This is a genomic window from Ornithinibacillus californiensis, assembly GCF_001038485.1.
GTDB classification, from domain to species: Bacteria; Bacillota; Bacilli; order Bacillales; family Amphibacillaceae; genus Ornithinibacillus; species Ornithinibacillus californiensis.
This window is the reverse complement of sequence record NZ_LDUE01000065.1, coordinates 1-57,671: the sequence shown is the minus strand read 5'-3', so window position 1 is coordinate 57,671 and position 57,671 is coordinate 1. Positions and strand designations below refer to the sequence as shown.

The 57,671-nt window shown below is 36.0% G+C and carries 63 protein-coding genes and 1 pseudogene (1 of these 64 running past the window's edge); 21 read left to right on the top strand and 43 right to left on the bottom strand.

The annotated features are described in order from the left end of the window. Positions 1–2,902, bottom strand: partial view of a helicase-exonuclease AddAB subunit AddB gene (gene addB, locus TE34_RS17820; RefSeq protein ID WP_047986174.1) — the 5' portion only. It extends 602 nt beyond the left edge of the window; 2,902 of the gene's 3,504 nt are visible here — the first part of the coding sequence; the start codon lies at positions 2,900–2,902; its stop codon lies off the left edge, out of view. A 79-nt stretch (positions 2,903–2,981) separates the two neighbouring features. After that, on the bottom strand, positions 2,982–3,638 hold the full coding sequence (locus tag TE34_RS17815; protein ID WP_047986173.1) for a TVP38/TMEM64 family protein: 657 nt from the start codon (positions 3,636–3,638) through the stop codon (positions 2,982–2,984). A gap of 220 nt (positions 3,639–3,858) precedes the next feature. Here TE34_RS17815 and TE34_RS17810 point away from each other — a divergent pair, with 220 nt between their 5' ends. Then, the gene (locus TE34_RS17810) at positions 3,859–4,272 is read left to right on the top strand and encodes a hypothetical protein (RefSeq protein ID WP_047986172.1); all 414 of its coding nucleotides are present in this window, start codon (positions 3,859–3,861) and stop codon (positions 4,270–4,272) included. Here TE34_RS17810 and TE34_RS17805 read toward each other — a convergent pair. The 4 genes from TE34_RS17805 to TE34_RS17795 all read right to left on the bottom strand — a co-directional run bounded on the left by TE34_RS17805 (position 4,196) and on the right by TE34_RS17795 (position 7,033). Beyond that, positions 4,196–4,744: a competence protein ComK gene (locus TE34_RS17805; RefSeq protein WP_047986171.1), complete on the bottom strand. Its 549-nt coding sequence runs from the start codon at positions 4,742–4,744 to the stop codon at positions 4,196–4,198. The two genes, TE34_RS17810 and TE34_RS17805, sit on opposite strands and share 77 nt — an antisense overlap. 121 nt (positions 4,745–4,865) lie before the next feature. Continuing rightward, positions 4,866–5,018 (bottom strand): hypothetical protein, encoded by a 153-nt coding sequence (locus tag TE34_RS21145; RefSeq protein ID WP_157037671.1) that lies wholly within the window; start codon positions 5,016–5,018, stop codon positions 4,866–4,868. Between the two features lie 167 nt (positions 5,019–5,185). Next, positions 5,186–6,181 carry a lipoate--protein ligase gene (locus TE34_RS17800; RefSeq protein ID WP_047986170.1) on the bottom strand — a complete coding sequence of 332 codons (996 nt, stop codon included), beginning with the start codon at positions 6,179–6,181 and terminating at the stop codon, positions 5,186–5,188. A gap of 108 nt (positions 6,182–6,289) precedes the next feature. Next, positions 6,290–7,033 carry an MBL fold metallo-hydrolase gene (locus TE34_RS17795; RefSeq protein WP_047986169.1) on the bottom strand — a complete coding sequence of 248 codons (744 nt, stop codon included), beginning with the start codon at positions 7,031–7,033 and terminating at the stop codon, positions 6,290–6,292. Between the two features lie 112 nt (positions 7,034–7,145). Here TE34_RS17795 and yhfH point away from each other — a divergent pair, with 112 nt between their 5' ends. Beyond that, positions 7,146–7,265, top strand: a complete 120-nt coding sequence (gene yhfH / locus TE34_RS20465; protein ID WP_407944378.1) for a protein YhfH — start codon at positions 7,146–7,148, stop codon at positions 7,263–7,265. 288 nt (positions 7,266–7,553) lie between these two features. Then, positions 7,554–9,368, top strand: a complete 1,815-nt coding sequence (gene pepF / locus TE34_RS17790; protein ID WP_047986168.1) for an oligoendopeptidase F — start codon at positions 7,554–7,556, stop codon at positions 9,366–9,368. Between the two features lie 152 nt (positions 9,369–9,520). On the opposite strand, the gene hemY is transcribed toward pepF, so the two are convergent. The 3 genes from hemY to hemE all read right to left on the bottom strand — a co-directional run bounded on the left by hemY (position 9,521) and on the right by hemE (position 13,003). After that, the gene (gene hemY / locus TE34_RS17785; protein WP_047986167.1) at positions 9,521–10,921 is read right to left on the bottom strand and encodes a protoporphyrinogen oxidase; all 1,401 of its coding nucleotides are present in this window, start codon (positions 10,919–10,921) and stop codon (positions 9,521–9,523) included. Next, entirely contained in the window at positions 10,921–11,856 is a 936-nt protein-coding gene (hemH, locus tag TE34_RS17780) for a ferrochelatase (protein ID WP_047986166.1), read from the bottom strand. The genes hemY and hemH overlap by 1 nt, the downstream gene beginning before the upstream one ends. Positions 11,857–11,974: 118 nt before the next feature. After that, positions 11,975–13,003, bottom strand: coding sequence for a uroporphyrinogen decarboxylase (gene hemE, locus TE34_RS17775; RefSeq protein ID WP_047986165.1), 1,029 nt, complete (start codon positions 13,001–13,003; stop codon positions 11,975–11,977). A gap of 412 nt (positions 13,004–13,415) precedes the next feature. Between hemE and TE34_RS17770 the strand changes: the two genes are divergently transcribed. Then, positions 13,416–13,913 carry an antibiotic biosynthesis monooxygenase family protein gene (locus TE34_RS17770; RefSeq protein ID WP_047986164.1) on the top strand — a complete coding sequence of 166 codons (498 nt, stop codon included), beginning with the start codon at positions 13,416–13,418 and terminating at the stop codon, positions 13,911–13,913. A gap of 61 nt (positions 13,914–13,974) precedes the next feature. Here TE34_RS17770 and TE34_RS17765 read toward each other — a convergent pair whose 3' ends face one another. The 7 genes from TE34_RS17765 to TE34_RS17735 all read right to left on the bottom strand — a co-directional run bounded on the left by TE34_RS17765 (position 13,975) and on the right by TE34_RS17735 (position 19,421). Next, on the bottom strand, positions 13,975–14,451 hold the full coding sequence (locus tag TE34_RS17765) for a thioredoxin family protein (protein WP_047986226.1): 477 nt from the start codon (positions 14,449–14,451) through the stop codon (positions 13,975–13,977). A gap of 3 nt (positions 14,452–14,454) precedes the next feature. Beyond that, a complete protein-coding gene (locus TE34_RS17760; RefSeq protein WP_047986163.1) occupies positions 14,455–14,883 on the bottom strand; it encodes a disulfide oxidoreductase in 429 nt (142 codons plus the stop codon). Between the two features lie 81 nt (positions 14,884–14,964). Beyond that, a complete protein-coding gene (locus tag TE34_RS17755) occupies positions 14,965–15,597 on the bottom strand; it encodes a response regulator (RefSeq protein WP_047986225.1) in 633 nt (210 codons plus the stop codon). Between the two features lie 34 nt (positions 15,598–15,631). Further along, on the bottom strand, positions 15,632–16,669 hold the full coding sequence (locus TE34_RS17750; RefSeq protein WP_047986162.1) for a sensor histidine kinase: 1,038 nt from the start codon (positions 16,667–16,669) through the stop codon (positions 15,632–15,634). Between the two features lie 17 nt (positions 16,670–16,686). Beyond that, a complete protein-coding gene (liaF, locus tag TE34_RS17745) occupies positions 16,687–17,439 on the bottom strand; it encodes a cell wall-active antibiotics response protein LiaF (RefSeq protein WP_047986161.1) in 753 nt (250 codons plus the stop codon). A 13-nt stretch (positions 17,440–17,452) separates the two neighbouring features. Beyond that, complete coding sequence (locus TE34_RS17740; RefSeq protein WP_047986160.1) at positions 17,453–18,691, bottom strand: MFS transporter; 1,239 nt, start codon at positions 18,689–18,691, stop codon at positions 17,453–17,455. 91 nt (positions 18,692–18,782) lie between these two features. Next, on the bottom strand, positions 18,783–19,421 hold the full coding sequence (locus TE34_RS17735) for a phosphatase PAP2 family protein (RefSeq protein ID WP_047986159.1): 639 nt from the start codon (positions 19,419–19,421) through the stop codon (positions 18,783–18,785). A 132-nt stretch (positions 19,422–19,553) separates the two neighbouring features. Here TE34_RS17735 and TE34_RS17730 point away from each other — a divergent pair, with 132 nt between their 5' ends. The 3 genes from TE34_RS17730 (at position 19,554) to TE34_RS17720 (ending at position 21,676) form a co-directional block, all read left to right on the top strand. Beyond that, complete coding sequence (locus TE34_RS17730; RefSeq protein WP_047986158.1) at positions 19,554–20,726, top strand: M20 metallopeptidase family protein; 1,173 nt, start codon at positions 19,554–19,556, stop codon at positions 20,724–20,726. Positions 20,727–20,832: 106 nt separating this feature from the next. Then, positions 20,833–21,381, top strand: coding sequence for a hypothetical protein (locus TE34_RS17725; RefSeq protein WP_047986157.1), 549 nt, complete (start codon positions 20,833–20,835; stop codon positions 21,379–21,381). A 25-nt stretch (positions 21,382–21,406) separates the two neighbouring features. Then, complete coding sequence (locus TE34_RS17720; protein ID WP_047986156.1) at positions 21,407–21,676, top strand: hypothetical protein; 270 nt, start codon at positions 21,407–21,409, stop codon at positions 21,674–21,676. Between the two features lie 84 nt (positions 21,677–21,760). Here TE34_RS17720 and TE34_RS17715 read toward each other — a convergent pair whose 3' ends face one another. Both TE34_RS17715 and TE34_RS17710 read right to left on the bottom strand, forming a co-directional pair. Then, positions 21,761–22,975, bottom strand: coding sequence for an ABC transporter permease (locus TE34_RS17715; RefSeq protein WP_047986155.1), 1,215 nt, complete (start codon positions 22,973–22,975; stop codon positions 21,761–21,763). Further along, entirely contained in the window at positions 22,968–23,711 is a 744-nt protein-coding gene (locus TE34_RS17710; protein ID WP_047986154.1) for an ABC transporter ATP-binding protein, read from the bottom strand. Before TE34_RS17710 ends, TE34_RS17715 begins: the two co-directional genes overlap by 8 nt. Before the next feature lie 532 nt (positions 23,712–24,243). Between TE34_RS17710 and TE34_RS17705 the strand changes: the two genes are divergently transcribed. The 3 genes from TE34_RS17705 (at position 24,244) to TE34_RS17695 (ending at position 25,828) form a co-directional block, all read left to right on the top strand. Continuing rightward, a complete protein-coding gene (locus TE34_RS17705; RefSeq protein ID WP_047986153.1) occupies positions 24,244–24,672 on the top strand; it encodes an HIT family protein in 429 nt (142 codons plus the stop codon). A 141-nt stretch (positions 24,673–24,813) separates the two neighbouring features. Then, positions 24,814–25,329 carry a tryptophan transporter gene (locus tag TE34_RS17700; protein ID WP_047986152.1) on the top strand — a complete coding sequence of 172 codons (516 nt, stop codon included), beginning with the start codon at positions 24,814–24,816 and terminating at the stop codon, positions 25,327–25,329. A 139-nt stretch (positions 25,330–25,468) separates the two neighbouring features. Continuing rightward, entirely contained in the window at positions 25,469–25,828 is a 360-nt protein-coding gene (locus TE34_RS17695) for a YtxH domain-containing protein (RefSeq protein ID WP_047986151.1), read from the top strand. Positions 25,829–25,876: 48 nt separating this feature from the next. Here the strand turns inward: TE34_RS17695 and TE34_RS17690 are convergent, their stop codons facing one another. From TE34_RS17690 to TE34_RS17675, 4 genes are all read right to left on the bottom strand, one after another. Next, complete coding sequence (locus TE34_RS17690) at positions 25,877–26,791, bottom strand: glycine betaine ABC transporter substrate-binding protein (protein ID WP_047986150.1); 915 nt, start codon at positions 26,789–26,791, stop codon at positions 25,877–25,879. Between the two features lie 112 nt (positions 26,792–26,903). Next, the gene (locus tag TE34_RS17685; RefSeq protein ID WP_047986149.1) at positions 26,904–27,806 is read right to left on the bottom strand and encodes a glycine betaine ABC transporter substrate-binding protein; all 903 of its coding nucleotides are present in this window, start codon (positions 27,804–27,806) and stop codon (positions 26,904–26,906) included. Positions 27,807–27,904: 98 nt separating this feature from the next. Further along, entirely contained in the window at positions 27,905–28,750 is an 846-nt protein-coding gene (locus TE34_RS17680) for an ABC transporter permease (protein ID WP_047986148.1), read from the bottom strand. Next, positions 28,743–29,942, bottom strand: a complete 1,200-nt coding sequence (locus TE34_RS17675) for a quaternary amine ABC transporter ATP-binding protein (RefSeq protein WP_047986147.1) — start codon at positions 29,940–29,942, stop codon at positions 28,743–28,745. The genes TE34_RS17680 and TE34_RS17675 overlap by 8 nt, the downstream gene beginning before the upstream one ends. Before the next feature lie 314 nt (positions 29,943–30,256). Here TE34_RS17675 and TE34_RS17670 point away from each other — a divergent pair, with 314 nt between their 5' ends. After that, positions 30,257–30,748 carry a GbsR/MarR family transcriptional regulator gene (locus TE34_RS17670; protein WP_047986146.1) on the top strand — a complete coding sequence of 164 codons (492 nt, stop codon included), beginning with the start codon at positions 30,257–30,259 and terminating at the stop codon, positions 30,746–30,748. 12 nt (positions 30,749–30,760) lie between these two features. Here the strand turns inward: TE34_RS17670 and TE34_RS17665 are convergent, their stop codons facing one another. Then, positions 30,761–31,096 (bottom strand): DUF1878 family protein, encoded by a 336-nt coding sequence (locus TE34_RS17665; RefSeq protein ID WP_047986145.1) that lies wholly within the window; start codon positions 31,094–31,096, stop codon positions 30,761–30,763. Between the two features lie 203 nt (positions 31,097–31,299). Between TE34_RS17665 and TE34_RS17660 the strand changes: the two genes are divergently transcribed. The 3 genes from TE34_RS17660 (at position 31,300) to TE34_RS17650 (ending at position 33,242) form a co-directional block, all read left to right on the top strand. After that, positions 31,300–31,842, top strand: coding sequence for a DUF3267 domain-containing protein (locus tag TE34_RS17660; RefSeq protein ID WP_236687185.1), 543 nt, complete (start codon positions 31,300–31,302; stop codon positions 31,840–31,842). A 162-nt stretch (positions 31,843–32,004) separates the two neighbouring features. After that, on the top strand, positions 32,005–32,190 hold the full coding sequence (locus TE34_RS17655; RefSeq protein ID WP_047986144.1) for a hypothetical protein: 186 nt from the start codon (positions 32,005–32,007) through the stop codon (positions 32,188–32,190). Between the two features lie 128 nt (positions 32,191–32,318). Further along, complete coding sequence (locus tag TE34_RS17650) at positions 32,319–33,242, top strand: peptidylprolyl isomerase (RefSeq protein WP_047986143.1); 924 nt, start codon at positions 32,319–32,321, stop codon at positions 33,240–33,242. An 86-nt stretch (positions 33,243–33,328) separates the two neighbouring features. Here the strand turns inward: TE34_RS17650 and TE34_RS17645 are convergent, their stop codons facing one another. From TE34_RS17645 to TE34_RS17600, 10 genes are all read right to left on the bottom strand, one after another. After that, positions 33,329–33,526, bottom strand: a complete 198-nt coding sequence (locus TE34_RS17645) for a sporulation YhaL family protein (RefSeq protein WP_084710773.1) — start codon at positions 33,524–33,526, stop codon at positions 33,329–33,331. A 75-nt stretch (positions 33,527–33,601) separates the two neighbouring features. Further along, positions 33,602–34,546, bottom strand: a complete 945-nt coding sequence (yhaM, locus tag TE34_RS17640) for a 3'-5' exoribonuclease YhaM (RefSeq protein WP_047986142.1) — start codon at positions 34,544–34,546, stop codon at positions 33,602–33,604. A 76-nt stretch (positions 34,547–34,622) separates the two neighbouring features. Beyond that, the gene (locus TE34_RS17635) at positions 34,623–35,171 is read right to left on the bottom strand and encodes a GbsR/MarR family transcriptional regulator (RefSeq protein WP_084710772.1); all 549 of its coding nucleotides are present in this window, start codon (positions 35,169–35,171) and stop codon (positions 34,623–34,625) included. 124 nt (positions 35,172–35,295) lie between these two features. Then, complete coding sequence (locus tag TE34_RS17630; RefSeq protein WP_047986141.1) at positions 35,296–38,268, bottom strand: ATP-binding protein; 2,973 nt, start codon at positions 38,266–38,268, stop codon at positions 35,296–35,298. A 9-nt stretch (positions 38,269–38,277) separates the two neighbouring features. Further along, positions 38,278–39,507 (bottom strand): metallophosphoesterase family protein, encoded by a 1,230-nt coding sequence (locus TE34_RS17625; RefSeq protein WP_047986140.1) that lies wholly within the window; start codon positions 39,505–39,507, stop codon positions 38,278–38,280. A gap of 491 nt (positions 39,508–39,998) precedes the next feature. Next, the gene (locus TE34_RS17620) at positions 39,999–41,243 is read right to left on the bottom strand and encodes an ABC transporter permease (protein ID WP_047986139.1); all 1,245 of its coding nucleotides are present in this window, start codon (positions 41,241–41,243) and stop codon (positions 39,999–40,001) included. Beyond that, positions 41,236–42,135: an ABC transporter ATP-binding protein gene (locus tag TE34_RS17615; protein ID WP_047986138.1), complete on the bottom strand. Its 900-nt coding sequence runs from the start codon at positions 42,133–42,135 to the stop codon at positions 41,236–41,238. The genes TE34_RS17620 and TE34_RS17615 overlap by 8 nt, the downstream gene beginning before the upstream one ends. A gap of 15 nt (positions 42,136–42,150) precedes the next feature. Next, positions 42,151–42,468 carry a DUF3796 domain-containing protein gene (locus tag TE34_RS17610; RefSeq protein ID WP_047986137.1) on the bottom strand — a complete coding sequence of 106 codons (318 nt, stop codon included), beginning with the start codon at positions 42,466–42,468 and terminating at the stop codon, positions 42,151–42,153. A gap of 15 nt (positions 42,469–42,483) precedes the next feature. Beyond that, positions 42,484–42,801 (bottom strand): DUF3796 domain-containing protein, encoded by a 318-nt coding sequence (locus TE34_RS17605; RefSeq protein WP_053075129.1) that lies wholly within the window; start codon positions 42,799–42,801, stop codon positions 42,484–42,486. Beyond that, a complete protein-coding gene (locus TE34_RS17600) occupies positions 42,791–43,000 on the bottom strand; it encodes a helix-turn-helix transcriptional regulator (RefSeq protein WP_047986136.1) in 210 nt (69 codons plus the stop codon). Before TE34_RS17600 ends, TE34_RS17605 begins: the two co-directional genes overlap by 11 nt. Before the next feature lie 165 nt (positions 43,001–43,165). Here TE34_RS17600 and TE34_RS17595 point away from each other — a divergent pair, with 165 nt between their 5' ends. Then, positions 43,166–43,351, top strand: coding sequence for a YhzD family protein (locus TE34_RS17595; RefSeq protein WP_047986135.1), 186 nt, complete (start codon positions 43,166–43,168; stop codon positions 43,349–43,351). Between the two features lie 58 nt (positions 43,352–43,409). On the opposite strand, the gene TE34_RS17590 is transcribed toward TE34_RS17595, so the two are convergent. Then, positions 43,410–44,183 (bottom strand): enoyl-CoA hydratase, encoded by a 774-nt coding sequence (locus TE34_RS17590; RefSeq protein WP_047986134.1) that lies wholly within the window; start codon positions 44,181–44,183, stop codon positions 43,410–43,412. Positions 44,184–44,317: 134 nt separating this feature from the next. On the opposite strand from TE34_RS17590, the gene TE34_RS17585 reads away from it, so the two are divergent. After that, positions 44,318–44,677 (top strand): hypothetical protein, encoded by a 360-nt coding sequence (locus tag TE34_RS17585; protein WP_047986133.1) that lies wholly within the window; start codon positions 44,318–44,320, stop codon positions 44,675–44,677. A gap of 256 nt (positions 44,678–44,933) precedes the next feature. Here the strand turns inward: TE34_RS17585 and TE34_RS17580 are convergent, their stop codons facing one another. Then, positions 44,934–45,284 (bottom strand): YlbF family regulator, encoded by a 351-nt coding sequence (locus TE34_RS17580; RefSeq protein ID WP_047986132.1) that lies wholly within the window; start codon positions 45,282–45,284, stop codon positions 44,934–44,936. 152 nt (positions 45,285–45,436) lie between these two features. On the opposite strand from TE34_RS17580, the gene TE34_RS17575 reads away from it, so the two are divergent. Next, positions 45,437–46,321, top strand: a complete 885-nt coding sequence (locus tag TE34_RS17575) for a PucR family transcriptional regulator (protein ID WP_047986131.1) — start codon at positions 45,437–45,439, stop codon at positions 46,319–46,321. Between the two features lie 128 nt (positions 46,322–46,449). After that, a complete protein-coding gene (locus tag TE34_RS17570; RefSeq protein WP_047986130.1) occupies positions 46,450–47,547 on the top strand; it encodes an ABC transporter ATP-binding protein in 1,098 nt (365 codons plus the stop codon). A 221-nt stretch (positions 47,548–47,768) separates the two neighbouring features. Here TE34_RS17570 and TE34_RS17565 read toward each other — a convergent pair whose 3' ends face one another. The 3 genes from TE34_RS17565 to fumC form a co-directional block, all read right to left on the bottom strand. Beyond that, complete coding sequence (locus TE34_RS17565) at positions 47,769–47,963, bottom strand: alpha/beta-type small acid-soluble spore protein (RefSeq protein ID WP_047986129.1); 195 nt, start codon at positions 47,961–47,963, stop codon at positions 47,769–47,771. A gap of 155 nt (positions 47,964–48,118) precedes the next feature. Continuing rightward, positions 48,119–48,322: an alpha/beta-type small acid-soluble spore protein gene (locus TE34_RS17560; protein WP_047986128.1), complete on the bottom strand. Its 204-nt coding sequence runs from the start codon at positions 48,320–48,322 to the stop codon at positions 48,119–48,121. Between the two features lie 235 nt (positions 48,323–48,557). Next, on the bottom strand, positions 48,558–49,943 hold the full coding sequence (fumC, locus tag TE34_RS17555) for a class II fumarate hydratase (RefSeq protein WP_047986127.1): 1,386 nt from the start codon (positions 49,941–49,943) through the stop codon (positions 48,558–48,560). A gap of 246 nt (positions 49,944–50,189) precedes the next feature. On the opposite strand from fumC, the gene TE34_RS17550 reads away from it, so the two are divergent. Next, positions 50,190–51,101, top strand: a complete 912-nt coding sequence (locus TE34_RS17550) for a zinc dependent phospholipase C family protein (RefSeq protein WP_047986126.1) — start codon at positions 50,190–50,192, stop codon at positions 51,099–51,101. A 50-nt stretch (positions 51,102–51,151) separates the two neighbouring features. On the opposite strand, the gene TE34_RS17545 is transcribed toward TE34_RS17550, so the two are convergent. The 5 genes from TE34_RS17545 to TE34_RS17525 all read right to left on the bottom strand — a co-directional run bounded on the left by TE34_RS17545 (position 51,152) and on the right by TE34_RS17525 (position 56,301). Beyond that, complete coding sequence (locus TE34_RS17545) at positions 51,152–52,486, bottom strand: DUF2268 domain-containing protein (RefSeq protein ID WP_047986125.1); 1,335 nt, start codon at positions 52,484–52,486, stop codon at positions 51,152–51,154. A gap of 40 nt (positions 52,487–52,526) precedes the next feature. After that, the gene (locus tag TE34_RS17540) at positions 52,527–53,096 is read right to left on the bottom strand and encodes an AAA family ATPase (protein WP_047986124.1); all 570 of its coding nucleotides are present in this window, start codon (positions 53,094–53,096) and stop codon (positions 52,527–52,529) included. Positions 53,097–53,163: 67 nt separating this feature from the next. Continuing rightward, entirely contained in the window at positions 53,164–54,441 is a 1,278-nt protein-coding gene (locus tag TE34_RS17535) for an MFS transporter (protein ID WP_047986123.1), read from the bottom strand. 72 nt (positions 54,442–54,513) lie between these two features. Next, a complete protein-coding gene (locus TE34_RS17530; RefSeq protein WP_047986122.1) occupies positions 54,514–55,974 on the bottom strand; it encodes a methyl-accepting chemotaxis protein in 1,461 nt (486 codons plus the stop codon). Between the two features lie 93 nt (positions 55,975–56,067). Continuing rightward, a complete protein-coding gene (locus TE34_RS17525) occupies positions 56,068–56,301 on the bottom strand; it encodes an IDEAL domain-containing protein (RefSeq protein WP_047986121.1) in 234 nt (77 codons plus the stop codon). A gap of 226 nt (positions 56,302–56,527) precedes the next feature. Between TE34_RS17525 and TE34_RS17520 the strand changes: the two genes are divergently transcribed. Continuing rightward, a complete protein-coding gene (locus tag TE34_RS17520) occupies positions 56,528–57,394 on the top strand; it encodes a cation diffusion facilitator family transporter (protein ID WP_047986120.1) in 867 nt (288 codons plus the stop codon). 119 nt (positions 57,395–57,513) lie between these two features. Then, positions 57,514–57,671, top strand: a pseudogene (locus TE34_RS21140) (IS256 family transposase); the annotation flags it as partial.

Sequence of the window (57,671 nt, the reverse complement as noted above, 5' to 3'; positions counted from 1 at the left end):
AGCTTGACTTATAATCAATGATACGTAAATATAAATCTTCTTGGTCTACCGCTTTATCTACGCGATCAATACGACCACGTAATTTGATTTCGTACCCGTTTGGTAATTCAAGCGATATTGGGCTAAGTTTATCTCCCTTTGTTCCAAAACCAAGCTCTAATCCTACAGGTGAGAACTTACTTAGTCTCGCTTGTTCACTTAGGATATACGCTGCTCGTGCTATGGTCTGTTGGAGTTTTCGTTGAATATACTGGTATCGATTAGTACTGTGCAGGATTTGATGCTGTAAAATAGGTGCGAGACTCCCAACAGCTCTTTCTGCATAGGCATCTGCATCCCTTTTCGTTAAGTGAGCGAAATCTTTCCCCTCTTCCTGAATCCATTCCGTAATAATCTTCAATGCTTCATGGAAAAGGTTACCAATATCAGGCGCATCTAATTTATATGTTTTTCGTTCATTCAAGCCTAAACTATATTGAGCAAAATGCTTATAAGAACAGCTATAAAACGTTTCTAGTCTAGAGACACTCGTAGTTAATTGCTTCGGATAAAGTTGTTCTACCGTCTCCTTTTCCATATCTGAAGGGGTATTTTCATAGAACAAGCTTTGTAAGATTGTAAAAGTTGTTTCATATCTATTCTGATTAGTCATATACCAATTTAAAACATGCCACCAAACGGGCTTGATTTGGTACCCTTTTCTACTTCTGGCTAGTTGGGCAGTTAGTGCTGATCTCGTCTTTACTGGCGATGTAATAAAACGATCTGCCTCCAATAATTCATCAGGGTCCTGCAATAAAATATGCTCCTTACATGCTGGGAACATATCCTCTATCCGTTTAATTAGTTGAGATGGCATTTTTGACTTACCTTCTTCATCACTAAGTGGGTAACTAACCCATAAGTAATCAGACGGAGATGTAAAGGCTAAATACATGTAAAACCAATCATCTAAAAGCTGCCTCTTACTTGTATCTGCTAACTTCATTCCATTTACCGCTAATAACTCACGCTCTGTTTCATTAATCATTCCATCAGCAGGTGGTTTTAGCGGCCATACCCCTTCATTAACACCTACTAAAAAGGAACACTTAATTCCACTAATACGGGAACGGTCTATCGTACCAACAATAACGTGGTCAATACTTGGTGGTACATGAGAAAACTTTAATGTTTCTAAACCAGCATCTAGGGTGACTCGAAACGTCTGCAAGGACATTTCCTCATCTCCAGCCATCTCTACCATTTCATCAAATAAATGAATGATTGCATTCCACACTTGCTCTTGTTCTCGACCTTTCGATAATTGACCATTTTCATCAAAGGTGGTTCGCATCTCTTCTAGCCTTTTGGGAGCATGAATTTGTTCTAACAAAGTAAATGTGATCATACAAAGTTCTCGAATGGACGTTGCTGCTCTTATTTGTTCATCAAATGATCCAAGAGCTCGTACTATTTGCCTTCGATAACGATTAATTCGAGTTTGCATTTCTTTTTCAGCATCTGTCTGTGCCACTCGGTCAAATCCACGGAATCGCTGAAAGATCCAGTCCTCTTTGGACAGCCATTGCTTTCGATAGCGAATTCCATATTCTAAACAATAGTTTTCCAGTTCATCAATAGCATCACTTGTTAATGGATATTCTTCATCAGATGCAGGGATAAAACCTGTTTTCAACATACGAAAAACAGCATCATATCGCCAGTTTGCATCGACTACCTCTAAGGCAGAACGGATAAACTCAATCAACGAGTGGTTCAGCATCGTTCGTTTTTCGTCAATAAAGACTGGGATTTGATAATCCTCAAAAATCGTCCCGATAATATCTTGATACATCTCCGTTTGCCTTATTAACACGGCTATATCACGGTAGCGATAATTTTCCTCACGTACTAAACGGAGGATTTCTTGTGCAACTCCCTCGATTTCAGCACGTGGATGTACAGCTTCTGCTATCTGAATAGGAGCGTTCCCCTCATACCTTGGTGCTGGACGAATATCAAAATTCCTCTCTAAATGAGCAAAATAAGGTTTTTCCTGAAAAACACCATCAACTGGTTCAAGGGTGATATTTTGCTCAATCTTGATTTGAGCGGTATCAGCTAGCTCCCTTAGAACATGATAAGTCTCTTTTGTCTGATAAAATAAATCCATATCAGATATATTAGAATCACTTACATCACCTACAGTTAATGTTACAGTGATTCGCTCACATTTTTTCAACAATGTCTCTACTACCACTAATTCCTTCGGTGTAAATCGGTGAAATCCATCAAAGTAAATTTCAGCGCCCTCTAAAGATTTAGCTTCAGTAATCTTCTCAGCAAGAAGAGATAGTTGATCTTCACTGTCGATGTATTGATTAGCTAAAGCTTGTCCTAAACGATCAAAGATATAGTGCAAGTCTTCTAGCTTACTAACCAGTGCCTGCTCTCCAGGCTCTTTGTGAGCATATTGATTGATTTGATATTTTTGCATCAATAGTGTTTCGGGAGTAATTTCATACCGTTTAAATTCTGTTATAATTTTTTCTAATTGATTTAAGAATCCTTGTTTTTCTACAGCTTTTTGAAATACTTGCCACGGACCTTCTTTTTCCTCAATAATCTTCCGAAGCATCATTTGTATCCCAATACTACTTATAAATTGCCTAGTTGCTCCACCAGTTTCTTGCAAGATTAACCATGCCAAACGAGAAAAACTGGTTACCTGTGTTCGAACACTACCTTGAAACCCCTCATCCCTAAACAATGCATACTCTTGTTCGAAGGTCATTTGGTCGGGAACAATATAAAATATTGGTGGGCCTTGTGGATTCGTTGTTGATTTTTCTTTAATTTCTTCAAATGCAATTTTACTTTTCTCAGTACCTGCTCTACCTAAAATAAAACGGAGTCCCATCATTAAACCTCCCCAAATCTTCTATAATGAAAAAAACTTCTGAACTATTGCTAATACAATACAGAAGTTTTCGTACTATCTATTTAACCTCTTCTGAATCTAGAACTTCTTTCTGCTTCGATTTTTGATGAAGTTTATTTTCAATAAATTTACCTAAGCCCCAGAATAATACAATACAAACACCTACAACAATTGTTTTTGTAGGATTTTGTGCGAAAGATAAAATACTAGAACCAACATAAGAGATTGAGAATATCATAACAGATTTACCCATAATGACAGCTAATATAAATTGATACATATTTATATTGGATAAACCAGCTACAACATTAATAACAGCTGAGGGAGAAAACGGAAAACACATTAGTAAAAATAATGGACCAAAACCGTGTCTCTCTAGCCACTCCGTTACTTTTTTTACTTGTTTATTTTTCCTTACGGCAACAAAGAACTTTTTATCACCAAGATTACGAACAATTAAAAATACGAGTATTGCGCCTAAACTTGAACCAGCCCACGATAATAGGAAGCCTTCTAGCAGACCATATGCTGCTGCGTTCCCCATTACAAATACAACTAACGGTAAAAAGGGAAGAAACGCTTCAATAAATGGTAGCAGTATTCCCGGTAATGGACCTAAGCTCTCATAGTCCTGAAGTAGTTCCATTATATATTGGTCTAATTCATCATTTCTAACCGCTGACTTCCAATCTGTTATGATACTAGTTACATTCATCCAGTAAATCTCCCCATCCAAGCCTATATGTACACTATTATTGTAAAGGAATTTCTAATTTAAGAAAAGTTTAAACCTATACAATACCGTTTATGGCCTATTAACAGTATAGCCTCTCGCCTTTCCATTTTTACCATAAACTTTAAAAAACTTTTTAGTGTATTTTTTAGTAATATTGGCGTATAATAAGAACAAACGTTCCTATTTGGAGGGGTAATTAATGCGCTATCTAACCGATGAAGAATTAAGAATTGCAACACGCTTTCTTTTTCTATCGATGGCAATTGTCGTGATTCAGCAAGATATTCAGCACATCCAAAAGGGTGCTTTTAAAATAAAAGAACCATACCTTCTGCTCTTAGAAAAGATGAATGCTAATGCTTTAGCAGAACGTAGACAATTACGATCAAAAATGGAAAATAAAAAGTTAAGCGTCATGCTAATCAATAAAAATGATTCCTTCTCTTCCTATCTCTTTCTATGTAAAGGGAAAGAAGAGAAACGAAACTACTTCAACCCAGCAATACGAAAAAAAGTTGAGGGAATTGTTCAGGAGGTCATGTTGAAGGCTCTGGCTCTAGATCCGGATTTGAATCAGGCCGAGGATCAGGCTTACGCTTCTGTAAATGCTTAATCCGATTATCCAACAGATACCTAAACTGTGCAGTACGATGGATTTGATTCATAAGGGACCCATAAGAAGCATCAAGTATAAGTTTCTTTCCATTTTTAAATACAATTTCTGTGGATCGGTCTCGTCCACGGTTCACGTGATGAATATGGGAGTGTGCTATCCAGGAACATTGAGAATTAGTCGGTGAAGTGGTAGGAAAGAAATACATGCCGCTAGATGGGTCAATGGATATTGGTGCTTTATGGGTTATACCACAAATATCTTTCGTTCCATCCTGTCTGCCTTTCAGACTCGAGCCAAAAAACCTACATGCATAGTCAATCAGTTTACTTGGGGACTTATCCACCACATATTCTGATTCTTCCTCAAGAACATAGGTATGTACATTACCACCTGCATCTTTTTTTGCAACAACTGCTAGGGTTAATGGAGTAATTTCATGTAATGGGGAGTACAATTCTTCACTTCTCATTTTTTATCATCCTTTCATTTGGCTATGAAAGGGAGAGACTATAGTAATAATTTACTACATTTTCCTATAAATTCCTACATCTATAGAGTAATTTTCAACAAATTTTGTTTTTGCTGTTTTTTTACTCTTTAGAATGGATAATTTCGGAAATATTTCCATCAAACAATTGATTTTCGGGATTTTCTTCTATTGCATCCTCTTCTACTGGGAGTATAAAGTTTGGATTTAAAATAGTAAATGTCTCTAATTCTGGGCTTCCATCTCTTTTTTTCAATATAATCCCCTCCTTTTTATATAGTATGGAATTTTTCCATTTTTTTCATACCATTAATTTATGGTGTATATATGAAAGAAGGTTAAAGTTTAGAACTCTTTGAAAGGTCACTTTCTAAATGAAAAGTATAGAAAAAACCAGCCCACGATTGTGAGCTGGTTACTGTACTAATAAAGTAGATTGATAAAATCTTCTTTTGTTATTCTACCAAGGTAATGTGCTACATCTACATCATCAAGTGCTTTTCCAATAGCTTGCTTTTCATGACGAACACCGATTAACTTTTCTTCAAGGTCTTTAATTTCTCCTAATCCGAAGAAATCACCAAAGATCTTACAGTTTTCAATAATACCTTTTTTCACATCAAAACGCACATCTAATAAACCTGTTGGGAACTTGTGTGATGCTTGTACATTAAATGCAGGGGATTTACCATAGTTCCATTCCCAATTTTGATAACGCTCTTCGGAAATCTTATGAATGTTCTTCCAGTCTTCCTCTGTTAGTTCATAACGAGGGACATCCTTCACATCATCCACTTTAAATACGTGTTTTAAGATACGCTCTTTAAATTCTTCCATCGTGATTTTCTCATCTAGGAATTCTGATATATTTGCAACACGGCTACGGATTGATTTTATACCTTTTGATTCAATCTTTTCTTTTTTAACCTTAAGTGCTTTAACAACATTATCGATCTCAGAATCAAGCATTAATGTGCCGTGACTAAACATACGTCCTTTTGTAGAGAACATCGCATTACCAGAAATCTTCCGTCCTTCTACTACGACATCGTTTCTTCCTTGAAGCTCTGCAGGAACACCCAAGTCATTTAATACTTCAATAACAGGTTGTAAAAACTTCGCAAAGTTATGGAAGCTTTCCCCGTCATCCTTCGTAATAAAGCTGAAGTTAAGATTTTGTTCATCATGATAAACTGCTCCACCACCAGATAGGCGACGTACTACTTTAATATTATTTTCTTCTACATAATCTGTATTAATTTCTTCAATGGTATTTTGGTTTCTCCCAATAATGATAGAAGGCTTATTGATATAGAAAAGTAAATATGTATCCTTCTCACCAAAGTTTTGCAGTATATATTCTTCAATTGCTAAGTTAATCATCGGATCGGTAATACCTTGGTTGTCGATAAATTTCATCGTAAATCCTCCCTTTGAATAAATAAGTTATCTCCAATAATAGTTTATCGAATAAGAGTTACCTAGGCAAAGAAAATCGTTTTACTCTTATCTTTGCAAGCGGAAAAACTATGAATTTTCCCCCTTCTCCCAAGTAAGACCCTCTGTTGCAAGATAAATCTTACCATCGAAAATCGAGCTTGCTTCCGTGACCAAGTCTTGTTGGTCACCATACTGCGGCAAGTGACTGAGTATTAATTCTTTGGCCTTTGCTTCTTTTGCTATACGTGCACCTTCTATACTAGTCATATGACCTGCTTGAGATCCATCTTGTTCGGCATAAAAATTACAATCCGTTATTATCACATCAGCATCTTTACTAAAGGTAATCCATTCATCTTGATAACTAGTATCCGCAGTATAAACAAGTGTATTTTCGCTATCCGTGATTCTCATTCCATAGCAAGGAACTGGATGTTTTGTCTTTAAAAAGGTAATCGAGAATGGACCAATTACTAGCGTTTCGTTCGGATCATATGCAATCCCCTCCGTAAACTCATGAGTTAACTTCTCAAACCCTCCTCGGTCTTCTGTATGTCCATAAATCGGCAAAATATCCTTATGCCCAGTGACATACGATTGCACCAACCAGGCGTATTGTAACACACCAATATCAGCGACATGATCATGATGATAGTGAGACAGAACCACTGCATCTATATCTAAGAAATTCTTATACTTTTGTAACCTCGACAATGATCCACTTCCTACATCGATTAATAAAGTGAAACCATCCTTTTCTAATAAATAAGCCGAAGTTGCACTTTCAGGAGCAGGAAAACCTCCCCAATACCCAATTACTGTTAACTTCATTTTTTTATCACCTCTTATTTGAAATTTTGTTGTAACACAGTGTTGACCATTTGCATACTGTTATAATACAATGTATACAATAACGTAAAAGGAGGAACCCCCATTGAAAAGTGTGCTTGAGTTTTTCCGAAATCTACCAAAGAGAAAGTGCCAAAAATGTGGTCTAGACATCAATGAACAGGCAGATTGTTATATCAACATTTGTGAGGAATGCGATCACCCAGCACGATAAGTAAAAGTATCCCCTCCAATTGTAAGCTTATCATTTAAAGGAAACAACTTTCGCACAGCTATTTAATAGCTGTGTTTTTTTGTTACAACAATTCCCACTTATCTTTTGATTAGAAGACCTTCTATTCCTCATTTTGCCAATGGACCTGCACAAAATGATGATAGGGCGCTTACACCTAAATTCTCTTAATAAAAATTTTATAAATTATAGAAAAATTGTATCCATCTGCCCAATTTTATATTATAATACTTAGACTACCGAAATAAATTTCAGGAAGGGGAAATCGATATGACAACAACGAAAACAAAAAGACTACAGCGTTCTGAGGTACCTGAGGAGCAGAAATGGGACTTAACCGACCTATTTCCAACATTTGAAGATTGGGAAAAAGAATTGCAAGCTGTACAAGCTGACATCACAGAAGTTACCCAGTATAAAGGAAAGCTAGGAAATGATGCACAAACATTACTAAGCTGTCTTACAACACTAGAAAACTATCGTGAACGTTTAGTGCGAGTTTTTACATATGCTAGCTTAAAATCTAGTGCGGATGGAAGTGATCCAGAAAACCAACGAGATTCTGCTAGAGTAGGGTCTGCCGGTGCTGCCATTAGTGCGAAGCTTTCCTTCGTACAATCTGAATTACTAGGGCTTCCAGAAGGGAAAATTGAGCAATTCTTATCTGAAGAAGAAGGCTTAGCTCCTTACAAAAAAATGCTAAATGATATCCTAGAAGATAAACAGCATACATTAGCACCAGAAATTGAAGAAACTTTAGCTGCACTAGGTGAAGTACATGGTGCACCTTATATGATCTACTCACGTAGTAAGGCGAGTGACATGGTATTCGATTCTATCCAAGATGAAGAGGGTAACGAGTTACCAATGTCTGCAGCATTATATGAGGATCGCTATGAATTAGAAACAAGCACAAAACTACGTCGTGATGCTTATGATTCTTTCACGAAGACTTTGAACCAATATAAAAATACATTTGCTGCGACTTATGCGACTGAGGTTACAAAAGAGGTAACGTTGTCTCGTCTACGTAACTATGATTCTGTAACTGATATGCTTCTATCTTCTCAACAAGTAACGAAAGAGATGTATGAAAATCAATTAAACGTAATTCAAGAAGAGCTAGCACCACATATGCGCAGATATGCAAAACTTAAAAAAGAAAAACTAGGTTTAGATGAAATGCGTTATTGTGATTTAAAAGCACCACTTGATCCAGAATTCAATCCAAAAACGACATACGAAGAAGCAAAAACTGTTATTCTTGAATCATTAAAAATCATGGGGCCGGAATACACAGAGATTATGGAAAAAGGCTTAAACGACCGTTGGGTAGATTTAGCCGATAATGTTGGAAAAGCAACTGGTGCATTCTGTTCCAGTCCTTACGGTGTTCATCCATACATTTTGATTACTTGGACAGATACGATGCGTGGAGCATTTGTATTGGCACATGAATTAGGACATGCCGGACACTTCTATCTAGCAGGAAAATACCAGTCCTTATTCAATACAAGACCTTCCACATACTTTGTAGAAGCACCTTCTACAATCAATGAGTTATTATTAGCAAATCATCTCATGAACTCAACAGATGATAAACGCATGAAACGCTGGGTTATTACACAATTATTGGGAACGTATTACCATAACTTTGTAACACACCTATTAGAAGGCGAATACCAACGTCGCGTTTATGCGTTAGCAGAAGCTGGTACACCATTAACTGCTAGTGTGTTAACACAACAAAAACAAGAAGCACTTGAAAACTTCTGGGGAGATGCGGTTTCATTCGATGAAGGTGCAGGGTTAACTTGGATGCGCCAGCCGCACTACTATATGGGATTATATCCATATACGTATTCTGCAGGATTAACCGTATCTACTGCAGTAGCTAAACGTATTCAAGAAGAAGGAAAACCTGCAGCTGATAACTGGTTAGAAGTACTTAAAGCAGGTGGGACGTTAAAACCACTAGATCTTATTAAACAAGCTGGTGTGGATATGTCTAAATCCGATGCAATTAAAGAAGCTGTTGCTTTTGTTGGTTCATTAGTAGATGAATTAGAAAAAAGCTATGAATAATTGATTATGTGGAGAGGAATCCAATTCAATTGGATTCCTCCCTTTTTTGTTCAACACAAAGTGTAGCTATCCTCCCTTATGACTGATAATCCCACTTCTTTTGCCCAATTAAAAAAGACCAGCTCCAGCATCAACTGAAACTAGTCTCCATCTCAAACTTGTAAAAATTCTAATACATCACGAACAGCTTGCTCACCTTGTTCAATACAGTCTGGAACGCCAATACCTTCGTACGAGCTTCCAGTTAAAAACACACCTGGCAATTGCTCTTTTGCTTCATAACGAATAGTATCAATTCGCTCTTTGTGACCAACATTATACTGTGGCATCGCATTTTTCCAACGAGTTACTACACTAAACTCTGGCTTCGCTGTAATATTCATCGTTTTATTTAAGTCTTTCAATACAATATCTATTATTTCTTCGTCCGATAAATCGACTACAGATTGGTCATTTGGTCTTCCTACATAGCAACGTACCAATGCTTTGCCTTTAGGGGTCGTCGAAGGCCACTTCTTATGTGTCCAAGTGCAAGCAGTTATTCGGAAGTCGCTATTTCGAGATACAACAAAACCAGTTCCATCGATGTCCTGCTTAATTGCTGACTCATCAAATGCTAACGCTACGTTTGCTACGGATGTGGCCGGCATCTCAGTAAACTTTTTAAAGAAATCATATTGACTAAACATCTTAGGCAAAGCATGGTGAGGTGCAGCCATAATAACTGCATCCGCTTTACATACTTCTCCATTACTTAATAGCAAATGATATCCTTGTTCTTTTTTCTCTATATGATCGACAGCAGTACCTAATTTTACTGTACCTTCTTCAAGTTTTTCTATAACTTTATCAACAAGAGTTTCTAATCCATCAGCAAATGAGAAGAACATACCAGGTTTTTTACCAGTTGACTTTTGAGGCTTAGGCATTGATTTTTGTAACCCTTTTACCAAACTGCGGTGTTCTTGTTCCAACTTATAAAAGTTAGGAAAAGTTGCCATTAAGCTCATGTCATCAATATCACCTGCATAAATTCCAGATAACAATGGTTCTATTAAGTTTTCTACTAGCTCATCACCAAATCGACGTCTAAAGAAAGCACCAAGAGATTGATCACTAGTAGACTTTCCTTTTGGGATTACAAAATCCAACCCTGCTCTCAATTTTCCTTTCATAGAAAAGATCCCGGAAAACAGAAATGGGCGTACTTGAGTAGGAATACCCATAAAAGCACCAGTTGGCATTTTGTGTAATTTGTTATTAACGAGAATATAAGATTGCCCTGTACCGTTACGAATAAGCTTATCCCCTAATCCTACTTCTTCAGCCAGTTTTACAGCAGGCTTTTTTCTAGATAAAAATGAATCAGGGCCACGTTCAATCGTAAATCCGTCTTTCTTGAGAGTTTGTATCTTACCACCTAGACGATCACTTGCTTCTATTAACTTTACTTCATATGGTAGGTTATTAGTTTTTATTTCTTTTTGTAAATAATAGGCAGCGGATAACCCAGTTATCCCGCCGCCTATTATTGCGATAGTTTGTCTATCCATTACGAATCACGCTTTACTCGTTCTTGTACTACACCAGCTAATGTTTCAATGAATAGAGGATGTGTATTCGGCATTGGTGGACGATAGTAGCTCACACCTAATTCATCACATACTACTTTACACTCATAATCATTGTCATAAAGAACTTCAAGATGGTCTGCGATAAAACCTACTGGTGCATAAACAAATGCACGATAGCCGTTTTCTTTATAAAGATCTCTAGTTAAATCTTGAACATCAGGTCCTAACCAAGGGTCAGGCGTATTTCCTTCACTTTGCCAGCCAAGTTCATAGTCTTTAATACCAGCTTTATCTGCAATCAATTTTGCAGTTTCAGCTAATTGATCTGGATATGGGTCTCCATTTTGTAAAATTTTCTCTGGTAAGCTATGGGCAGAAACGATTAGCACTGCCTTTTCACGTTCTTTATCAGTCATTTTTGCGTACTCAGCATTTATATGTTCTGACCAATATTGAATAAATCCAGGAGCATTGTACCAGCTCTCTACAGATTTTACTTCAATACCAAATTTTTCTGCTTCTTCAACAGCACGTGTATTATATGACTTTACACTGAATGTAGAATAGTGAGGCGCTAGCACTAGTGAAACAGCTTCTTTAATTCCGTCCTTAGCCATTTCAGCTACTGCATCTTCAATAAATGGTGTAATATGTTTCAGCCCAATATATACTTTATACTCAATCTCATCTTGTATTTCATTTAGTTTTGCTCCGATAGCATTTGCTTGTTCTTCTGTAATACGTGCTAACGGTGAAGTACCTCCAATTGCCTTGTAGCGATCTTTTAAATCTTGCAATTGTTCATCAGATGGTTTTCTACCATGACGGATATGTGTATAATACGGCTCAATATCTTCTTCCTTGTATGGAGTTCCATATGCCATTACTAGTAATCCCATTTGTTTTCTTTCCATTTTTGTAACACCTCTTGTGATAAGATTTAGAAAAACTGGCATTCTCACGCTCTTTGAGTATATGTTAGTTTTTCTTATGCAGCTGGGAAAGACTAATATACTTTCCTATCTGCAAGATTTAGCGCTTAGAATAACTATGAATTAGTTCAGTTAACTTCATTAATGTCTCCGGATTAATATTTGGAGTAACACCATGACCTAAGTTAAATACATGGTGACCATCTTTCATTGATTGATCAAGAATCTCTTTAGTCCGTTGTTCGATTGTAGACCAATCAGAAAGTAAGATGGCAGGATCTAAATTTCCTTGTAGTACTTTAGTAACACCTAATTCCCTTGCTTCTTGTATAGATGTTCTCCAATCTAAACCAATGACATCGACAGGTAAATCATTCCACTCTAATAGTAAATGACTCGCTCCCACACCAAACATGATTAGAGGAACATCTTCCGTTTTTAGTTCACTAAAAATACGATTCATAACTGGCTTAATATATGTTCGATAATCACGAGCATTTAATGCCCCTACCCATGAATCAAAAATTTGAATGGCTTTAACGCCTGCTTTAATTTGTGATTTTATATAGGTAATAGTCATGTCCGCTAATTTATCCATTAACGCAAACCAAGCATCTGAATGTGCATACATAAATGCTTTCGTTTTACCATAGTTCTTGGATGGTCCACCTTCAATTAAATAACTTGCTAAAGTAAAAGGTGCTCCTCCAAATCCAATTAACGGCACAGTTAATTGTTCTTCCGTTAAAAGTCTAATTGTTTCTAAGACATATGGAACATCTTTTTCCGGATTAATTGTCCCTAATCTTTCTACATCCTCGATAGTTTTAATCGGATTAGCAATAACTGGGCCAATTCCAGATTTGATTTCTACATCAACACCAATAGCGGGAAGTGGTGACATAATGTCTTTATAAAGAATTGCAGCATCCACATTGTATTGATCAACAGGTAGTTTAGTAACATACGCACAAACTTCTGGTTGATGAGTAATTTCGAATAGAGAATACTTTTCTTTTAGTTTTCTATATTCTGGTTGTGATCTTCCTGCTTGCCTCATAAACCATGCAGGAGTATAGTCTGTAGTTTCGCCTTTATACGCGCGAATAATCGTATCATTGATTTTCATTTTCTCACCCTTTTTGATTAATCCATACCTATTTATGTAATTAATTATGACTATTTATCATGTCCATCTCTAATATACCTATTTCGCCCCAGCATGTATAGAAAGATACCGTTATTGTCATTAATTTGTCTAATTTAGAGATAACTACTATTCCATTTTTCAACATAAGAAATACGAAATATTACCTGGGAAATATCTTGTCGAATCATGTCATTTTGCTCTCTAGTAAATAACCTAGGATAAATCACCTAGCAGATTAGTTATAATTCACATGACTATACGGTAAAATAAATATAAGAACAAGAATAAAAGTATTGTCAACAATCCCTATTATATGATGAAATCACTAAAAATAAAAATAATAGGAATTTCTTTTTAAGAATAATTATTAATTAGTGAGAGGAGCTACGACATGAACGCATACATGACAAATGGTACATATGATTTTTTAGCTAAGCTAGCCAAGAAGTACCCTGCAATTAATCTTCACTTTATGAGTGGTTCATCCAATGATGTTGCTTATTATGAAGGGACTAAACTAAAAATTTTCCAATCTGGTCGAGACTTTGAGATATTAGTTCAATCTGGTGACATTCAGGAAACTGGGTATGTGGTGATGAATAATATCCCGGTAATCGATGAAGGTCAACCGATATTCGAAGATAACTTTAAGAAAAGGCAAAAGGAAGTAGACAATCAAAAAGGATTTCAAGCATTTCGTCTATTAAAACCACTAAAAGGAAATACGTATGTCGTATTTACCCAATGGGATTCAGCCGAGAGCTATGAGCGATGGAAGGAATCAGACGGCTTTAAAAAAGCGCATACCGAAACAAAACCTCCTGCATATTTTGCTGATAGGCCTTATATAAATACTTATCAAATGATTGAAAAAAACGAAGGAAAATAACAAAAAAATCCCCAGTCTTCGTAGTATTTGCTACTGAGTAGGGGATTTCTACTTTCTATTATTAATTTAACACATATTCCTCAAAAAACTCTGCATAGATTGCTTCTTCTTTTTGACCTTCTAGTCGAATTACCTCTTTACCATCCTCATAATGAACGAGAGTAGGTGTAGATTTGATACCATATTGTGTTACTTCAGGAGCAAATTCTAACAAATTAAGTTTTTTTACATCAACGTTCATCTCTTCTGCTAAATCCACAAGATATGGTGTAGTAGCCTTACAGAACGAACAGATTGGGCTATAGTAATAGACTGTTACAGCCTCTCCATTATTGACTTTCTCTTTCAAATCATCTGGTAAAATCTGATTGCCATAATCAGGGTTGTTCAGCTGATCAATGGTTGCCTGGTGAAGGTCACTTTTTCCATATGGATTATTTTCATCTAAGGCTTGAGTATTTTTATAGTCAATGACGAAGTATAGTGCTAGGAATAATACGACTATAACTCCTACAATAATTAACATTTTCTTTTGCATCATTTATTTCCCCCTAGCTTGTTTTAAAAGAATTAGATGTGTGACAAAGATTAATATAAATGCTGTACCAGCCATAAATGGAATGGTGATAAATCCAAAGTAATTCACATATTCAAAATTACATGGAACTAAACCACAAGCTCCACCTGCCTCACGTAAAGCCGGCAGTTTCTGTACAAAATAATGATATGTAGAAACAAGCATACCTATACCACTTAAAATTAAACCAGGTAAAGCAATCGTTATGTCTTTCTTAAAAATTGCAGTTCCATAAATAATAACTAGCGGGTACATCAGAATCCGTTGGTACCAACATAACTCACATGGTTCATAGCCTACTACTTCTGAGAAAAACAAACTACCCAACGTAGCAATTACCGACACTCCCCAGATACCTAGCAGAAGATTCTCGCTTTTCTTCGAATGGTCCATTTAGGTTCTCCCCATTTTTATTTAATTTCCCTAGTATTATACTAGGAATTTTTCTAAAAAACAAAAAAGAGGGCTTCACCCTCAAGATTTTAGTAGATTATTTTTATGAACGTAGACAGCTGCCTGTGTACGATCATGAACATCTAATTTGGCTAAAATATTACTTACATGTGTTTTCACCGTTTTTACTCCTATATATAACTTATCGCTAATCTCTTGATTGGTCATTCCATTTCCGATACATAATAGAACCTCCATCTCTCTTTCAGTTAGTTCATCATGTGCTTTTCGAGAAGCCCCTCTAAAACTTGTCATCATCTTACTAGCAACTTTTGGCTCGATAACATTTTCTCCGGAGGATGCTTTTTTTATAGCAGATACAATTTCATCTGCAGTAGAGGTCTTCAGGATATAACTAAATGCACCTGCCTCTAACGCTGGGAAAACTTGCTGATCATCGTAATAGCTTGTGAGAATAATAATCTTACACGTTGGATACTCTTGCATGACTAATTTAGTAGCATCAATTCCCGTACCATTATCCATCATTAAATCCATTAGAACAACATCTGGTTTCTCTTGAAGAATTAACTTAGCGCCATCATTTCCACTTGAAGCTTGCCCTACTACATCGATTTCAGGGTCAGTATTTAAATAAGCAATAATGCCTTTCCGAACAATCTCATGATCATCAACCACTACAACTCGAATCATCTCAAATCCCCCCGATACATTTTCTACTACTTTATTAACATGGTATACGAATATCGATATATGTACCTTCATCCATATTCGACCGAATGGTAAATGTTCCTCCTAATTCTTCACTGCGTTCTTTCATCGTTTTTAACCCATAGGATGTCTTTTTCTCACTATCATTGGACAAATCAAACCCTTTACCATTATCTGCAATATGCATGAAGAGTTCTGCCCCACGTTTGACTATTTCTATACTTACCTCTGTTGCATTGGCATGGCGCAAAATATTGGATAGTGACTCTTGAATAATCCGAAATACATGCTCTTCCGCCGCTTCCGACAGTTTCAATGTTTCATCCACTTCTAATTGAAAATCTATTTGTGACTTCTGTTTTAACTCTTCCACGAGCTTCTGTATCCCTTTTGGAAGAGGGTCACCAGATAAATGAACCGGTCGCAAATGAAGTAGTAACGCACGCATTTCTGATTGTGCTTGATGCGCAGCATTAGCAACTTCCACCATTTGTTTTTTTGCGGCATCTGGATTATGCTCAACTTGTTTAATGGATGCTTCCGACATCATCGTTAAGGCAAAGAGCTGTTGACTTACCGCATCATGTAGGTCTCTAGCAATACGTTGTCTTTCTTCAATGACAGCCGATTTATGTGCTGACTTTGCTAATTCTGCCTTTTCATCAGCAAGTCGCTGCAAGGATCTCACTTGATTCTGTAATTTTTCACCAAGTTCGTTCAATTCATTACCTATTCTAGTAAGCTCGTCACCTTCGTTAAAATATATTTTAGACTGATAGTTTCCATTTGCGAACTGGGTAATTAATACGGATAAATAATCCATACGTTGTTTCAAATCCCCACTGGACCGGAATCCTACATAGACAGAAACAATAAATGAAACTGCCGCATATAAGCCAATAAAGAGAAAAATACTAGTCGAATTAAGCCATTCTGGACTAAACCAAACATAGATCGATAATAAAATAGCTAAGATGGTTATAAAGGATAGAAATAGACCATTAAAATGCGAGATGATATAGCTATAGCGAATACTTGAAAAACGCTTCTTCATCTATTAATCCCTCCCTTTTATACATAATCCACTCGAATAGAACCTGCTTTTAATTTCAATGTGAAATTTATTCTTCGTTTTGCAGTGTCATAGTTGGGTGTTACGTAACTCAAGGAGCGATTAATTCCATCAACGGACTGACCAACAATATCAATATCCCCCGCTTTTACAGAGGCATTTATTTGAAATTCAAGATTTTCCGGAACTAAAATATGAACATCTCCAGCAAGGGAACTAATACTTATTGGGATTTCCTTCTCAGGAATATATGCTTTAGAAAAATCGTAGTAGAAATCTCCTGCTAATGTTTTAACCGTGGTCGGCTCAACCTTCCAATTAGGTTGGTTAAATTCATGATTCCCTACGGTAAAAAAAGAGCTGTTCTCATCCTTTTCCACTTTGGAACCACCATTATGAATAATGACTTTCGGCTTTCCTGACTTTCCGATAAACATAAACCCAAAATAAACAATTAATAGAGGCCATAGTTTGAATACATCATTAAAAGCGAAAGCAATAACATCAAAACGGTCCATAAGAAGTAACGAACCAAAGATAAGGAAAAATGATCCCCAAATCCAGCTTCCACCTCGATGTCTCATCCGTTCAATAATCCACTTCAAACCAAATAGTACAAATAATGACGGATATATATAACTCCAAGCATTTTTAATATTAAATTCCATGACACCTATATTTTCTAACACGAGCACTACACCGAAAGCGATTAATACTGCTGCAATTAGATATCTAAAAAATCCTACCTTCATATTGATCTCTCCCTTATGATAATTTGAATCCTAGTAATTTTTTGTTCCGCAAATTATAGACTGCAATAAGGGTGACGATTAATCCACTAACAGCGATTATCCATTGTATATTTACACCTACTGCAATAAGTGAAGAAGTTGCGATAAAAGATACCGGTGTAAGTCCAGTTGATACGGTCATAAACATACTCATCATTCGTCCTAACATTTTCTTATCTGTTGTTTGCTGTAGCATTGTAATGAGTGGAATATTAATAATTTGTGTGAGTATAGCCATAATTCCTACTAAACTAGCCATCATCCAAATACTAGTAGATAGTCCAGTCGAGGCAAACACGATTCCCAAACCGATTAAGCTGATAATGACAGCTTTCCCCGGACTCTTTAGCTTCCAGCTAGCGAGTAATATTGCTCCTGCTAGTGCACCAATTCCCATGGAGGTTTGGATTGTTGCAAGACCCACAGCACTTCCATCAAAAACATCTTTAACAATGACTGGCATCCCAATGGCGATTGGACCAGAGAAAAAGAAGTTTAAGAAAAATGCCATAATCACCACAGAAATGACAAGTTCATTTTTACGTGCGTACTGGAACCCTTCCTTTAAATCAGCAAGTGGAGTATGTTTTTCTACTTCTTCCTGCTTCTGTAACTTAATACGAATAAATATGACGGCAATGGAAGATAAGAGCAACATGATAAATGCTACTGAGAATACTCCTGCAAACCCAAGTAGTGCGATTAATGTGCCTCCGAGTGCCGGCCCTAGAATCGGACTTATTTGATTGGTCATTTGAATGAATGAATTCCCTCGCTGTAGTTGATTTTCTTCTAACAATGTCGGAATAAGAGAGCTCATTGCAGGATAACTAAAGGCATCTGAAATACCAAACAGACCGGATAAAACTAGTAAATGCCATATTGCAACGGTATCCGATACAATTAATAGAATTAATATACCGATTAACATAGCCCTGGAAAAATCGGACCAAAATAGAACGGTACGTTTATTGACTCGATCGGCAATAATTCCACCCACTATGAGCAAAACAAGTCTTGGTATTGCCGCCACAAAAAACAACAATCCGAAATAAAAACGATTATCCGTTATACTTAACATCAACCACTCGGCTCCTATTAAATAAACAAAATAACCAGGTGATGAAAATAAAGCACTTATTAATAAAAGAACAAAATTTCGATTATGAAAAATTGGAACCTTTATTACTTCTTGTTTCGCTACTGCATCCATATGGAATGCTCCCTTCTACTCTTCTTCTACTTTTATATTACGTCTTATGAGTTTCAGGGAAAACCATCTCTAGAATGCTTTTATCTCCGTCTTAAGACCGAGTTCTTAATCGCTGTAACCACTCATACAGATAGACAAGTGCAATAAAGCATATAAATCCAAATACAAAACCAGCGACAACATCAGTTAAATAGTGAACATTGATTACATATCTACTAATTCCAATGAAAAATACAAGTAGTGCAAAAAATATCTGAACGAACAAGACGATTGTAGTAGATTTTATTTTCTTAGCTAGAAAATACGCAATAAGTCCATAACAAACAATGGGAACCATCGCATGTCCTGAAGGAAAACTTTCCCCAACTGCATTCGCTTCCTCTAATATAGTTGGTCGATCTCTTGCAACTAGATATTTGATTAACTTATTAAATTGATGTGTAACATATATACCTAAACCAAACAATACTCCAGGTAACCAATCACGAAATAGAATAATAAGTAATACAGCTACTATAGCTGTAAAAGGATACATAAATCCTTCAGAGCCTAAATTCGTAACTCCTCGAAAAAATGTATAAATATATGTATCTGGGAATGTAGCAACAAGGGCTCTAGTCCACTGGTCCACATAAGGGACTTCCCCACGAACAATTTTCATAATCCAAATCCCGATAATCACTAGCACAAGTACAGAAAAAGATGTGAATACTATACGACGCTTTTTCAATCTATTAAATCCTCCTGATATTTCATATTCTTATTACTATAATCATAGCTTATCTAATACTAATTTAAAATTAATTTTTCACTTTATTAAATAATGCTATAATAGATGAAAATAAATGAGGGGGAACATTACATGCAGCTTCAAGAAATTCTTAATGCAATTGAGGCATTATATCCAGAAATGGTCGATACTCGCCGCTATTTACACCAATATCCAGAGCTTTCCTTTCAAGAGTATAAAACAGCAGAATACATAGCCAATTTCTATGAAGAGATCGGTATACCATACGAAAAAGGTGTTGGCGGGAATGGTGTAGTTGCTACCTTAACAGGAAGCAAGCCTGGAAAGACTATCGCAATGCGTGCTGACTTTGATGCCCTTCCTATACAAGATGCCAAGGATGTACCATATAAATCAAAGGTAGATGGGGTAATGCATGCATGTGGACATGATGGACATACCGCAACACTCCTAATACTGGCTAAAGTGATGAAATACTATCAAGAAGAACTACCTGGAACTATTGTATTCTTACATCAACATGCAGAGGAATATGCCCCAGGTGGAGCAAAACCAATGATTGAAGCAGGAGTATTAGAAAACGTGGATGCAGTATTTGGAACTCACCTTTGGGCAACTACTCCACTTGGAACGATACAGACTACTAAGGATGTTATGATGGCAGGTGCGGATCGGTTTGAAATAACTATACAAGGTAAAGGCAGGCACGGTGCCTACCCACATGAAACAAAAGATTCCATCGTTATCGGTTCACAACTAGTTACCCAACTTCAACAAATCGTGAGTAGAAGGCTAGACCCTTTAGAAACAGCTGTCCTTACAGTCGGCATTTTTGAAGCCGGCAATGCATTTAATATTATTGCCGATTCAGCTAGATTGGTAGGAACAGTTCGCTACTTGAATACAGATATCCAGGAACAAGTTATTGAAGAAATGGAAAAACTTATAAAAGGCGTGTGCACATCCTATGAGTGCACATATACCTTTAACTATATCAAGGGCTATCCACCAGTAATCAATCATGCTACAGAAGCAGAACTTGTCATGGACGTGAGTAGCAAGCTTCAAGATGTTGAGAAAGTGGAAGAAATCATCCCAGTTATGGGTGGTGAAGATTTTGCCTATTATTTACAAGAAAAACCAGGCGCATTTTTCTTCACCGGAGCAGAAAAAGAAGGAAATCACTACCCACATCATCACCCCCATTTTGACTTTGACGAAAAAGCAATGCCAATCGCTGCAAAAACACTAATCAGCGCCTTCTTCGCTTATCAAGATAAATGAACAAACTTATCAGACTGTCACTTTAACAGGTGATGGTCTTTTTCATTGAAACCTTTTTTTGAATATTTCGTATTACAGACATAAAACAATCTTAGGGGGATGTTTTATGGTACCTAATTATGAAAAAAGGCATTTCTTTATGGCGATAGGAATTGGCATATTATTTATCTCACCAATATTACTATTACTAATTCCGTCCTTTATCGTAAACAGCTTATATCTTGAACCAGGAACTTGGGTTGTAATTGCACCGAGCACCAGCTATTGGCTTTATGGCATCGGTTGCTTACTACTAAGTATAGCCTGCTTTATTATGTACTTATTTAATGTAAGAAAACTTCCTGTCTTTATCGGAATAATACTAATCATTGTGGGGGCATTTTTCCTACTTATTGGTACAAAGCCATTTATAGCCGTATCAGATCAAGGAATTTCTATCCGAGAAAGTACGAGCGAAATAAATTTTTATGCGTGGAATGAGATCGATCATATTAACTATTATGATATTCCTCGTAGTGAAGGTTTCGATACGTATGAGTTCCATTTTCAAGATGGTAACAGCATTCAGTTAGCAGAAAATGGCTTACTCTCGTCTTATCGTTTACACTTTTTCAATATATTTCAAGAAGAAAACCTTACACTTCATTGGAAATAACTCAGTTTAACGTAGGAGGGATAATTTGAATTACTATGACAACGAGTACCAGAATAGACATGTTGATGCTTACAAGCAGTCTGAGTCCTTTTACGGTGATGATGATGTCGTATCTATTGGGCAATGGATTTTGATCTTGATCGGTATTAGTATTCCATTTATTGGGTTAATTGTTACCTTAATCCTTGCATTTGGATCTAATAACGAGAATTTAAAAAATTTTGGTAAAGCAGTACTCATATTAATGATTTTCGGTCTTTTCTTTGGTGTTTTACTTGGAGCTTGTTCGAGTTAGGTTCAGAAGAGAAAATTCATCGGAAATGGAGACTACTAGTAAAAGAAAAAACATTCTTCGGATTAATATCCAAAGAATGTTTTTTTATGCCAGTTTCCGCTTTACATAGCCATTCGTAAAAGCAAAGGTGAAAAGTATCCCACCGACTAATGTAATAAGAAAACCTAGATAGACTTGAGCTAGTATGAAGACTACCGCATATAATACTGTTTGGACCAGAGCTAGCTGAACCATCCATTTTAGTAATGCTTCTCGCCTAGTTTCCTCTTCAACTGGATATAAATCTAACCACATAATAGTTCGATGATGATTATATAAGGTCATCATTTGGAATGTACTCATATACAAGAAAAGAATCGCAAAGGCTATTTTCACCCAGATTGTTGGGATGAAATAAATGAATAATCCTCCGATGATACTCAAACGAACATACATCGATAAATAATCGCCGCCACGGATAAATGTGATGCGATATAAATAATCATACGTGTTTTTTCGCTCAAAAGGTATTTTTCTATCCACAAATGATACTAACCACTGACGCGATTTTATCCTATTTTTCAGATGCGGAACATCGGTAAACATATTGGCAAAACGATAAAAGGATTGCAAGCGATGTAGGTCTTTTTCCAATAGTAGCTCCCATGCTAGTCCTGCTTGCTTTCTCGATTGACTTAAATCATATAAGAATACAATCACAAATAAGATGGTAGTAATACTGACAAGAAGAAGTTCCCCACTGATAAGGAAAAAGAAAACAGCAATATTTAATAATAATCTTGCTACATGGTCAATTACTCGGATATTTTTCTCACGTATTTTTAACATCCACCAGTTAGCAATTAGATTCCATAGTTTAAACACTAGAACAACAGCTATCGTCAGCAAATATGTACTTCCCTCGCGTTCAGGGAAAGATGCCATGTATAATGGCCCAAAAGCTGCTGTGACGATCGCAACAATATAAAGCTGGATCACAAAGCTATAGATTAGTGCATTCCGGAAATAAGCACTCATTTTATGCTCCGCTGGAATCAAAAAAACTAAATCTGGTTCTTTGAGAAGTGTTCGGACGGGACTATAACTTACGACAATACCGAGAATGCCCCCCATTATCCATGCAGTTGGAAAATCCTCATGTAGCTCGGTAAGCCATTGCTGGTAATAATAAGCAAGCGCAGCAATAAAGAACAGCATGGCAAACGCAATATGTCCATTGAAGATATAACGCAAATACCTACTCATATCCTTTAAATGTTCATTAAAACGTTTCATAAAAAAGTCATGTGAATTAAACATGGCTATCTTCCTTCGTTAACTGAACATATAAATCGTCCAGCGTAGCACGAGGCATATCAAATTGTTCTCTTAGATCCTCTAACGTACCAAGTGCTTTGACCTCTCCCTCATGTAAAATGATAAATCGGTCACAATAACGTTCAGCGGTTGCTAATATATGCGTTGACATTAGAATTCCTGACCCGTTTTGTTTCATATCTTCCATTAGCTGCAAGTAAGATTGTATTCCAAGTGGGTCTAAGCCAACGAAGGGCTCGTCCACGATATAAAGAGGCGGTTCAATTAAGAATGCACACATAATCATGACTTTTTGACGCATCCCCTTTGAAAAATGGACAGGAAACCACTTCAACTTCTTTTCCATCCGAAATTCTTTGAGTAAGACCTGTAACCTTTTCTCAAAAATATCCTCAGGTATATTATAAGCCATTGCGGTTAAGCGTAGATGCTCATATAATGTTAATTCATCATAAAGAATTGGCATCTCTGGAATGTAAGCAAGCCTGTTGCGATACTCAGATGGGTTATCTTTAAAAGTCCTTCCATTAATGGAAATGGAGCCTTTTTTCGGTTGCATTAATCCGATGATATGTTTAATAGTTGTACTTTTACCAGCACCATTTAGTCCGATAAGTCCTACGATTTCTTTCTGATTTACATCAAATGAAACACCATGGAGAACATTTTTATGCGTATAGCCTCCAACAAGGTTTTCAATTTGCAATAAAGGTTCCACAAGCTTTCCCCCTATTTTTCTCACTTGTTAAAAATTTTATCACTTATAGACACAAAATCCAAAGGAAACTCTCATACGTTTTTCGACATTTTTTTAAAAAGGTGTGTATAGATTTCTCAAAATGGCTCACAATACTAGTGTAGAGTCGAGGATGACTCACCGCAAACCAATTTGTTTAACACAAATGAGGTGTTAGTGTTGGAAAATAGTGATGTTTCACTTGAACAACATTAAAAAAACAAATGGGGTGTTGGCGAAAGATCATCTAATGAAATAAAACCCTTTTGTTAGAAGACATCTCAACGCCAAGGGATACTAACAAAAAGGTTTTTGTAACCAGTTAAATTGCAACAAGCGAATTAACCGGTAATACAAGTCCCCACATTAGTTTTCTGACCTCGGCTCTACACGAACAGGCTCGCCCTTTTGGGCGATGCCTGTTTTCTTTTATTATTTCCTCTACTCGGCATTTAACTTTACATACGCTTGATTTAATAGATAGAATAGAGGAAAAGTTAGGAGTTGGTATGAAATGGCACATGAAGATTGTATTTTCTGTAAAATTATTGCTGGTGAAATTCCATCTGCTAAGGTCTATGAGGATGAACATGTTTATGCCTTTTTAGATATTAGCCAAGTAACAAAAGGACACACATTGGTCATCCCTAAAACCCACGTGAAAAACATTTACGAAACACCTAGTGATGTTGCGGGAGAATTGTTTACACGAGTTCCTCAAATTGCAAATGCTATCAAAGCGGCTTACAAGCCTGTTGGCATGAATTTATTAAATAATAATGAGGCAGCGGCTGATCAATCCGTCTTTCACCTACATATACATCTAATCCCTAGATATGGAGAAGGCGATGGTTATTCTTCTAACTGGAAGGTTCATACCGATGATTACAAACCAGAGGATTTGCAACAAATTGCTACTGATATAAATAAGGAATTAAAATAGTCAGATAGTTAAAATTTTATCTTTTTATTTCTAATGATGTTTGTTATAATAGATTTAAGTCTTCGCAACTGACAAACAGTGTACAGTTGGAGGATAAAAAAATAAGAGCTTAGTATAGCTTGAGCCTGAGGAGAGGTACAAATGAATACAAGAATTTTAGTTATTTTATCACTACTATTGGGTATAGGTGCAGTATTGCACTTTATCATGCCACCAATCTACGGTGTAACGCCAGACATGATGTTGGCCATGATGTTTATAGGGATTATGCTTTTCCCTAAGCTAAAGTATGTTAGTGTTTTAGCGATTTCAACTGGAATTCTATCAGCATTAACATCGAATGCACCTGGTGGTCAAATTGCTAACTTTATTGAAAAGCCACTTACAGCCCTTATCTTTTTTGCACTCTTTTTATTAATAAAAGACAGAGTCAATAATAAGATAGGTGTTCCTGTTTTAACGGCTATTGGTACAATGATTAGTGGTGCAATATTCCTAACGCTTGCGTTATATGTCGTTGGATTGATGGACGGAGTATTCCTATTATTTTTTGCAACTGCTGTTTTACCAGCAGCTGGCTTAAACACTGTATTAATGATTATCATTTTTCCAGTTGTTCAACAAATTCTTAAACGATCCAAGCCAATCACAGTCTAAAAATAATACCAAATCCTCTGGCATACTTATTGTCAGGGGATTTTTTTAACGGTATAGTTAAGAAGAGCTAGACTACATAATGGATAAAATAGAGAAAAATTGAAATACTATAGTAAGCGGGAAAGGAGCGGGATTTTGTATGGCAAATGGTAAATCACTCGTTCTAGGAATGATGGTTGGGAGCTTAATCGGTGCAACAGCTACCCTTTTAAGTACACCAACGTCAGGAAGAGAACTACGCACAAAGGTAAAGGACCAGTCTGTTGAATGGAAAGAACTTTTAGACAACCTTAAACTCGATGGTTTACGGCTAAAAAATCAGATCGCAGCAACCTCTAAAGAAGGGGTTTCTATGATGAAAGATTTAACACAAGAAATGAAGAGCTCTATTGGAGAATGGAAAGCTTCTGTTGAACCACATGAAAAGAATATTCGTGAATACCTAGTACAGATTGAATCCAGTCTTAAGGATTTAGAAGAAAAAGTACAAAAGAAATAACAAATAAAAAGCTATCTCAGGTAACCCCCGAGATAGCTTTTTGTTTTACTATTCTTTTGGTTCTAGGTCTTCTATAGAATTTATATCCATATATGCAGGAACAACTAGACCAATTTTGGCACCTGTTAAATTAGCACCAAGATCAACAAAGTCTTCTTGGTAGCTTTCGTAGAAATCTTTATGCGTAATTGGCATCCAAGGGGCTACAGACGCATCGCCATCGCCATTAGCAATCGATTCAAACACTACAGCAACATCAACTGGTGTAATCGTTACATCAAACCCTTTTTGTTCCATTGCATATTTAACAACATTAGATGATGCACGCTCAGAATCCCAAGGTGTAGAAACTAGTTCTACTTTAACACCATCAACATCATTAACTCCTTCTAGCCATTGATCCACTTTATCTTGATTATCTTCTACCCATTGTTTTGCTATAACAGCAATATCTTCACCAGAATCCTTTGATTCAAACATAATTGCTTCCATATCTGCTACTTCCCAGTTAAACTGATCTAGGATTTTGTATGCTTCTGGTTTTTCTTCTTCCAGACCCTTTCTTGCAATGGTCTTAATTTCTTCCACTCCACCATAAATTCCTTTTGGATCCTCTAAATATTTCATATCAGGATATTTAGCGAATGTCCAATGTGGATTCCAACCCGTAATAATAATCGGTTCTTCATTGTCCATTGCTTTATCTAACTCAGTAGCCATAGCTGCAGTTGAAGATAGTTCAACAGACCAACCACTTAATGACTCATATTCTTCTATTGCCTTTTCCGTTGTTACGCTGATACCTGCTCCTGGCTCAATTCCAGTAATCGTATAATCTACAGCTTCACTATAACTTGTTTCACCATTCGATGCTTCGGATGAGCTCATATCGTCACCATTGTCACCACAGCCAGCTAATACTAATGCACTTGCTAAACCAATTCCTAATAACATTTTTTTCATTAGTCAAATCTCCTTAATTTTTTCGAATTAAGCATTATAACCTTAATATTCAAGTAAAAAATTCAATAATAAAAGCAGACTCCACAATAAGTCTGCTTTTATTCGGATGTTATTATTTTGCTTCTAAATCTTCAATAGAATCGATATCCATATAAGCAGGAACAACTAAACCAATTTTCGCACCTTCAAGGTTTGGACCTAAGTCCACTAAATTGTCTTTGTGCTCTTCATATAAGTCACCATGTGTTCCTGGTAACCATGCTGCTACCATTGCATCAGTTTCACCTGTAGCAACAGACTGCCACATAATTGCGTTATCAAGTGGAGTTACTGTAACGTTAAATCCAAGATCTTCAAGTACTTTACGAACAATATTAGTAGAAGCGACTTCTGTATCCCATTCCACGTAAGCTAATTCAATTTCAGTACCATCAACTTCTTCAACGCCGTTAGTCCATTCAGCAACTTTTTCCGCATTATCTTCTACCCATTTATTCGTTGTTTCTACTACGTCAGCACCATTAGAAATCTCTAGCATAACTGTTTCCATATCTTCCGTAGTCCAGTTAAATTGATCTAACACTTTATATGCATTTGGCATGTCAGCTTCTAAGTCTGTACGTACCATTGTATTAATTGTTTCCGCATCACCGAATACCCCTTTAGGGTCTTCTAAATACTTTAAGTCATACTTTGCGAATTTCCAGTGTGGAGACCAACCAGTAACAACAATTGGTTCTTCATTCTTAATAGCTTCGCCTAGCGCTGTTGCCATCGCACCACTAGAAGATGCTTGTACTTCCCAGCCATCTAAGCCATATTCTTCAACTGTTCTTTCAGATGCTTTAAATACACCTGCTCCAGCTTCAATACCTGTAATGGTGTAATCTAATTGTGCACTTTCACTTTCTGTAGTTTCAGTCGTATCACCATCATCAGATCCACAACCAGCTGCTACAAGTGTTAACGAAAGTCCTAGTGCCATACCAAGACGTTTCCAATTTTTTCTTAACATAAAATAATCTCTCCCCTTTTAATATATATATGGACTTTTCGAAACCGAAAAGGAACCAACATTTATAATTGGGGGAACAGAGTCCCCCAAAACTAACTTTATTCTTTTGAATTTGCACTTTGTGTAAAGCGGTCAATAATGATCGCAAGAATAACAATTCCAATACCAGCAACAAATCCAGTACCGACTTGTGCACGTTGTAGTGCAGATAATACTTCTCTTCCAAGTCCTGGTGCACCGATCATAGACGCAATAACTACCATTGATAGTGCAAGCATTACTGTTTGGTTAATGCCTGCCATAATCGTTGCCTTTGCCATTGGTAATTCAACTTTTAATAATTTCTGCGTACCAGTACTACCAAACGCTTCTGAAGCCTCTACTAACTCCTTAGAAACTTGACGAATACCTAGGTTAGTAAAACGTACCGTAGGTGGTGTTGCAAAAATGAGTGATGCGAATATACCAGGTACCATTCCGATTCCGAAGAATGCAACAGCTGGGATTAGGTATACGAATGCAGGCATCGTCTGCATAAAGTCTAAAATTGGCTTCATAATTGCTTCAACCGTATTACTTTTGGACATTAATATCCCAATAGGTACCCCAATAATAACGGATAATAAACTAGCAATAAGGACTAGAGTAAATGTGTTTATTAAGTGTTCCCAGTACCCTTGGTTATCGATTAACCAAAGTCCAACAATTGAAAATGCTGCTAACCCTAATTTTTTCCCACTTATGAAAAATGCTATTAATGCAACAATAATAATAATGATAAAAGGTGGCACAAGCATTAACTTATCAGCCGTAAACTCCATGAATTCACCGAAATGTTCTTTTATCGGTTCAAATAAAAATGAAAATCCTTCTGTAATTTGATCTGTTAACCATTCTGTACCTTCTGCTATCGGGATTCCATTTGTAAACCAATCTTTAAGCATATTCAGAATCCACCTCACTTTCTCCAGCTAAAGCTGCAATAACTGCACCTCGAACAATGATTCCTACTAATCTATCATTTTCAACGACTGCAGTTGGAATAGATGAACCGTTGATGATGGTAAAGATTTCATTCATCGGTGTGTCTTTTTCAACCTGCTTTATATCTGTGAGTAATATTTCCGATATATCGCGGATATCTTTTTTCTTTGCTTCAGAAGCATCTTCTGCTGTAACATAACCTTTTAAATTACGTTTACTGTCCACAGCTAAAATACTTGAAATGCCTGCTTCCTTCATGCGTTCTAAAGCTACACGCGGTCCGTGTTTTTCAATATTAATTGTTTCTGGACGTTTCATAATATGGTTAGCGGTTAATACTTTCGAACGGTCAACATCTTCAACGAAGCGTTCTACGTAATCATTAGCTGGATTCATAAGAATCTCTTCCGGTGTACCGATTTGAACAATTGAACCGTCCTTCATTAAGGCAATTCGATCACCTATTCGTAGTGCTTCATCTAAATCATGTGTAATAAAGATAATGGTCTTTTTCATAGTAGATTGAAGGTCAATCAACTCGTCCTGCATATCTTTACGTATTAATGGATCTAATGCAGAAAATGCTTCGTCCATCAACAATACCTCTGGGTCGTTTGCAAGTGCTCTTGCTAGACCTACGCGTTGTTGCATTCCACCTGATAATTGATCAGGTTTTTGATCGGTATAACCACCTAAACCAACTAATTCAAGTGCCTCTCTTGCCTTTTTGGCTCTTTCTTCTTTAGGCAACTTTTGAATTTCTAGACCATATTCAGCATTTTGTAATACCGTACGATTAGGAAATAGTGCAAAACGTTGGAACACCATACCAAGCTTTTCACGACGTACCTGGCGAAGTTCCTTTTTATCCATTTTTGCTAAATCCTGTCCATCAATCAAAATACTTCCTGTAGTTGGTTCAATTAATCGGTTAATAAGCCTTACTAATGTTGATTTACCACTACCAGAGAGCCCCATAATAACGAAGATTTCTCCTGGTTCAACTGAAAATGAAGCTTTATTAACTCCGACAGTACTTCCTGTCTTTTTTAATATTTCTTCTTTAGATGAGCCTTGATTTAAAAGCTCTATTGCTTGTTTTGGATTTTTACCAAAAACCTTAGTTAGGTTTTTTGCCTCAATAATTGGCAAATCCTTCACCTCTCTCATAAACTTTATTTTTATGCACGCACAATTAAATGTTAAGTTCGTAGATTAATAGTTTGTACTTAAAACTGGCCGCGTTTTTGCTTACTTTAATACTATACACCTTATTGTACGAACCGGACAAACTTTGTATTCGTTTATTTTCGATTAAATTTTTCATACAGTTTAAACTGTACGAACTAAACAAAGGTTTTCCTTAATAATCCTTCCAAATACTCTAAAATCCACCCCAACCATCCATTTTTAAAAATAGAAAGACTATTGTAACCTTAGATGTAGGGGAAGTTTAGGAGGTTTGCATGTTGGATAACACAGGTGAAAAGTTTAAAAATGGAATTCTTCTAGAATTTGCGAAGACGGTTGAATTATTTGGTTTATCTCCAATTGAATCAAGAGTTTTTACTATATTATATGTGGAGGGAAAACCTCTAACATTAGATGAAATGAGTGAAGCTTTAGGAAAGAGCAAGACTTCAATGAGTACCAGCATTCGTAGTTTAGTAGAATTAAATTTAGTAAAACGTGTATGGAAAAAAGGTGTCCGCAAAGATCTATTTCAAGCTAATACACAGCTCTACAAACATTTTATGAGTTTTTATCTGAAGAAATGGCTCGATGAAACCGAGGTCCGTAAAGAGGCTCTGGCTGAAATTAAGAACCAAACTGATCAATTAGCCTCTGGTGAAGTGGATGAGAACTTGCAAAACAAACTGAACAACTTATTAGATTTCCATAATAAATTGACTGATTTTTTCAAAGAAGCTTCAAAAACAAAAAATGATGGCTCGTAGGATTTCAACCTCCTATAAGCCATCTTTTTTTATGATTCGAATAAATTCTTCTAATAGATTAGGAAAGTGACCCTCTTTTCGTAATGCATAGATTGTTTCAGTAGGGTCTAGTTTTTCATTTAACAATCCGGCAAACCGCACTAAATGAGAAGAATAATCAAGCAAGCCCTCATCTTTTTGTTCCTTATACTCCAGATCCATATCCTCTAATATAGAAAAGATCTCCTGATATTCTTCTTCTGACACGTTTTTCTCGATTACAAGCTTGGTAAAAGGGAATTTTTGAACATCTATAATTTTCGTTAGCAAATGTAAATGAAATGTTGCTAAATTGTTATCTTCTAGCATACGGTTTACCCTCCTATCACCCACTCAAGCAATTATTATCAGAATATAATCTTTATTACCAGTATTTTTATATATATTTTTTTCGTAAAGTCTATTGCATTTTTCTTCATTAAATACTATTATCAAAAAAGCAATTTGAAAAATAGTCATGAACAAGTGGTTATTTCTCATAATCTAGCATAAGAAGTGGAGGAGGAAGGCTAATGATGAATTGCTGGAAATCAATAAATATTAATAAGCAATACGGCAAAAGATGGGTCAATTTAATCTCTTGCTTCACTGCATTAGTAACCTTCATCCTTTTATATGTACCATTCTCAATGTTACATCAAGGTAATACTGTAAGTGATTCAGGAATTACTCTATTCTTGATAGCAATCATCCTGTTGCCAACACTTCATTCGTTATTGCATATTTTACCATTAATTATGATAAATAGAAGAATTAATTTAATCATCAATCGAAAAAAAGCATTACCTATTTTTACTTTTCATACCGATGCTCATATTAAGAAGTATGCTTATATCCTTTCTGCACTGGCTCCAACAATTGTGATTACAGTTCCAGGAATCCTTGCATCCATTCTATTCCCAAGCATCCATGTATACTTCTTATTAATTACTTCTTTAAATATAGGTTTATCATTTCTTGACTTTCTAATCATCCGTCATATTCTACGCGCACCTAAACACTCCTTCGTAGAAAAAGACGAAGAAGGTTTTGATATCTTGCTAAAAGCAAATTAGATGAAGAGGCAGCCTCACCTGCCTCTTCTTTTTTTTACTATCCAACAAGTGAAATTTTTGTTACAGTATTTTATAGATAATTAACATAGTATTATTTGTATAGAAGTATCTTTTTATACTAGGATTCTATCAATACTTTTTGTACAAGGGGGTTCGTAAGGTATGTTTTTTATTTTTCTTGTCTATGCATTCATAATTTTATTCATATTCAACTCTTTAGCAGATAAATTCTGTAAAAAGCTAGAAATGAATGCAACTAAGCAAGCAAATGTTTTCCGTATTACCAACATTATGATACTTATCTTACTTGTATCCTCATATGTAAAAGTATTAAATGTTATGGTTTAAACGGTAAGCTAAACCGAATTGTGTAAAAACTGAGTAATTATCCGTATGACTATTATTTTATAGACAAACTGTGTTATATTAATCAATAGTCAACACAAAGTTACAATTAGATTAGGAGTGTAAACGTAATGAAAAAACTAACAATTGCAGCGACTCTTACGGCTGGAGTATTGCTACTTTCTGCATGTAGTCCTGAAGAAGATACAAAATCAGGATCAGATGAAGCTACATCAGACTCAGCAGTAGTAGTTGAATCTAAAGTAGGAGACATTACAAAGGATGACTTCTATAATGAAATGAAAAACTATATTGGGGAAAGTGCCCTTTACAATATGGTAGTCATTAGAGTATTAGAAGATAAATATGAAGTATCCGATGAAGAAGTAGACGAAGCTGTTCAAGAGGCAAAAGATGCACAAGGCGATATGTTCTCTATGTGGTTAATGCAACAAGGTTATCCAGATGAAGACGCATTCCGTGAGCAAACTTACCAAAGACTTCTTCAGGAAAAGCTTATGTTTGAAGATGTAGAAATTTCTGATGCACAAATAGAAGAGAAATTTAACGAAATGAAAGAAAATAATGAACTTCAAATCCGCGCTAGCCATATTTTAATCCAAGAAAACGAGGAAACTTCAGCAGAAGAAGCTGAAGCACTTGTTCAAGAAGTACAACAAAAACTTGATGAAGGTGCTGACTTTGCTGAATTAGCTAAAGAATACTCTACGGATGGTAGTGCAGCGAATGGTGGAGATTTAGGTTATTTTGGAACTGGTAAAATGGTAAAAGAATTTGAAGAAGCTGCATTCGCTCTTGGTGAAGACGAAGTTAGTGGACCAGTTAAATCAGAATTTGGTACTCACTTTATTAAAGTAACAGATGTACCTACATTAGATGAGAAAAAAGAAGAAATTCGTCGTCAGCTGGCAATGGAAGAAATTGATTATACAGCTGTTCAAGAAAAAATGGACAAACTAATCGAAGATGCTAAGATTGATGTGAAAATTGAAGAATTCAAAGATTTATTCGTAAAACCAGAAGCACAAGGTTAATAAATAGTAAATAGAAGGGTCTGACTCCCAAAATACAACATAACTTACAGTTGTATTTTGGGAGTCAGACCCTTTATGCGCTATCTCTAGTTCGCTGTTTCCTCCTGTTTAAGGCGACGGCTTTCACGTTCATCTTCAATTCGTTTCATATACACTTGACCATCTCGCTCAATAAAGTGCTGTTCTAACTCTCTTTCAGCACGCATCGCTCGAAACGCCATATAGCCACTAAAGAAGATAAATAGAATTATCATGAAAACCCACCAAGGCATTCCTAGAATCATGTTTTAACCTCCTTGTCCAAACTTACTTAATTCATTTATATGTACAAGAAGGTAAATTAATTACTGGAATTAAGGTTATGATTCAAACGTCGGCTTGTAGAATGAACGATTGTCCATAGCAAATATGCGCTCTGTAAACTCTCCTGGCTTTACCTTATCTAATGCTCGGTTTAACATATTCATTTTCGCATCAATTAGATCAATGAGATGCAGTAGTTCTGCTTCACGAACTAATGGAGGCGTAGGGCTCCCCCACTCTGCTTTTCCATGATGAGACAGTACTAAGTGCTGTAAAATTAATACCTCTTCTCCCTCTATTTCCATTTCCTTAGCCATATGGCCAATCTCCTCAACCATAATTGGTATATGACCTAGTAGCTTACCTTGAAGTGTATAAGAAGTAGAAACAACTCCAGAGAGCTCCTTAATCTTTCCGATATCATGCAAGATAATGCCAGCATATAGGAGATCTTTGTTTACTTGTGGATATAGTTCACAAAGTTCACGTGCAATCTTAATCATGCTTACAATATGATGAGCTAGTCCGGACACATATTCATGATGATTCCTAGTTGCAGCTGGATATAGAAGCAATGGTTCTTGGTACTTTTTAATAATTGCTCGAACGATACGCTGAATGTGAGGATTCTGCATCTCAAAGATAACTTCAGTTAACTTAGCCATTAATTCTTCCCGCTCAACTGGAGCTTTTTCAAGGAAATCAGCTAGTTGAACACCATCTGTTGGCTGTGCCAATCGTATAGACTGAATTCTCATCTGGGGCTTACCACGAAATTGATTCAATTCACCAGCAATCCGAATGATTTGTTCTTGGATAAAGATTGATTCATCTTCTTGGGTGATGTCCCAAAGTTTTGCCTCGATTTCTCCTGTAGCATCTCTAAGAACTAGTGTTAAAAAAGGTTTACCATTACTGGCAGTTCCCTTCATTGAATCCTTAATTAATACGAATCCCTCAAATGAGTCCCCCACTTGATGTTGACCAATTCCTTTTTTCACAACAATTCCTCCCCCATAATAGAAATGAGATTGACTGCGTAAATCTTAGCATAATGTCAATCTCAGTTGTAAATGATTATTTATTTTTTGGGATATATTCAAAAATCTTTCCTGATTCAACAAGATGAATAAACTTCATTAACCACTCATAATAATTTCTTGCATATTCTAACCTATCTATATCCCTATTGATTCGTTCCTTCAGTACCTCATCATCCGTCGAATCGTAAAGGCTTTTTAGCTCCTCTATTGCCTCGTCTGCTTCTTCAATATTGGATTCGGTATTTTTTCTCCAGCGGTTACCGAACAATGATGTAAATGATTTATACCAATCCTCTTCTGATTTATATAGGTCTTTACGGATTCCTTTTTTAAAAGTGGATTCCACCATTTTCATATCATATAGAGCCCGTACTCCTGTAGACATACTAGTCTTACTCATAACTAGAGCTTCTCGCATATCATCTAAAGTCATCGGTTCATCGGAAAAATATAATACTCCATATAATCTGCCAACAGATGAAGTTAGGCCATATAGATTCATGTTCTTAGCAATCGTTTGAATAAACTGCTCTATTGTTTCTTCATGTTTCTCCCAATCTTGATTTTGCTTGTCCTCTGTCAACGGATGCCCCTCCATTAAATGTAAGATATACGAAGCCTCTGATAAATTATCTAGATAATACAAAAACATCTAAATTACTAATTATATAGTTTAACACTATCAACTCGTATACGCTAATTTACTATTAATTTTCTACTAAGGGTACCACTTTTGTCAACCTGAGTAAATTTTTGTCACTTATTTGCGAAATAATATCCTGTCTACAAGTAAAGAAAAGTATTTGATGACGTGATGCTATCTGCTCGAGAATTTGTATCACCCGATCATTCCGTTCTACATCAAAATGCACAAAAGCATCATCGATTATAAATGGCATATGCAAGTTTTCACTCATAACGGTGCTAATAGCAAGTCGCAAGGAAACATACAATTGATTGATAGTACCCTGTGAGAGTTCCTGTACAGTAAATCGAATACGATCCTTTCGTTCCACTATAAATGGTTTTTCCTCGGCTGGCGGATATACATGGATATACGCATTCTCCGTTAACAGTTGAAAAAAATGTGTCGTCTGCTCCAATACTTTAGATAAGTACTTATCCCGAAAGTTCCCCTTCGTTTCTGTTAGCAACTCTCTCGCGGTTTTCTGAATAGCCCACTCTCGTGCTTGTCGCATTAGCTTTTCCTGTTCCATTTGAAACTGATGTAATGTTACTGAATACATCTCGGAGGTCTCTAACCTTTGGAATTCAATCGTAATCTGTGCTAGTCTCTGTCGCTTACTTTCTAGCGATTCTTCCAATTCTAGTACAACTTTATCCAGCTCACTCAACTCTATTTCAATTGAGCTTAACTTAGGTGGTTGATTAATAAGCTGATCCCATTCTTCGACCGTAAAAAAGCTAGAGAATTGTTCTTTGATTTTTTCACAACGGTAAATTAGATCTTCTTTCTCTGTCAGCTGCTTAGATTTCTGGTAAAAATCCTCTTCATCTGTAGCATTAGCAAAATCCAATAATAAAGAAATTTCTTTATTTACGGTCTCAAATTGGATTCTGCGCTCATCTAGTTCCTTATCTAATTCTCTTAGCATCACAGATATCTGTTCTATTTGTTTCTCACGAACTCGAAAGGCTTCTATCTCCAATTCTATTCGCTCTAGCCTGGTTTGCAATGTTTTCGGTGAATTTTCAAAATCATACTTCTGAAAGAATGCAGATACTCTCTCCTTGAAATTTTCAATATGCTTTTGAATTTCTGTTTCAAGCATTTTTAATTCACCAACACGTTTTACATCTTGTAATATCGTTTTTAAAGAAAGATATAGTTCTGGCCAATATATAACATCGATATTAGCTAAAAAGGAATACATATTTTGATGACTAGATATTTTCTGTTGTATATCCCTATCTCTTTTCTCTATTAGCATTTTTTGCTCGTTCAATTGATTTAGCTGAAGGTCAGAATCTCTTAATTTATCTAGAAGCAAATCTTGCTCCCGCTTTAATTCCTGATCCATTAGAAGAAGCTCTTCAGCCTTATTTCTATCATTTTCTGTAATCAAGGTCTTTGCATGTGATTCTCCCGTATTTGTTAACATTGCTTCCATATTTTGAATGGACTTTTTTCCATTTACCCATTGCGCTGCCCCTATCAAAATACTTAGCACAGTAATATTTAGAAGAATTAAATTATCGGATAAAAAAGCTAGCATTCCAAACAGAATACTAATAACCACACTGAAACCTAACACAAACCCAATCCGTTTATTTGTTTGACGCTTTGTTTTCTTCCATTTAGCCTGTTTCTCGACAGTTTCTTTTTGTAGAGCAAGAAGCAACTTGTTCTCTTTATAAGAGTCCAACACTTCCTCTAGTTCTTTTCTTTTATCAGAGGAAAGTAAATTGACTTGAATATCCTGCAATTCCTGTTCAATAAGAGCCTGTTTAGCTTCTTGAAGGTGTTTATTCTCCTTATTGGTTTCCATTTCTGTTTTCTGTTTTTCAACTTCATTCTTTAAATCATTCCACTCTTTCTCTAAATGGAATGGCAAATGTAGGTCGAGTAATTCTTTCATCTGTATACCAATATTTAATTCGTTTAATTTAGTGGTAATTTCCTCATTAAGTTTGTTTACTTGTTCTTGGATATTTAATTGTTCTTGTATCTGATTTTGATAGCGTGAATGGTCAGTGAATAATTTTACTGCTTCTCCAATGGCGAATTGGTTATTTTTAGAAGTTAACACTTGTTGTTCCTGAATATAACGCGCTTTACTATTTTCTATCCCCTTTAAGTCGCTCTTTAGTGGGTATAACCTATCTTTTAGAGCTTCTAATCGGTCTATCCCTTTCTCAGGGAAAGAAATAGTGTCCGGTAGCTCGGTAAGTCTATTTTGATGACGACTGTGCTCTTCTACTTGCGGGAGCGCTTGGAGTATTTTTTCAAGCAGATATTGCTTTTTCTTCTGCTCTTTTATTTCCTGCGTAACGGAATCAATACCTTCTTCCAACGATAGAATGGTATTTTTCTTTTCCCGATAGGATGCATCCTCTCGCTTCATCTCGGTAAGTTGCTTGTGGAGTTGTGTAAGCTTTGTCAATTGCTGATTAATAACCGGATTCTTACCATATGGCTTAAAGTAGTCACTAATTCGTTGATCAAGCTTTTTTTCTATTGCATGAATCCTCGTTGAACCTGTTAAACCAATTCCAAGTAGAACTTCACTAACATCTTCCTCTTTAATATCTTGTATTCTATTTAAATCGGTTGCTGAAAAGGAAAAAATAGCTTGATACGTTTTCTCATCGATCCCATGTAACCTTTCTTGAAGCCATACTTCATCATGCTCACTTCCATCCGCAGTAAAACATAGTGCACCACCATTTCGAGTGTCACTTAACCGTTCAATTGTATATGTACCGACATCATGGTCATGGACAGTTAATTGTCCTCCCATTTTATTACTCGTTTTTGGTTGATAGAATTTCCGTTGTTTGGGTGGGAGTCCAAAAAGCATAAATCTTATAAAGTTCTGCAATGTCGTTTTTCCAGATTCATTTTCACCGTAAATTGTTATGAACGATGTTTTTGAAAAATCGATATCATAATCGACCCATTTACCAAACCCATAGATAGTTGCTTGGAGTATTTTCATTATTTAATCTCACTCCTTCATAAGCTCGTGAATCACAAGTTCATAAGCTTCTTTTTTAACCATTTCTTCATCTTCCTTAGTTAACATCTCTAAATACTTTCTTGCATCCTTATGCTGAAATAACTCATCTAAATAATCTATGGGTGAAAAGTGTTCAAGCTTGGTAGTCAACTCGCCAAGGAAATGTTCACCTTTTAAACTAATCTCAGAAGATGGACTTGTGTTTTTAACAGTACATCGAAAAACATAAATCCAATTTTTCTGTTGTGTAAAACTTTCATTGATGATTTCTATCATTTCCTCTAATAGATGTTCATTTTTCCATTCGATAATATTATGGTGATTACTAATTAGGGTTACATCAAGCAATTGTGGAACAAAGTTGTTTAGTTCTCTCAATTGATTGATAATTGCACGTTCTACTTGATGAATTGTCTCACATTCAGATAAGTCAATGGTGGCCCGTTGAAATTCAATTGCATGAAGGGAAATAAATTCTATTGTTTGTTTTCCTTCACTAAGTTCAACATAATAACAGCCTTTAGCTCCTATTTCCTTACGATTTCTTCCTTGAATATTACCTGGATAGACAATCATTGGCTTCTCTTTTAATACTTCTCTTCCGTGAATATGCCCTAATGCCCAATAATCCATATCCTTTTCCACTAGTTCCCCTAGCTTAAAAGGCGCATACGTATCATGTTCGGTATTACTTTCGATACTGCCGTGGAGCATTGCTATATGGAATGGGGTATCTGTATCTTCCTTTTCGTATTCCTCTATCTTTCTTTCTGTAACAGCTCTGCGCTCATAGCTAAATCCATAGATTTTTGCTAACGACGTATTTTCCTTTGTATATAGATATGACTGTACTTGTTCATCTGAGAAGATATGAACATTATCAGGATATGTAATTGGATAGATGTTACCGTCGATAAAATCATGGTTACCATAGGATAGATAAACTTCTATCTGATGACGTTGTAGTTCCTGAAAGGCATTTCGCAAACTAATTTGTGCCTTAAGACTTTGCTTTTCATTATCAAATAAATCCCCTACTAATAGAATAAAATCAACTTTCCTCTTAATTGCTGCTGCTACGAGATTATTAAGTGCTGTAAAGGTACTTTGCCGAATTTCTTGAAATAGAGTCTCCTCCACATCGGATAACCCTTTAAATGGACTATCTAAATGCAGATCCGCTGCATGAATAAAGGAAATTTTCTTTTCCAATATCATCCCTCCTCTTTAGTATTATTTTATCAGATACAACAAGCGAATGCACGTTCGGTGTATTGGGCATAAAAATACACACTAAAAGATAGAATTTCTCTTTCTTTTAATGTGTATTTCAAACCTAATAAGATATTGTTATATAAAGGAATGCAATTTTGTATATCCTCAAAGCAGCCAGTATACACGGAGACTCCTTGAAAAAGGAAACCACTTTTTCTGCGTGCGATGTTTCGCTGTCGAAGTGATCCTTGTCCTGCGGGAGGATAGGCTTAGGTGAGACCCCAGTGATGCACCTGCGTCTAATAGCGTCGCTTCGAAGCGTGCTTCCTCGGTGCAAGGCTGCAAAAGAAGCATATTCAAGTAGTAGCCTGGCTCACCAGCCGCCCGCGGCAAGGTAGACACTGCGATGGTTCTTTCGAGCAGATGTCGCCCCTGTGCTGGAAGTAAAAGCGGAGTGTATACTGGCTGCGGACTTCGATAAACAATTCTATACGCTATTCCTTCTTAGTAAGCTTCATCGCCTTTTTAATATCTTTCAACGAGCTTGAGTTCCCATACATAAGTACTCCGCCTTTATAAACTTTTGCACCAATTACCGCAAATAAGATAATCGTTCCTACTAAAATACCAACTGAGAGGAAAACTTCCCAAATAGGAATTTCCAACAGTCCAACACGGATAAACATTAGCATCGGTGCAAAGAACGGTATATAAGATGTGATGGTGACAATCTGTGATTCTGGAACATTCATTCCAAATATAGCTAAGAAGAAGGCTACTACAATTAACATCATAATTGGCGTAATCATCTGATTTGCTTCTTCCACTCGACTAACAAGCGACCCTAGCATTGCTGCTAAGGTAGCATACAATAAATAGCCCAATACAAAGAATAGAACACCATACAACAGGATGGAAAAAGAAGCATTGTGTAAACCAAAGGATTCAATCAATCCACCTATTTGGTCCTGTTTTGACTGCAGCATCACGATTGCAATCAGGGCAAATATTGCAATTTGGGTTAAACCTAACAAGGCAATCCCGACAATCTTAGCAAACATATGCGTAATTGGAGAAACACTTGATACTAATATTTCCATCACTCGGGAGGATTTTTCAGTTGCTACATCTGTTGCTATAAGATTTCCGTACATTAGAACTGCAATATACAACAAAGTAACCATCATATAAACTATCCCACGGGCCTGATTCATTTCCTCTTCTGATTTCCCACTATCATCTATCGTTATTTTATCTAATGCAATTGGGGAAAACACTTCTGCCATAGCAGCCTCATCAATTCCCAACTGTGCAGTGGCTATAGTAATTTTTAGCTGTTGTAACTTTTGTTGAATTTCCATTTGGAGCTCCGCATCGGTTATGTTTTTCGCATAAAATGTAGCTTCTGGCAAGCCTTCATCATTCAAGTTAATCGTTACTAAAGCTTCATACTCCCCTTGCAACACTTGTGATTTTCCTTCTTCCAGCGTTCGGGAATATGGTTCGATTAAGGAATCACCACCGGTACTCGGCAACAAGCTCAGGTCATCTAATAATTCACCCGATTCATCAATAATTGCTACTTTCGTTTCCTCATCCCCTTCGAACGATTCAATAATAGATTCAAAGTTTACTAACACCAACATAAATACCAAAATTAATATAGTACTAATTAAGAAAACTTTTGTTTTTAGCTTCGTTAAATAAGTGTGTGAAGTAATCAGCCAAAACTTATTCATAGCGAGCACCAACCTTCTCTATAAAAATATCATTTAGAGAAGGCTCTTCCAATTCAAACTTACGAACAAAACCTTTTCCTTGCAGTTCACTAAATATATTTTGTGATACATTCTCATCCGTAATTTGTAACAGACAGCCTTCCATTGTTTGCTTATATCTAACCACTCCATGTAGGTCTCTTAGAAAATCTAAAGGAATATCTGCGTGTATGATTAGATTTTTCTTACCAAATGAACGCTTAATTTCACGTAATGATCCCTGAACTACTGGAGTGCCTTTTTGTAAGATACATACGTGCTCACACAATTCTTCAACGTGGTCCATTCGGTGCGAGGAAAAAACAATAGAAGTGCCTTGATTTTTCAAGTCTACAACTGCTTCCTTTAACATCTCTACGTTAATAGGGTCTAGCCCTGAAAATGGTTCATCCAAGATTAATAGTCTTGGTTTATGAATAACCGCTGAAATAAATTGGATTTTTTGCTGATTCCCCTTAGACAGCTCTTCCACCTTTTTGTCTATATACTCCGGTACCTCAAATCGCTCTAGCCAATTTTGTAACTCGTCTGCCGCTTCTCGTTTATTCATCCCTCGTAAACGTGCCAGATAAACAATTTGCTCCTTTACCTTTAGCTTTGGATATAGCCCTCTTTCTTCAGGTAAATATCCAATAATACTACTTTTTTCATAATCTATCTTTTCTCCGTTCCATGAGATATCTCCTGATGATCGTTCTAATAAACCTAGTATCATCCGGAAAGTCGTCGTTTTTCCAGCGCCATTTCCCCCTAAGAATCCAAACATTTCATTTTCGGGGATTTCAAGTGTAAGATTATTAACCGCAGTATGTTTTCCGAAACGCTTCGTTACATTTTTAAGTAGTAATGTCATAGATGTCACTCCTTTCTACTCTTTTGATTGATAATAAGCCGCTGCAAATCCCATAATAATACAATGCAGCATGTAAAGCGCTGTTAATAGGAAAAATGCAAATGAAATTCCATCAAAAATAATCACAATCGGCCATGCGATAAGCATAATGACGAGCATGATATCCCAAGTACGACTCTTTGCCTGATTGTTAACTTGATAGTAACGTTCATCATACCGATAATTTTTCTTCCCTATTCTTCTTTGAATGAAGAATATACTTAGCATGAATAAATAATTGGCAATTAAAATTAAGACCACCCATGGTGCTTCTAAAAATTCCTGACTAAACATCATAATCCCCCCAAGCTAATTTGAATCTTTCATCTGAAAATAAAGTCCCGCTATTGCCATTGAAAGCATATGCAAGATAAATAGCGCCATTAAGAAAAAGTAACTAAATAAACCGCCTTCTACAACAAGGACTATTGGCATTGAAATAAGTATGATAATTAACATGAAGTCCCATGCTTTAGCTTTGGCACGGTTCGATTTATAGTGATACCGCTCATCGTAATGATGTTCCTTTTTCCCTTTCAGGCGTTGGTGCAGAAATGTTATTAGGAGCCAAAGAAACATAATAAAAAACATAAGTAGAACCCAAGGATTCTCTAATTCACCGAACATTCTCATCCCCCTCAAAAATAAATAACTCTTCTATGGAGCATTCAAAGATTTGTGCAAGCTTATGCGCTAATACTAATGATGGTTTATACTTGCCTTTTTCTAAGGAAATAATCGTCTGCCGTGATACTTCTAATAATTGTGATAGTTCTTCTTGTGTCATGTTTCTCTCTGTTCGTTTTTCACGGATTTTTGTTTTCATAATATCTCCCACTTTTTTGTAAAGTTAACTTTACGTAAAGTTTACTATACATTTAACTTTCATGTCAAGGCTGCTTTACATAATTTTACCTAAATTTCTTTTAAGAAGGATTTTTAATAAAAAAGTCGAATATAAAATAATAAGAAAAACTTCAGGAGGTAAACAATGAGGAATTATGTTTTAACTGTATTTGAAAAATCCGGGAAAAAATTATTAGACGAATCGTTTCAGGCCGCTAATGATCAAGAAGCAAAACAATTAGGCGAAAAAAAGCTTGAAAAAGAAGGTTATTTAGAACATACGCATCGATGCGTTTCTCCAGAGGCGAAACTAATTTTATTTCATCGATAAGAAAAAGGCCGTCATTAGCTAATTCCTAATGACAGCCTTTCAATTTATATAACGAAAATTACTTTCCTTTAAAAGCAGGCTTTCTCTTTTCTAAAAAGGCAAGTACTCCTTCTTTATGGTCTTCGGTACTTCGGAGCTCCCACTGATTTTGCTTTTCTCTTTCCAAATAGTAATTTAGTGTATCCAGATGGTTTTCATTGTAAGTCATTTTTGTTTTAAGCATTGCTTCTATTGGGGATGAAAGTAACATTTGCCCTAGTTTTTTTGATTCTATTAATACATCGTCTTCTGTTAATTGATCGATGAGACCGAGTGATTTGGCTTCCAACCCTTTCACCTGTTTTGGATTTCCCCAAATAAACTGCTTTGCTTGATGAGTTCCTAATCGTTGTTCCGTCCAGAAGTGTCCTCCACCATCCGGTGCTAATCCCACACCTATAAATAACATAGCCAATTTTGCATCTTGGTGTGCAACGACGTAATCCGCTGTTAATGCTAGACTCAATCCTAGACCAGCTGCCGAACCTTGCACAGCTGAGATAACTAATTTTGGCATCATGTAGAGTTTACGAACAACCTGGGAAATGGTGTCCATTACCCCTTCAAAAAATTCTTTATTAGAAAAATCCTTCATCATAGCAATGTCCCCACCTGCACAAAAGGCATTGCCAACACCAGACAGGATGACAACTCGATCATCGTTTTGTTCCACTTCTTCAACGATATGTAATAGTTCATCCAGCATCTCTTTATTTAGAGCATTATATCGATCTGGACGGTTTAACGTAATATAGGATATTTGCTGTTTACTTTCAAAAGCAACATAGTTCATTTAAATTCCCCCTCGTCTTTATATTTTTATTTATTCGCTAAAGTTAGGCATTTTTCCTGCATGTTATTCTGAAACATCTTTTAATTAATCACCGTCTTATTTGTAGTTAGTTTAAAAATAGGAGGTGCAAAAAAATGAAGACCCGAAAATATAGTATAATCACTGTTAGCACGTTTTCTTTGTTACTGTTAGGAGCTTGTGGATTTACTGTTGAGAAAAATGAAGAAAGTGGTGTAGAAACTACAGATAATAATGCTGCCGGTATTACACTTGCTGGTCAAGAACCAGTAGATCAAGTTGGAATAATTAAAAGTTTTGATTCAACAGATGAGGTCATTATTACAGTTGATCAGGAAGATATTACCTATCGATTATCCGAGGATGCAAAAGAACAGTTAGAATCGAATGAAATAGTCACAGGAGCTAAAGTAACATTTACTACCTATACAATTGGAGACGAAATGGAGACCATTGATAAGTTTAAAGTGGAATAAATTCAAAAGAGGCCGGGACAAAAGTAATTCTATCCAAGGTAAATCCGAACATTATCATTAGTGCACATAACCCGCCCCGGAAATATACTTCGCTTTCCGTGGGCGGCTGGTGAGCCTCCTCAGAGCTATCGCTCTTGCGGGGTCTCACCTATGCCTATCCTCCCACAGGAGTCTCCGTATATTTCCGGGGCTAATATGGTCTTTGTTCGTTTTTACATCCCTTTGATTTAGTTATGTCCCGGCCCCTTCCATCCAATCATCCTTGTTGTGAACCGTAAAGCTCTTCTAGAGGCTTTGTAATAATTTGGCTAATTTCATTAATTACCATATTTAAACGTTGCTCTTGTTCCATAAGTCTTGATATTCCTTCATGCTTTTGGACAAGCTCAACAACTTGACGCGCATTTTCTACTTCCTCTTCCGAAATATCTTCACCTTGCATTTGTTTTTGTTGAAGCTCCATTTGTGTATCACGGAATTCTTCAAATGTCTTCTTAGCAATAGGGTCACCCATCACTGCCTCAAATGCATCTTTCAGACCTTTAAACTCATCACTTTCACGAATCGCCTTTTCCAAACCATAGGCGTTATCATACATATTTGCCAAAACAAATTCCTCCTTGAATAGGTTAACCCCACTATAACAAACGTAAAGTGCCATGTATACCAATACCAATTATGCTGTATAATAAGAAATCTTTTTTAAATGGAAGAACAATTGGTATAATGTATAAAACACATTTAAAAGAGGTTTTCCCATTGATTGATAAATTAAGAAACTATTTTCCTTCACTTCAACATTATGAAACAATTCCCGTTAAATTAAACCAAGAATTAGCTTGGTTTATTACAGCAGATTCTCAATTAATTGGTATTCATCCCGATGAGTTGCAAGAGAAAGACCTCGCACTATTTCGTACGTTTTTAAAACCGTATCAAAGTAAATTTCCTTCCATGACGATAGAAGAAAAAAAGTGGCTGCAATGGACTCAGGCCGAAGATGTTCTGCCAGACATTGATTTTACTTTTCGCTTGGTTTACTTTCAAGTTCCTTTAAATCAAATAGACCCAAAAGGTTTTAAAGATGCAATCAATCAGTTGTTTGACCATGAGGTAACAATCTTATGGCAAAATGAAAATGAAGGTGTTATTGTCGACAAGCTCCATAAGAATTTAGATGACAGCATCTCCTATAAGGAAATTATTGATATCTTAATGAGTGATTTGTATATTAAAATCCGGTTTTTCGTTGGGCCATATCTTTCTACCTTGGAAGGATTAAGAGATCATTATCAACAATTACTCGCAGCTGCAAAGTTAACATTTCAACATTCGCAGCATAATGTCGTAACGTATCTAGAAGCCATTCCATACATATTAATGGGAAATACAGGGACTACATTTAAGAAAAATTTAAGGCAGTTCATCTTGCAGGAATTTATTGATGACGTGGAATTTATTCATATGATGGAAGTATTTTTTGAAAGTAACTTAAATATCTCAGAGGCTGCAAAGAAATTGTATATGCATCGTAACAGCCTTCAATATCGTATTGAAAAATTCTACGAAAGAACAGGTATAGATGTTCGTGTATTCCAGCAAGCAATCACTGTCTACTTAGCCGTTCTAGCTAAAGATGAATAAGCCTAGTAAAGATGCACAAAGACCATCATTCATCTTTGTGCATCTTTACTATTTAGCCTTAGAATGAAATTCATTATAATAAACGTAGGTATTAAAACGCTTTCATTTATCTTAAGGGGGACTTATTCATGGCTGAGTTACGTTTAGAACATATTCAAAAGAAATACGATAAAGATGTTGTTGCTGTTAATGATTTTAATTTGCATATTCAAGATAAAGAATTCATCGTATTTGTTGGTCCATCTGGATGTGGTAAATCAACGACATTACGTATGATCGCTGGTTTGGAAGAAATTACAGATGGTCAACTTTACATTGATGATAAAAAAATGAACGATGTTGCGCCAAAAGATCGCGACATCGCAATGGTATTCCAAAACTATGCCCTTTATCCGCATATGAATGTATACGATAATATGGCATTTGGATTAAAACTACGTAAGTTTAAAAAAGATGAAATTGATAAACGAGTACAAAATGCTGCTAAAATTCTCGGACTAGAAGCATACTTAGACCGTAAACCAAAAGCACTTTCTGGTGGTCAGCGTCAACGTGTTGCTTTAGGACGTGCTATCGTTCGTGATGCAAAGGTATTCTTAATGGATGAACCATTGTCAAACCTTGATGCAAAACTACGTGTTCAAATGCGTGCAGAAATTCAAAAACTTCATAAACGCTTACAGACAACTACTATTTATGTAACACATGACCAAACGGAAGCAATGACAATGGCAACTCGTCTAGTTGTTATGAAAGATGGTGTAATCCAACAAGTTGGTGCTCCAAAAGACGTTTATGATAATCCAAACAATGTATTTGTTGGAGGATTCATTGGATCTCCTTCCATGAACTTCTTCACTGGTGTAATAAAAGATTCTGATTTCATTATGGGTGACGTGAAAATTAGAATTCCTGAAGGCAAGTTGAAATTACTAAAAGAAAAAGGTTATGGCGATAAAGAAGTTATTCTTGGAATTCGCCCAGAAGACATTCATGATGAATTAGTATTTATTGAATCAACTCCTGATACTAAAATAACAGCTTTTATCGATGTTGCTGAATTAATGGGAGCTGAAACTTTCCTATATTCAAAAGTAAATGACCAAGATTTCATCGCACGTGTTGACTCACGTACCGATATTCAAGGTGGAGAATCAATTGAACTAGCACTTGATATGAATAAAGCACATTTCTTTGATGCAGAAACAGAAGAAAGATTAAAATAATGATTAAGAGGGCCGCCTTGGCCCTCTTTTTTTATGGTTCATAAATAATGTTAATTTAAGGGAATTATTTCTATAAATTAGTAAATAATACAGGTATCATAAAGTGAGCTTCATACTGTGTAAATAGTATTCATTACATGAGAGACAAATTAAAGAAGGGAAAGCCCATTAGGACCTTCCCATATATAAAGGGGTCTCCCCCGTAGCCATTATATGAAGTTTTATTTGCCGTTTAATTGTTGTTGAGCAGTTTGTACTAAACGCTTAGTGATTTCACCACCAACGGATCCGTTAGAACGAGAAGTATCATCTGCACTTAGGTTTACACCAAACTCTGAAGCAATTTCATACTTCATTTGGTCTAGAGCCTGTTCTACACCAGGGACTAGTAATTGGTTTGAATTGTTACTTGCCATGAATTATCACCTCCTGTAATAATTATTGTGAGCAAAACTCAGGATTCTTATCACAAGAAAACACTGGCAATTAATAGGTTAATCTCCTAAAATTTGATAGTTAAAGGGAAAGCCGTTTGACTTTCCCTTTAAGGGGTTATCCCCTGTAGCCATCATTATTGAATTTTACCAGATAATTGTTGTTGAGCAGTTTGTACTAGACGCTTAGTAATCTCTCCACCAACAGAACCGTTAGCACGAGAAGTAGTATCAGCACCTAGGTTTACGCCAAACTCAGAAGCGATTTCATATTTCATTTGGTCTAGAGCTTGTTGTGCACCAGGAACTACTAATTGGTTTGAATTGTTGTTGCTAGCCATGTTTATCACCTCCTGTAACTATATTGTGAGCAGAAGTGAAAATCTTATCACAAAAAAATACTGGTAAATTGTGGTTAGGAGTTTATAAAACAAACAGAGGTGTTTCAGAAGGTAAGAAAAATATAAAATCACGGTAATTTTACTTGTTGATATTCTACATAATGAAAGATTAGAAAGCAATCTATATAAAAGAAGGAATCCTACCAAATAATGGTAGGATTCCTTCTTATTAGTTTTATTTTGGATGAGTCATTTCTTTAGGATTTACATACTGATCAAATTCCTCAGCTGTTAATAGTCCTAATTCAATCGCAGTTTCCTTCAATGTCGAATTATCAGCAAATGCTTTTTTAGCTATTTTAGCAGCATTTTCATAACCGATATGTGGATTTAATGCAGTAACTAGCATTAATGAATCGTTTAAATACTTATCAATCTGTTCAAGGTTTGGTTCGATACCTTGCGCACAACGCTCATCGAATGATAGGATGCTGTCTGCAAGTAACTCACAAGATTGTAAGAAGTTATATGCAATTACTGGCTTGAACACGTTCAGTTCGAAATTCCCTTGACTTGCAGCAAAACCAATTGCAGCATCATTCCCCATGACTTGAGCAGCAACCATTGTAACTGCTTCGCTTTGAGTAGGATTTACTTTACCTGGCATAATGGAGCTTCCTGGCTCATTTGCTGGAATAGTAATTTCCCCAATGCCACAGCGTGGACCACTTGCTAACCAACGAACGTCATTGGCAATCTTCATTATATCCGCAGCAAGTCCCTTTAACGCTCCGTGAGCAAACACCGTTTCATCATGACTGGTTAAAGCATGGAACTTATTCTTGGCAGATACAAATTCTTTGCCAGTAAATTTACTTACTTCAGCACAAACACGCTCAGAAAACTCTGGATGAGCATTTAATCCAGTTCCTACTGCAGTTCCACCAATTGCAAGTTCTTTAAGATAAGGTAGGCTTGTTTCAATCATACTTTCGGACTTCTCAAGCATACGGTGCCAACCACTAATTTCCTGTCCCAATGTTAGTGGTGTAGCATCTTGTAAGTGAGTTCGTCCAATTTTTACGATATCTTTAAAGGCATCCATTTTACCTTGGAACGTATTTTTCAGTTGTCTTAGAGCTGGAAGTACAACATCTTCTAGCTTTAGTACTTCTGCAATATGCATGGCAGTTGGGTATGTGTCATTAGAGCTTTGAGACTTATTCACATCATCATTTGGATGTAATGTTAAATCACTACCTTGCTCTTTTAACCATTGGTTTCCAACATAAGCCATTACTTCATTCATATTCATATTCGATTGTGTACCACTACCAGTTTGCCACACAACTAGTGGAAAATGCTCATCTAATTTTCCTTCGATAATCTGTGTTGCAGCATAGTCAATTGCTTCTGCTTTTTTAGCTTCCATAAGCCCTAAATCACTATTAGCTTTTGCTGCACTCTTTTTAAGAATTGCAAACGCTTTTATTATTTCAGTAGGCATTGTTTCTTTTCCAATTGGAAAGTTCTCCCTACTACGCTGAGTCTGTGCACCCCAATATTTATCAGCAGGAACCTTTACTTCTCCTAATGTATCATGTTCTACACGGTATTCCATATGTATTTCCTCCCCCAATGTTGATATTCAATCCTTCTCTATTGTATCAAATTTTTTAAGAAAACTCACTTTTACATGTTCTTTCGTAGATGTATTATTTTTTTAAAATCAAATTCATTGCAAGTTGCACAAAAATTAATTATTTTTATACTATCTATAGATTTATTCACAAAATTGTAATGCTCATTCAATAGAATTACCTTTATACTAGTAAGTATCATAAAGATAAGGTTGGGGGGACTAAACATGCCTAATATATGGACACATATGCTATTTTGTGAAGAAGTGGTTGACTCACTAGGAAATCCTATGTCAACTCCTAAGAATAGCTATATCATGAACCTAGGTGCACAAGGTCCAGATCCATTCTTTTATTACAATTTTTGGCCTTGGATGAAAGAGCATCCCGTTAACAATATTGGAAACCTCCTCCATACCGAAAAATGTGGTGATTTTCTTTTAGACTTAATTGACTCGGTTAAAGATAAATCAAACGAAATAAAGTCATATGTATTTGGATTTGTGACACATCATATATTAGATCGTAATGCACATCCGTATATTCACTACCGTGCAGGATATGAAGGAAATAAGCATTCAAAATTCGAGATTATCATTGATACACTAATGATGGAACGATATAAGAACTTACAAACTTGGAAAACACCTGTTTATAAGGAAATCCATTTAAATCGAAAAAACAAACAAGAAATCGCTACTCTACTTCATCAAATGATTAAGAAACATTTTCCACAAGTTGAATATAATTCAACCAATCATATGATCAAAGCATTAAATGATATGAAATTGGCACTGAAATTATTAGCCGACCCACATGGTTGGAAATATAAACTACTTAGCTCAACAATTGACTGTTTCTCACATCAACCGATTACCAATCATAAGGATTATTTAAACTTGGAGCATACAGTTTGGTATCATCCTGCAACGAAGGAACCAAGCAAGAAAAGTTTTATTGATCTCTATGAACAAGCAAGAATTGAAGGTATTGATATCATGAGAAAAGTAATTGGCTATTGGAAAAATGATGGTACAACGTTAGAAGAATTGGCGGAATACCTTGGTGATATTTCCTATGATACTGGGTTGTCATTAGAGGCAAACTTGCATAATCAATATTGTGATCCAATTATTTAAAAGGAGTTTAGACATTGTCTAACTCCTTTTCTCTGTTTATAATTCATACTCTAATCAACAATATTACTATAATCACTACCGAGAACGATTTCTTTTGGATCAAGTTGTGTCCATTCGAGAATAGATTTATCCGGGTTATTTTGAATATAACTAGTTATTATTTGATTACCAATCTTATAATTGCTCCATCCGCTACGCAGCTGGTTGTAAATACTCATATCCGTTGAATTACCATGTTCTTTTAATATTTCTATTACAGCACTTTCATTTTCTGAAGATAGTGGTTCTGTCCAAGGAGCTTGGAACTCTGGGTAAACAATTTGTGCAAAAGCATCCGCTTTTCCTTCTAGAAGTGTAAAGTTTAGTACATTGGAAGTGGCTAATATGCCATTATAGGAAAGGTCAGCCACATGGTGATATTCATGAGCTACACCATATTGGAGTGCTTCTTCATTATATGACGGATCAATGGATATACCAATATTGTTGCCGTAATATGCAATTCCAGCAACACCTTCCATATTATGTAAGACAAAGAAATCATTTGGATCTAGAGGGAAAAGGTATATATTTGTATCTCCTTCCATTGGTAGTAAGTCAGCGGATTGGATAATGGCCTCTTTAATTAAGTCTATTATGTGACTCTCACTTTCTAAGAGCACCAAGGTGTTCTGCTCTAGTTGGCCGATATTCGTTGTAGAGGACAGATGCATACCTAACATAGAATAAGAAAGGTCCACTGGAGCATGTTCATTGAAAGGTTCAATAACGAACTGATCAAAAGCATCTTTTTTAGATGCATCTGGATTTGCATTAATAAAGCTAGTATAGTGAAGTAACTCTTCAAAGTATGGATGTAGATGGAAAGTTTGGCCATTATATGTGAAACTGTATTTCTTCTGTCCGGTTTCCTTTTCTTGTAATTGACTTGCATCTACATCAAGTTCAAACGGGATTCCCAAATACTTATATTTTAATTTTACATTTTGAATTTCTTGATTATGATATACTGCCAACGCATAATGCTGTATCGTATCAAAGTCTTCGTCACCTACAGTTTGAGGTGGTTTTTTTATCGTAATTTCCTGAATGTCATGGAAACTAACTCCTTCACTTGCTTCCCTAACTTCCGAGATCGTTACCATTTGATTGGAATGGCTTATTCCAATTTCTGTACTCTTGGGCTCGAGATTATTAACTAGCACGTCTTGTATTTTAATGCCTCCAAATCCGTCATTCTCCAATTCTATTACAATCGTATATGGATCATATGAGTTATAGCTCATACCTGAAGAATGTAGTGGTGGATTCAACCTTAAAAATAGATAATATCCAATTAAGATGATGAGGATAATCGCTAGTACAATGAATTTTTTATTCTTCAATTTTCTTCACCTCGTAATAAGCTGACAACTTTCATGCGATTCAGAAAACGTTAAGTTTCGCAATATGTACAATTTCCTCAATAACCGAATCAACATCCTCCTTATTGTGTATCACAAATAAATAATCTGCTTCCTCCTCTTTAGGATCGATAACATCTTTTCTTAATGAATCAGAATTCTGCCTTAACAAAACTTGTTCAAAATTAGTAGCACTTCTAAATATATTTGTACTACGGTTACTGCTAGTAATTCTCTCCATTAGAACTTTATCAGTAATATCAAAATGGACAAGGATTCTTGTGAATTTATCTTCGGGGAATAATTCCTTTAATAAATACAAACGATCATTTATGCTCCGGTTTGAATTAGAAATGATCAAATGATAATTGGTATTCTCAACTGTGTAATCAACAATAAGTTTAGATATAGCATGCTTCAATGTGTTAGGACCTTTCTTTGGTTGAAGTTTCTTATAATGTGTATTGATGAATTCGGCATGATTATCTTGGTCCATTACAATCGAGTCTTCTAGTCGCTTTTCCAAAGCTCTAGCAAAAGTCGTCTTTCCACTGTGTGTTTTTCCTACTGTAATAATTACTAAACGCTTCATGAATTTCCAATCCTCCCAAAGAAAACCGCACAGATTAGTTTCTGTGCGGTGATTTGATGTAGTAAATTTATTGTTGAGCATTGTAATTCCTTGCATCTTCTTTACCTTTTTCCACATTTACAAAGCTTAGAATGATAATACCTGCAATGAAGAAAAGTATTAAAGAAAGGATACCATATCTACTATTACCAGTTAATTGTCCTACAAACCCGAATAAGAACGGTCCAAATACTGCGGAAAATTTAGAAGAAATCCCGTAAAAACCGAAGAATTCCCCTTTCTTGTTTGCTGGAACCATACGACCATAAATCGATCTACTTAACGCTTGTGCACCACCTTGAACAAAGCCAACAGCAGTTGCTAGCAGGTAAAAATGAAGTGCTGAGTTCATAAAATACCCTAAGATAACGATACCTAAGTAAACAAATAAAGTTGACATTAATGCTTTTTTCGGTGATATCTTACCTGCTAGCCACCCAAAGAAGAAAGTAAAAGGTATACCAACAAATTGGGTGATTAATAATGCAATAATTAAATCATTTCGTCCGATACCTATTTCTGTTCCATAGATTGTCGCCATCCGAATAATTGTAGAAATACCATCATTAAATAACCAAAATGCAAATAAGAAAAGTAATAATTGCTTAAACTGTTTAATTTCTTTAAAGGTACTACCTACTCTTGAAAAACCGATTCTTATGTACGACTTATCTCGTTTAACCGGTGCCTTCTTCTCATCATGTATATTCCTTAATAATGGAATAGAGAAGATTAGCCACCATACGCCTACCATTGCAAATGATACTTGCATCGCACTAATTGTATCGAGTCCGAATTTGTCTGGCATTAAGATCATAATCACATTTATTAATAGTAGAATTCCTCCACCAACATAGCCTAAAGCAAAGCCTTTAGAAGATACTTTATCCATATCTTCATCATCTGCTACTTCAGGTAAAAAGGCATCATAGAACACGTTTGCTCCCGAAAAACCAATCGAGCCAACGATGAATAGGACTGCTACAAAGATATAATCTCCTTCACCAGTAAAAGCGAGGAGTATACTAGCGATCATCCCCATAAAGGCAAAGAATCGGAGAAATTTCTTCTTAGCTGCAGAGAAATCAGCAATCGCCCCTAGAATCGGAGCCAAAATGGCAACCACTAATACTGCAAATGAGTTCGCATAGCCCCAATAACTAGTTGCTAAGTTATCGTCAATATTATTTGCTGCAACACTCGAATAGAATATTGGAAGTATAGCAGCTAACATCGTTGTTGCAAAAGCCGAATTACCAAAATCATAAAGTGCCCAGCTTAATTGTGTTTTTTTATTTTTTTTCATAACAAACACTCCCCTTATCTTAAGCATAGCAAACTGTTAGAAATAGAACTGTTAAATATTCGTAAATTATGATTAAGCATTCTCTAACGATGCAGCTGCTTCATTCGTTGCCTCTATGGCAGATACTAGGTTTGTCATTCGATTAACTTGCTCATCTACTATCGCCTCTAGCTCCTCAATAGTTGCAGTTGTTTCTTCAATAATTGATGCAAGATGATCAACAGATTGCTCAATGTTTTCAGAGGAACCTTTGATTTCATTCGCTTGATTATTCAAGTATTGTAAATAAGAAATAAAATTATTTAACTGGTCGGTTATTTTTTCAAAGTTAACCTTTGCTACCATTGTATGCTCAATACTCATGCTTAATTTACTTTTATTGGTAGTAACTTCATGTTGCGTATTTTTTGCATCGTGTTCAATCATGGATAGATTATCTCTGATTTGCTTTGCAGTATGTTGAGATACTTCTGCTAGCTTTCGAATTTCTGAAGCTACAACGGAAAAACCCTTTCCAAACTCCCCAGCTCTAGCAGCCTCAATACTCGCATTTAAAGCAAGAAGGTTCGTTTGCTCCGCGATATCTTGAATCTTTTCCGCATTGGAATTGTTCTCATCGATACGATTAACAAGGCTTTCCATATTCATGGTCAGATGCTCAAACGACTGATGGAAGTCTTCAATGGTACCATATAATGTCTCTACAGAACCTTTACCAACCGTCGATAACTGGATTAAATCCTCGCCATCCGCAACACTTCTTGAAAAAGAGTCAATCATTTTCTCTAATAATTGGTGATTGGAATTGGTGGATTCGGATATTCCAGTTGCAGTCTCTGCTTGCACTTGACTGGCTGAAGCAATTTCATGAAAGCCTTCTAACATTTCTTTCATTTGTTGGTTGTTTAAGCTACTATCCTGTTCGATGATATCCATCTGTTTTTTAACCTTTAGTGCTCCAGCTTGTACAATCTGAGTACGTCTTTTCTCATCCTCGGACTTTGCCTCAATCTCAGACAGTGTTTGATTCAGCGTGTATAGAAAACTTCTCGACACTCTTATTTGGATAAATAATACCAGGAAGATTAAGATGAAAAATACAACCGTAATTGAAGCAGATCTCGTATCAAAACCTACAATCTCACCCTTTGTCACTATGAAAAAGCTGAGAACAGAAAGACCTAATACACCTCCAGTAGTTAGGACAGCTTTGGAAAGTGAAACAGCAGCAACTGCTAATAAGAAAAATGTAAATAACATATTGGTTACATAGTCTGAACTTAGCATGATGATAACCGACACTCCAGCTAAACACACTAAAGCAATATAAGGGACAACCATACTAAAGATTCCTTTATAATTTAAAAAAGCCATGGTCCCAATAGCAATTGTCCCTCCAATAGAAAGCGCTAACATATTTGCCGCTGGTGCACCGACTACAATCTCTGCACCTAATCCTAAAACTAACGCAAATAGAATAATGTAAAGCAATGTCCGATTTTGGCGTTTTAAAATAGTTTCATCTATCTTCATAAAAATCCCCCTTAAACGATATCCCTATGTATTTTTCTTACATAAAAACAGCCTTACCAAACAGAGGCAAGGCTGATTCAAGATGCGCGTCACTTACTCCCAAATATATTGTAGATACTCCTCGCGAACGCTTGCAAATTCATCTTTATTTCCTTTTTGAATGGATTGGTTTATTTTTTCTTCTAGCATTCTTTTATTCCAATTAAAGCATAGCTCATCTAATATGAGTCGCGATGTCAACTTAATCTCAAAAGATACTTCTCTTTTAGCTGTTAGGACCTTTCCTTCGTACGGACAAAAGCGATAAACTACCTTTTCCTTTTTCATTGGATACGCCCCTTTGCTCCTTTAATACTATTATCCTAAATTTTGCGAATAATTGCAATCGAAATTTGTAAAACGTACAAGTAGAAATAGGGTCTATTTTTTGGACGAAGGAAACATACTTATAACATATCAACTGATATTCCTTAGGGCTTATCTTTTTCTCTAGACCCACCATATCCTGCTTTGATATAGTGATAAAGTTATTGAATCTCTTGGGGGTAATTACATGAACCAACCAAATCTAAAAGGCGGAGAGAAAGGTGCTTGGATCAGTATTTTTGCTTATCTTTTTCTCTCTGGTGCAAAGTTAATAGTAGCATACATAGGAGATTCTGATGCTTTGTGGGCAGACGGCTTAAATAATTCCACAGATGTGGTTGCTTCCATTGCAATCCTAATTGGGTTAAGAATTTCTCAAAAGCCACCTGATCAAAATCATCGCTATGGCCATTATCGAGCAGAAACCATTGCCTCATTGTTAGCAGCGTTTATCATGGTAGCAGTAGGTCTACAAGTTATCTTTTCAACGATCGGTAAGATGTTTGAAACCCAAATAGCGAAGCCCGATATGTTAACAGCTTGGACCGCATTAGGTGCAGCATTAGTAATGTTTTTCGTCTATCGTTACAATCTCTCTTTATCAAGAAAGGTAAACAGTAGTGCTTTATACGCTGCATCACAAGACAATCGTTCCGATGCGCTAGTTAGTATTGGGGCATTCATCGGTATAATCGGTGCACAATTTGGATTATATTGGCTTGATCCACTTGCTGGATTAATTGTAGGTATAATTATCTGCAAGACAGCTTGGGATATTTTTAAGGATTCAACTTTGTCACTAACTGACGGATTTGACGAGGAAAGATTGCAGACTATTAAACAGGAAATTAAAAAGTTCCCGGAAGTAAAAATTGTACCAGATATTAAGGGAAGGGCTCTCGGTAATCAGTCAGTTTTAGATGTTACGATTAAAGTGGATCCCAACCTTACAGTTAGACAGAGTCATGATATAACTGTTCGTATTGAGAAGAAGTTAGCTAATGAATATGGCATATTGTATACGCATATTCACATTGAGCCATATATAGAATGAACTTTCCCCACTGGGAGTGTAATATAAACTGTGTAAGTAAGAGAGCGTACGGCTCTTACTTCGCAGTTTATTTTTTTATTGTTAAACTAATAATATATGAATTGGGGGAGTTGTTTCTAATGGCAAAATCTAAACGTGATCCACAATCAGTAGAGTTAGCTAATAGAATAATAGAACAATACCAACCAGAGTCCGTACAAGACATGCAGAATGCACTGAAAGACATATTTGGTCCTATGTTTGAAGCTATGTTAAAAGGAGAAATGAATCATCATCT

Excerpts from the sequence above, each read along its gene's own strand:
- TE34_RS17660 (WP_236687185.1), top strand. The coding sequence starts at position 31,300 with ATGATGAATTGCTGGAAATCAATAAATATTAATAAGCAATACGGCAAA.
- TE34_RS17765 (WP_047986226.1), bottom strand. The coding sequence starts at position 14,451 with ATGCAAAAGAAAATGTTAATTATTGTAGGAGTTATAGTCGTATTATTC.
- TE34_RS17540 (WP_047986124.1), bottom strand. The coding sequence starts at position 53,096 with ATGAAGCGTTTAGTAATTATTACAGTAGGAAAAACACACAGTGGAAAG.
- TE34_RS17620 (WP_047986139.1), bottom strand. The coding sequence starts at position 41,243 with ATGAATAAGTTTTGGCTGATTACTTCACACACTTATTTAACGAAGCTA.
- TE34_RS17730 (WP_047986158.1), top strand. The coding sequence starts at position 19,554 with ATGCAGCTTCAAGAAATTCTTAATGCAATTGAGGCATTATATCCAGAA.
- hemE (WP_047986165.1), bottom strand. The coding sequence starts at position 13,003 with ATGAAAATCAATGATACGATTATTCGCGCGTATAAAGGCGAAACTACA.
- TE34_RS17815 (WP_047986173.1), bottom strand. The coding sequence starts at position 3,638 with ATGAATGTAACTAGTATCATAACAGATTGGAAGTCAGCGGTTAGAAAT.
- TE34_RS17625 (WP_047986140.1), bottom strand. The coding sequence starts at position 39,507 with ATGATATTGGAAAAGAAAATTTCCTTTATTCATGCAGCGGATCTGCAT.
- TE34_RS17750 (WP_047986162.1), bottom strand. The coding sequence starts at position 16,669 with ATGAAGAAGCGTTTTTCAAGTATTCGCTATAGCTATATCATCTCGCAT.
- TE34_RS17650 (WP_047986143.1), top strand. The coding sequence starts at position 32,319 with ATGAAAAAACTAACAATTGCAGCGACTCTTACGGCTGGAGTATTGCTA.
- TE34_RS17535 (WP_047986123.1), bottom strand. The coding sequence starts at position 54,441 with ATGAAAAAAAATAAAAAAACACAATTAAGCTGGGCACTTTATGATTTT.
- liaF (WP_047986161.1), bottom strand. The coding sequence starts at position 17,439 with ATGAAGGTAGGATTTTTTAGATATCTAATTGCAGCAGTATTAATCGCT.
- hemY (WP_047986167.1), bottom strand. The coding sequence starts at position 10,921 with ATGGATAGACAAACTATCGCAATAATAGGCGGCGGGATAACTGGGTTA.
- TE34_RS17755 (WP_047986225.1), bottom strand. The coding sequence starts at position 15,597 with ATGATTCGAGTTGTAGTGGTTGATGATCATGAGATTGTTCGGAAAGGC.
- TE34_RS17630 (WP_047986141.1), bottom strand. The coding sequence starts at position 38,268 with ATGAAAATACTCCAAGCAACTATCTATGGGTTTGGTAAATGGGTCGAT.
- TE34_RS17645 (WP_084710773.1), bottom strand. The coding sequence starts at position 33,526 with ATGATTCTAGGAATGCCTTGGTGGGTTTTCATGATAATTCTATTTATC.
- TE34_RS17670 (WP_047986146.1), top strand. The coding sequence starts at position 30,257 with ATGTTGGATAACACAGGTGAAAAGTTTAAAAATGGAATTCTTCTAGAA.
- TE34_RS17560 (WP_047986128.1), bottom strand. The coding sequence starts at position 48,322 with ATGGCTAGCAACAACAATTCAAACCAATTAGTAGTTCCTGGTGCACAA.
- TE34_RS17705 (WP_047986153.1), top strand. The coding sequence starts at position 24,244 with ATGGCACATGAAGATTGTATTTTCTGTAAAATTATTGCTGGTGAAATT.
- TE34_RS17740 (WP_047986160.1), bottom strand. The coding sequence starts at position 18,691 with ATGGATGCAGTAGCGAAACAAGAAGTAATAAAGGTTCCAATTTTTCAT.
- TE34_RS17665 (WP_047986145.1), bottom strand. The coding sequence starts at position 31,096 with ATGCTAGAAGATAACAATTTAGCAACATTTCATTTACATTTGCTAACG.
- TE34_RS17795 (WP_047986169.1), bottom strand. The coding sequence starts at position 7,033 with ATGAAGTTAACAGTAATTGGGTATTGGGGAGGTTTTCCTGCTCCTGAA.
- TE34_RS17690 (WP_047986150.1), bottom strand. The coding sequence starts at position 26,791 with ATGAAAAAAATGTTATTAGGAATTGGTTTAGCAAGTGCATTAGTATTA.
- TE34_RS17700 (WP_047986152.1), top strand. The coding sequence starts at position 24,814 with ATGAATACAAGAATTTTAGTTATTTTATCACTACTATTGGGTATAGGT.
- TE34_RS17565 (WP_047986129.1), bottom strand. The coding sequence starts at position 47,963 with ATGGCAAGTAACAATTCAAACCAATTACTAGTCCCTGGTGTAGAACAG.
- TE34_RS17725 (WP_047986157.1), top strand. The coding sequence starts at position 20,833 with ATGGTACCTAATTATGAAAAAAGGCATTTCTTTATGGCGATAGGAATT.
- TE34_RS17590 (WP_047986134.1), bottom strand. The coding sequence starts at position 44,183 with ATGAACTATGTTGCTTTTGAAAGTAAACAGCAAATATCCTATATTACG.
- TE34_RS17655 (WP_047986144.1), top strand. The coding sequence starts at position 32,005 with ATGTTTTTTATTTTTCTTGTCTATGCATTCATAATTTTATTCATATTC.
- fumC (WP_047986127.1), bottom strand. The coding sequence starts at position 49,943 with ATGGAATACCGTGTAGAACATGATACATTAGGAGAAGTAAAGGTTCCT.
- TE34_RS17585 (WP_047986133.1), top strand. The coding sequence starts at position 44,318 with ATGAAGACCCGAAAATATAGTATAATCACTGTTAGCACGTTTTCTTTG.
- TE34_RS17760 (WP_047986163.1), bottom strand. The coding sequence starts at position 14,883 with ATGGACCATTCGAAGAAAAGCGAGAATCTTCTGCTAGGTATCTGGGGA.
- TE34_RS17595 (WP_047986135.1), top strand. The coding sequence starts at position 43,166 with ATGAGGAATTATGTTTTAACTGTATTTGAAAAATCCGGGAAAAAATTA.
- TE34_RS17810 (WP_047986172.1), top strand. The coding sequence starts at position 3,859 with ATGCGCTATCTAACCGATGAAGAATTAAGAATTGCAACACGCTTTCTT.
- TE34_RS17715 (WP_047986155.1), bottom strand. The coding sequence starts at position 22,975 with ATGTTTAATTCACATGACTTTTTTATGAAACGTTTTAATGAACATTTA.
- TE34_RS17680 (WP_047986148.1), bottom strand. The coding sequence starts at position 28,750 with ATGCTTAAAGATTGGTTTACAAATGGAATCCCGATAGCAGAAGGTACA.
- TE34_RS17685 (WP_047986149.1), bottom strand. The coding sequence starts at position 27,806 with ATGTTAAGAAAAAATTGGAAACGTCTTGGTATGGCACTAGGACTTTCG.
- TE34_RS17525 (WP_047986121.1), bottom strand. The coding sequence starts at position 56,301 with ATGAAAAAGGAAAAGGTAGTTTATCGCTTTTGTCCGTACGAAGGAAAG.
- TE34_RS17605 (WP_053075129.1), bottom strand. The coding sequence starts at position 42,801 with ATGTTCGGTGAATTAGAGAATCCTTGGGTTCTACTTATGTTTTTTATT.
- TE34_RS17805 (WP_047986171.1), bottom strand. The coding sequence starts at position 4,744 with ATGAGAAGTGAAGAATTGTACTCCCCATTACATGAAATTACTCCATTA.
- TE34_RS17570 (WP_047986130.1), top strand. The coding sequence starts at position 46,450 with ATGGCTGAGTTACGTTTAGAACATATTCAAAAGAAATACGATAAAGAT.
- TE34_RS17615 (WP_047986138.1), bottom strand. The coding sequence starts at position 42,135 with ATGACATTACTACTTAAAAATGTAACGAAGCGTTTCGGAAAACATACT.
- pepF (WP_047986168.1), top strand. The coding sequence starts at position 7,554 with ATGACAACAACGAAAACAAAAAGACTACAGCGTTCTGAGGTACCTGAG.
- TE34_RS17610 (WP_047986137.1), bottom strand. The coding sequence starts at position 42,468 with ATGTTTAGTCAGGAATTTTTAGAAGCACCATGGGTGGTCTTAATTTTA.
- TE34_RS17520 (WP_047986120.1), top strand. The coding sequence starts at position 56,528 with ATGAACCAACCAAATCTAAAAGGCGGAGAGAAAGGTGCTTGGATCAGT.
- TE34_RS17770 (WP_047986164.1), top strand. The coding sequence starts at position 13,416 with ATGAACGCATACATGACAAATGGTACATATGATTTTTTAGCTAAGCTA.
- TE34_RS17600 (WP_047986136.1), bottom strand. The coding sequence starts at position 43,000 with ATGAAAACAAAAATCCGTGAAAAACGAACAGAGAGAAACATGACACAA.
- TE34_RS17800 (WP_047986170.1), bottom strand. The coding sequence starts at position 6,181 with ATGAAATTTATCGACAACCAAGGTATTACCGATCCGATGATTAACTTA.
- hemH (WP_047986166.1), bottom strand. The coding sequence starts at position 11,856 with ATGGAAAGAAAACAAATGGGATTACTAGTAATGGCATATGGAACTCCA.
- TE34_RS17530 (WP_047986122.1), bottom strand. The coding sequence starts at position 55,974 with ATGAAGATAGATGAAACTATTTTAAAACGCCAAAATCGGACATTGCTT.
- TE34_RS17550 (WP_047986126.1), top strand. The coding sequence starts at position 50,190 with ATGCCTAATATATGGACACATATGCTATTTTGTGAAGAAGTGGTTGAC.
- TE34_RS17695 (WP_047986151.1), top strand. The coding sequence starts at position 25,469 with ATGGCAAATGGTAAATCACTCGTTCTAGGAATGATGGTTGGGAGCTTA.